This window comes from Streptomyces sp. 5-10, assembly GCF_014712245.1.
Classification (GTDB): Bacteria; Actinomycetota; Actinomycetes; order Streptomycetales; family Streptomycetaceae; genus Streptomyces; species Streptomyces violaceusniger.
Map to the genome: position 1 here is coordinate 55,934 of NZ_JACVYG010000030.1, position 56,334 is coordinate 112,267.

Annotated in this window: 50 protein-coding genes and 2 pseudogenes (2 of these 52 only partly in view); 21 read left to right on the forward strand and 31 right to left on the reverse strand. The window is 70.6% G+C overall.

What is annotated here, in order from left to right; genetic code table 11:
- On the forward strand, positions 1-1,122 hold the 3' portion of the coding sequence (locus IEJ02_RS28680; protein ID WP_223864561.1) for an MFS transporter. Its footprint begins 114 nt before the window's first position; the window shows 1,122 of its 1,236 coding nt (coding positions 115-1,236); the start codon falls outside the window, past its left edge; its stop codon occupies positions 1,120-1,122.
- 291 nt (positions 1,123-1,413) lie between these two features.
- Here the strand turns inward: IEJ02_RS28680 and budC are convergent, their stop codons facing one another.
- From budC to tkt, 4 genes are all read right to left on the reverse strand, one after another.
- Positions 1,414-2,187, reverse strand: a complete 774-nt coding sequence (gene budC, locus IEJ02_RS28685) for a meso-2,3-butanediol dehydrogenase (RefSeq protein ID WP_191067478.1) — start codon at positions 2,185-2,187, stop codon at positions 1,414-1,416.
- Between the two features lie 81 nt (positions 2,188-2,268).
- Entirely contained in the window at positions 2,269-3,780 is a 1,512-nt protein-coding gene (zwf, locus tag IEJ02_RS28690; RefSeq protein WP_191067479.1) for a glucose-6-phosphate dehydrogenase, read from the reverse strand.
- Positions 3,777-4,811: a phosphogluconate dehydrogenase (NAD(+)-dependent, decarboxylating) gene (gene gnd, locus IEJ02_RS28695; protein WP_223864562.1), complete on the reverse strand. Its 1,035-nt coding sequence runs from the start codon at positions 4,809-4,811 to the stop codon at positions 3,777-3,779. The genes zwf and gnd overlap by 4 nt, the downstream gene beginning before the upstream one ends.
- Positions 4,812-4,838: 27 nt before the next feature.
- On the reverse strand, positions 4,839-6,953 hold the full coding sequence (tkt, locus tag IEJ02_RS28700; protein WP_223864563.1) for a transketolase: 2,115 nt from the start codon (positions 6,951-6,953) through the stop codon (positions 4,839-4,841).
- Positions 6,954-7,354: 401 nt separating this feature from the next.
- Between tkt and IEJ02_RS49995 the strand changes: the two genes are divergently transcribed.
- The gene (locus IEJ02_RS49995; protein ID WP_191067480.1) at positions 7,355-8,827 is read left to right on the forward strand and encodes a sensor histidine kinase; all 1,473 of its coding nucleotides are present in this window, start codon (positions 7,355-7,357) and stop codon (positions 8,825-8,827) included.
- A gap of 172 nt (positions 8,828-8,999) precedes the next feature.
- Here the strand turns inward: IEJ02_RS49995 and IEJ02_RS28710 are convergent, their stop codons facing one another.
- A complete protein-coding gene (locus IEJ02_RS28710) occupies positions 9,000-9,560 on the reverse strand; it encodes an NADPH-dependent FMN reductase (RefSeq protein WP_191067481.1) in 561 nt (186 codons plus the stop codon).
- Between the two features lie 80 nt (positions 9,561-9,640).
- On the opposite strand from IEJ02_RS28710, the pseudogene IEJ02_RS48955 reads away from it, so the two are divergent.
- Positions 9,641-10,068 (forward strand): annotated as a pseudogene (locus IEJ02_RS48955) (substrate-binding domain-containing protein); the annotation flags it as partial.
- 113 nt (positions 10,069-10,181) lie between these two features.
- Here IEJ02_RS48955 and IEJ02_RS28720 read toward each other — a convergent pair.
- Positions 10,182-11,063: a LysR family transcriptional regulator gene (locus IEJ02_RS28720; RefSeq protein ID WP_191067483.1), complete on the reverse strand. Its 882-nt coding sequence runs from the start codon at positions 11,061-11,063 to the stop codon at positions 10,182-10,184.
- An 80-nt stretch (positions 11,064-11,143) separates the two neighbouring features.
- Here IEJ02_RS28720 and IEJ02_RS28725 point away from each other — a divergent pair, with 80 nt between their 5' ends.
- Positions 11,144-12,115 carry an EamA family transporter gene (locus IEJ02_RS28725; protein WP_191067484.1) on the forward strand — a complete coding sequence of 324 codons (972 nt, stop codon included), beginning with the start codon at positions 11,144-11,146 and terminating at the stop codon, positions 12,113-12,115.
- Positions 12,112-12,744, forward strand: coding sequence for an NAD(P)-dependent oxidoreductase (locus IEJ02_RS28730; protein WP_191067485.1), 633 nt, complete (start codon positions 12,112-12,114; stop codon positions 12,742-12,744). The genes IEJ02_RS28725 and IEJ02_RS28730 overlap by 4 nt, the downstream gene beginning before the upstream one ends.
- 434 nt (positions 12,745-13,178) lie before the next feature.
- Here IEJ02_RS28730 and IEJ02_RS28735 read toward each other — a convergent pair whose 3' ends face one another.
- The 4 genes from IEJ02_RS28735 to IEJ02_RS28755 form a co-directional block, all read right to left on the reverse strand.
- Positions 13,179-13,739 carry a GNAT family N-acetyltransferase gene (locus tag IEJ02_RS28735; RefSeq protein WP_191067486.1) on the reverse strand — a complete coding sequence of 187 codons (561 nt, stop codon included), beginning with the start codon at positions 13,737-13,739 and terminating at the stop codon, positions 13,179-13,181.
- A 223-nt stretch (positions 13,740-13,962) separates the two neighbouring features.
- A complete protein-coding gene (locus IEJ02_RS28740; protein ID WP_317985940.1) occupies positions 13,963-15,096 on the reverse strand; it encodes an enolase C-terminal domain-like protein in 1,134 nt (377 codons plus the stop codon).
- Positions 15,097-15,106: 10 nt separating this feature from the next.
- Positions 15,107-18,346, reverse strand: coding sequence for an FAD-binding and (Fe-S)-binding domain-containing protein (locus IEJ02_RS48960; RefSeq protein WP_223864564.1), 3,240 nt, complete (start codon positions 18,344-18,346; stop codon positions 15,107-15,109).
- Positions 18,347-18,363: 17 nt separating this feature from the next.
- The gene (locus IEJ02_RS28755; protein WP_191067487.1) at positions 18,364-20,166 is read right to left on the reverse strand and encodes a thiamine pyrophosphate-requiring protein; all 1,803 of its coding nucleotides are present in this window, start codon (positions 20,164-20,166) and stop codon (positions 18,364-18,366) included.
- Positions 20,167-20,377: 211 nt separating this feature from the next.
- On the opposite strand from IEJ02_RS28755, the gene IEJ02_RS28760 reads away from it, so the two are divergent.
- Positions 20,378-20,569, forward strand: a complete 192-nt coding sequence (locus IEJ02_RS28760) for a hypothetical protein (protein WP_137980177.1) — start codon at positions 20,378-20,380, stop codon at positions 20,567-20,569.
- Here IEJ02_RS28760 and IEJ02_RS28765 read toward each other — a convergent pair.
- From IEJ02_RS28765 to IEJ02_RS50865, 5 genes are all read right to left on the reverse strand, one after another.
- Positions 20,546-21,307 (reverse strand): class I SAM-dependent methyltransferase, encoded by a 762-nt coding sequence (locus IEJ02_RS28765; RefSeq protein WP_191067488.1) that lies wholly within the window; start codon positions 21,305-21,307, stop codon positions 20,546-20,548. The two genes, IEJ02_RS28760 and IEJ02_RS28765, sit on opposite strands and share 24 nt — an antisense overlap.
- Before the next feature lie 10 nt (positions 21,308-21,317).
- Positions 21,318-22,133 carry a MerR family transcriptional regulator gene (locus IEJ02_RS28770; RefSeq protein ID WP_191067489.1) on the reverse strand — a complete coding sequence of 272 codons (816 nt, stop codon included), beginning with the start codon at positions 22,131-22,133 and terminating at the stop codon, positions 21,318-21,320.
- A 23-nt stretch (positions 22,134-22,156) separates the two neighbouring features.
- Entirely contained in the window at positions 22,157-22,972 is an 816-nt protein-coding gene (locus IEJ02_RS28775; protein WP_223864565.1) for an alpha/beta fold hydrolase, read from the reverse strand.
- Positions 22,973-23,048: 76 nt separating this feature from the next.
- Complete coding sequence (locus IEJ02_RS28780; RefSeq protein ID WP_191067491.1) at positions 23,049-25,388, reverse strand: serine/threonine-protein kinase; 2,340 nt, start codon at positions 25,386-25,388, stop codon at positions 23,049-23,051.
- A 213-nt stretch (positions 25,389-25,601) separates the two neighbouring features.
- Complete coding sequence (locus tag IEJ02_RS50865; RefSeq protein WP_191067492.1) at positions 25,602-25,967, reverse strand: con-10 family general stress protein; 366 nt, start codon at positions 25,965-25,967, stop codon at positions 25,602-25,604.
- A gap of 168 nt (positions 25,968-26,135) precedes the next feature.
- Between IEJ02_RS50865 and IEJ02_RS28790 the strand changes: the two genes are divergently transcribed.
- From IEJ02_RS28790 to IEJ02_RS28815, 6 genes are all read left to right on the forward strand, one after another.
- The gene (locus IEJ02_RS28790) at positions 26,136-27,596 is read left to right on the forward strand and encodes an ATP-grasp domain-containing protein (RefSeq protein ID WP_317985941.1); all 1,461 of its coding nucleotides are present in this window, start codon (positions 26,136-26,138) and stop codon (positions 27,594-27,596) included.
- The gene (locus IEJ02_RS48975; protein WP_223864566.1) at positions 27,584-27,721 is read left to right on the forward strand and encodes a hypothetical protein; all 138 of its coding nucleotides are present in this window, start codon (positions 27,584-27,586) and stop codon (positions 27,719-27,721) included. The genes IEJ02_RS28790 and IEJ02_RS48975 overlap by 13 nt, the downstream gene beginning before the upstream one ends.
- Before the next feature lie 94 nt (positions 27,722-27,815).
- A complete protein-coding gene (locus tag IEJ02_RS28800; protein ID WP_191067493.1) occupies positions 27,816-28,469 on the forward strand; it encodes a HemK2/MTQ2 family protein methyltransferase in 654 nt (217 codons plus the stop codon).
- Positions 28,470-28,488: 19 nt separating this feature from the next.
- A complete protein-coding gene (locus IEJ02_RS28805) occupies positions 28,489-28,680 on the forward strand; it encodes a CDGSH iron-sulfur domain-containing protein (protein ID WP_191067534.1) in 192 nt (63 codons plus the stop codon).
- A 186-nt stretch (positions 28,681-28,866) separates the two neighbouring features.
- Positions 28,867-29,841 carry a Ppx/GppA phosphatase family protein gene (locus IEJ02_RS28810; RefSeq protein WP_191067494.1) on the forward strand — a complete coding sequence of 325 codons (975 nt, stop codon included), beginning with the start codon at positions 28,867-28,869 and terminating at the stop codon, positions 29,839-29,841.
- 139 nt (positions 29,842-29,980) lie between these two features.
- Positions 29,981-30,706: a GAF and ANTAR domain-containing protein gene (locus tag IEJ02_RS28815; RefSeq protein ID WP_191067495.1), complete on the forward strand. Its 726-nt coding sequence runs from the start codon at positions 29,981-29,983 to the stop codon at positions 30,704-30,706.
- A 183-nt stretch (positions 30,707-30,889) separates the two neighbouring features.
- Here IEJ02_RS28815 and IEJ02_RS28820 read toward each other — a convergent pair whose 3' ends face one another.
- Complete coding sequence (locus tag IEJ02_RS28820) at positions 30,890-31,657, reverse strand: alpha/beta fold hydrolase (RefSeq protein WP_191067496.1); 768 nt, start codon at positions 31,655-31,657, stop codon at positions 30,890-30,892.
- The gene (locus IEJ02_RS28825) at positions 31,657-32,034 is read right to left on the reverse strand and encodes a DUF1330 domain-containing protein (protein ID WP_191067497.1); all 378 of its coding nucleotides are present in this window, start codon (positions 32,032-32,034) and stop codon (positions 31,657-31,659) included. Before IEJ02_RS28825 ends, IEJ02_RS28820 begins: the two co-directional genes overlap by 1 nt.
- A 95-nt stretch (positions 32,035-32,129) precedes the next feature.
- Between IEJ02_RS28825 and IEJ02_RS51155 the strand changes: the two are divergent.
- Positions 32,130-32,307, forward strand: a pseudogene (locus IEJ02_RS51155) (alkaline phosphatase); the annotation flags it as partial.
- On the opposite strand, the gene IEJ02_RS28835 reads toward IEJ02_RS51155, so the two are convergent.
- The 3 genes from IEJ02_RS28835 to IEJ02_RS28845 form a co-directional block, all read right to left on the reverse strand.
- Entirely contained in the window at positions 32,297-33,769 is a 1,473-nt protein-coding gene (locus IEJ02_RS28835; RefSeq protein ID WP_191067498.1) for a sensor histidine kinase, read from the reverse strand. The pseudogene IEJ02_RS51155 and the gene IEJ02_RS28835 sit on opposite strands and share 11 nt — an antisense overlap.
- Positions 33,766-34,521: a response regulator transcription factor gene (locus tag IEJ02_RS28840; RefSeq protein ID WP_191067499.1), complete on the reverse strand. Its 756-nt coding sequence runs from the start codon at positions 34,519-34,521 to the stop codon at positions 33,766-33,768. The genes IEJ02_RS28835 and IEJ02_RS28840 overlap by 4 nt, the downstream gene beginning before the upstream one ends.
- Before the next feature lie 164 nt (positions 34,522-34,685).
- Positions 34,686-35,114, reverse strand: coding sequence for a PepSY domain-containing protein (locus IEJ02_RS28845; RefSeq protein ID WP_191067500.1), 429 nt, complete (start codon positions 35,112-35,114; stop codon positions 34,686-34,688).
- 474 nt (positions 35,115-35,588) lie between these two features.
- Between IEJ02_RS28845 and IEJ02_RS28850 the strand changes: the two genes are divergently transcribed.
- Positions 35,589-35,786, forward strand: coding sequence for a hypothetical protein (locus tag IEJ02_RS28850; protein ID WP_191067501.1), 198 nt, complete (start codon positions 35,589-35,591; stop codon positions 35,784-35,786).
- 58 nt (positions 35,787-35,844) lie between these two features.
- On the opposite strand, the gene IEJ02_RS28855 is transcribed toward IEJ02_RS28850, so the two are convergent.
- Positions 35,845-36,600: a hypothetical protein gene (locus tag IEJ02_RS28855; RefSeq protein WP_191067502.1), complete on the reverse strand. Its 756-nt coding sequence runs from the start codon at positions 36,598-36,600 to the stop codon at positions 35,845-35,847.
- A gap of 660 nt (positions 36,601-37,260) precedes the next feature.
- On the opposite strand from IEJ02_RS28855, the gene IEJ02_RS28860 reads away from it, so the two are divergent.
- The gene (locus IEJ02_RS28860; RefSeq protein WP_317985942.1) at positions 37,261-38,052 is read left to right on the forward strand and encodes a DUF5134 domain-containing protein; all 792 of its coding nucleotides are present in this window, start codon (positions 37,261-37,263) and stop codon (positions 38,050-38,052) included.
- Positions 38,053-38,354: 302 nt separating this feature from the next.
- On the opposite strand, the gene IEJ02_RS28865 is transcribed toward IEJ02_RS28860, so the two are convergent.
- The 3 genes from IEJ02_RS28865 to IEJ02_RS28875 are packed head-to-tail and all read right to left on the reverse strand — an operon-like array spanning position 38,355 to position 40,142.
- Positions 38,355-39,263 carry a M56 family metallopeptidase gene (locus IEJ02_RS28865; RefSeq protein ID WP_191067504.1) on the reverse strand — a complete coding sequence of 303 codons (909 nt, stop codon included), beginning with the start codon at positions 39,261-39,263 and terminating at the stop codon, positions 38,355-38,357.
- Positions 39,260-39,628: a BlaI/MecI/CopY family transcriptional regulator gene (locus tag IEJ02_RS28870; RefSeq protein ID WP_037963138.1), complete on the reverse strand. Its 369-nt coding sequence runs from the start codon at positions 39,626-39,628 to the stop codon at positions 39,260-39,262. Before IEJ02_RS28870 ends, IEJ02_RS28865 begins: the two co-directional genes overlap by 4 nt.
- The gene (locus IEJ02_RS28875; RefSeq protein ID WP_223864581.1) at positions 39,612-40,142 is read right to left on the reverse strand and encodes a hypothetical protein; all 531 of its coding nucleotides are present in this window, start codon (positions 40,140-40,142) and stop codon (positions 39,612-39,614) included. The genes IEJ02_RS28870 and IEJ02_RS28875 overlap by 17 nt, the downstream gene beginning before the upstream one ends.
- Before the next feature lie 159 nt (positions 40,143-40,301).
- Between IEJ02_RS28875 and IEJ02_RS28880 the strand changes: the two genes are divergently transcribed.
- The 4 genes from IEJ02_RS28880 to IEJ02_RS28895 all read left to right on the forward strand — a co-directional run bounded on the left by IEJ02_RS28880 (position 40,302) and on the right by IEJ02_RS28895 (position 43,366).
- The gene (locus IEJ02_RS28880; RefSeq protein ID WP_191067506.1) at positions 40,302-40,754 is read left to right on the forward strand and encodes a DUF6153 family protein; all 453 of its coding nucleotides are present in this window, start codon (positions 40,302-40,304) and stop codon (positions 40,752-40,754) included.
- 86 nt (positions 40,755-40,840) lie between these two features.
- On the forward strand, positions 40,841-41,551 hold the full coding sequence (locus IEJ02_RS28885; RefSeq protein ID WP_191067507.1) for a DUF305 domain-containing protein: 711 nt from the start codon (positions 40,841-40,843) through the stop codon (positions 41,549-41,551).
- 133 nt (positions 41,552-41,684) lie between these two features.
- Complete coding sequence (locus IEJ02_RS28890; RefSeq protein ID WP_191067508.1) at positions 41,685-42,551, forward strand: F510_1955 family glycosylhydrolase; 867 nt, start codon at positions 41,685-41,687, stop codon at positions 42,549-42,551.
- Positions 42,552-42,835: 284 nt separating this feature from the next.
- Positions 42,836-43,366 (forward strand): M23 family metallopeptidase, encoded by a 531-nt coding sequence (locus IEJ02_RS28895; protein ID WP_191067509.1) that lies wholly within the window; start codon positions 42,836-42,838, stop codon positions 43,364-43,366.
- 130 nt (positions 43,367-43,496) lie between these two features.
- Here the strand turns inward: IEJ02_RS28895 and serA are convergent, their stop codons facing one another.
- The 6 genes from serA to IEJ02_RS28925 form a co-directional block, all read right to left on the reverse strand.
- A complete protein-coding gene (serA, locus tag IEJ02_RS28900; RefSeq protein ID WP_191067510.1) occupies positions 43,497-45,086 on the reverse strand; it encodes a phosphoglycerate dehydrogenase in 1,590 nt (529 codons plus the stop codon).
- Between the two features lie 129 nt (positions 45,087-45,215).
- Positions 45,216-46,541 carry an MFS transporter gene (locus IEJ02_RS28905; protein WP_191067511.1) on the reverse strand — a complete coding sequence of 442 codons (1,326 nt, stop codon included), beginning with the start codon at positions 46,539-46,541 and terminating at the stop codon, positions 45,216-45,218.
- Positions 46,541-47,686, reverse strand: a complete 1,146-nt coding sequence (locus IEJ02_RS28910; protein ID WP_191067512.1) for a PLP-dependent cysteine synthase family protein — start codon at positions 47,684-47,686, stop codon at positions 46,541-46,543. The genes IEJ02_RS28905 and IEJ02_RS28910 overlap by 1 nt, the downstream gene beginning before the upstream one ends.
- Positions 47,687-49,208: 1,522 nt before the next feature.
- Positions 49,209-49,658 carry a protein kinase family protein gene (locus tag IEJ02_RS28915; RefSeq protein WP_498067114.1) on the reverse strand — a complete coding sequence of 150 codons (450 nt, stop codon included), beginning with the start codon at positions 49,656-49,658 and terminating at the stop codon, positions 49,209-49,211.
- Positions 49,659-50,201: 543 nt separating this feature from the next.
- Positions 50,202-50,999, reverse strand: a complete 798-nt coding sequence (locus tag IEJ02_RS28920; protein ID WP_191067513.1) for a UvrD-helicase domain-containing protein — start codon at positions 50,997-50,999, stop codon at positions 50,202-50,204.
- A gap of 3 nt (positions 51,000-51,002) precedes the next feature.
- Positions 51,003-52,484, reverse strand: a complete 1,482-nt coding sequence (locus IEJ02_RS28925; protein ID WP_191067514.1) for an ATP-dependent nuclease — start codon at positions 52,482-52,484, stop codon at positions 51,003-51,005.
- 621 nt (positions 52,485-53,105) lie between these two features.
- On the opposite strand from IEJ02_RS28925, the gene IEJ02_RS28930 reads away from it, so the two are divergent.
- Complete coding sequence (locus IEJ02_RS28930) at positions 53,106-54,980, forward strand: translocation/assembly module TamB domain-containing protein (RefSeq protein WP_191067515.1); 1,875 nt, start codon at positions 53,106-53,108, stop codon at positions 54,978-54,980.
- Positions 54,981-55,315: 335 nt separating this feature from the next.
- Complete coding sequence (locus tag IEJ02_RS28935) at positions 55,316-55,741, forward strand: hypothetical protein (protein ID WP_191067516.1); 426 nt, start codon at positions 55,316-55,318, stop codon at positions 55,739-55,741.
- A gap of 489 nt (positions 55,742-56,230) precedes the next feature.
- On the opposite strand, the gene IEJ02_RS28940 is transcribed toward IEJ02_RS28935, so the two are convergent.
- Positions 56,231-56,334, reverse strand: the 3' end of a protein-coding gene (locus IEJ02_RS28940) for a pyridoxamine 5'-phosphate oxidase family protein (RefSeq protein ID WP_191067517.1). It continues 418 nt past the right edge of the window; the window shows 104 of its 522 coding nt (coding positions 419-522); its start codon lies off the right edge, out of view; it ends in the stop codon at positions 56,231-56,233.

Below are 56,334 nucleotides of genomic sequence, written 5' to 3' on the forward strand. Positions count from 1 at the left end.
TACACCCTGGTCATGCTGGGTGGAACGCTGCCGATCCCGCTGTATGTGCTCTGGGCGCCGCGGATGGGCTTCGGACCGTTCACCACGACGCTGGTCTTCGCCGTCTACGCGCTGGGGACGGTGCTCGCCCTCATGGTGTTCGCCTCGCTGTCCGACCACGCGGGCCGCCGTCCCCTCCTGATCGCCGCCCTGGTCGCCGCGGCCGCGAGCACATCGCTGTTCCTCGTCGCCGACGACGTGGGAACCCTGCTGGCGGCGCGGTTTCTGTGCGGCCTGGGCACCGGCATCTTCACCGCCACGGCGACCGCGGCGCTGGGCGAGCTCGCCGGGGAGGAGCACGCCCGGCGGGCGTCCATCGTCTCCACGGCGGCGAACATGGGCGGGCTGGGGCTGGGTGCCGTTGTCGCCGGCCTTTTCGCCCAGTACGGCACGGACCCCACGCACCTGGTGTTCTGGGCCTACCTCGCGAGCCTGGTGCCGGCGTTCCTCGCCCTCGTCGTCACCCCGGAGACCGTCACGGCCCGGCGGCGCCCCACTGTGTCCGTGCGCCGCCCGACCGTCCCCGACCAGCGGGCGGCGCGTGCCGAATTCCTGCGAGCCGCCACGGCCGTCCTCGCCGCGTTCGCGGTCAGCGGGCTGTTCTCGTCGCTGGTGCCGTCCTTCCTCCGTGAACGGTTGCACGTCCACAACCTCGCGGCCGTCGGTGCGGAGGTCGGGCTGCTGTTCCTCATCGCCCTGACCGCGCAAGTGGCCGCCCCGGCACGGTGGCTCTCCGGGCGTTGGGCGGCGCCGGCGTTCCTGATAGCGGGCGTCGCGGTGTTCGAGACCGGGCTGTGGACACGGTCACTGGTGACGTTCGTCGTCGGCACGCTCCTGGCGGGTACCGGCATCGGTCTGGCGTTCCGCCGCGGCATCGCCGTCACCCAGCGGCTGGCCGACCCGCGGCGCAGGGCGGATCTGCTCGCGACGTACTTCCTGTCCGCCTACACCGGCACGATCGTGCCCACGCTGGCCCTGGGCCTCCTCGACCAGACCATCAACCAGAACGTGGCGACCCTGATTCTCGCCGTCGCCGTCGTTGTGGCGACCCTCGCCGGAGCGCTGAGCCGCCCCGCCACGTGAGCGACGGCCGCAACACAACAACGGGTGCCGAGGGCGAGCAGGGTGATCAGCCCGCAGGCGGCGGCACGCATCGCGCAGAACCAGCGGCGCAAGACCCGACGGCTGCCCCTCCCCGTCCTCACGATCGCGGGAGCGGACAACTTGGGCGAGGCGGTCGGCACCACGATGCGGCTCGCCGCGGACGACGTGGAAGGCCCCGTACCGGGAGAGCTGACCGACGGCGGACGATTCTCGCCACGGAGTCACCTCGGCGAGGTGGGTCCCGGTCCTCCGGCCGCCGAGGGCCGTCACTCAGAACATGCGGGGCTGGCCCGAGGAGGCGCGGAGTCCGCCGTCGACCGGGATGTGGACGCCGTTGACGAATCGGGCCTCGGCACTGGCCAGGAAGGCGATGACGTCGGCGACTTCCCCGGGCTCGGCCGGGCGCTGCATGGGGATGCGCTGACGGAACGCGGCCATGGCGGTTTCGCTCTCCACTAGGGGAGCGGCCATTTCGGTGGCGGTGAGGCTCGGGTGCACCGCGTTGACCCGCACGCCTTCGGCGCCGTGGTCGAGCGCCATGGCGTTGGTCAGGTTGGCCACCGCGCCCTTCGCCGCGTTGTAGGCGGCCAGACCCCAGTCGCCGCCGAGACCGGAGACCGAGCCGACGTTCACGATGTTGCCGCCGACGACACGCAGATGCGGCAGTGCGGCCCGCGACGCGTAGAAGGTGCCATCGGCGATGACGTCCATGACCTGCCGCCAGCCGTCCGTGGCGACGTCCCCGACGGTGCCGACCGCGACCACGGCCGCGTTGTTGACCAGCACGTCCAAGCGGCCGTACTCCGCCACGACTCCCTCGATGAGGGCGGTGACCGCCGATTCGTCGGAGACGTCCGCGACGCGGGCGACGACCGTCGAACCGGCAGGCGCGGTGGCGACCGTCTTCCGCAACTTCTCCTCGGTGCGTCCGACCGCGATCACGGTGGCGCCGTCGCGTGCGCAACGATGCGCGGTGGCGGCACCGATGCCGGATCCGGCGCCGGTGATGAGAACGACCTTGCCTGCGAAACGGGCCTCGCTCACGTGTTCTTCTCCATGATGGTATGGCTGATCGGTACGGCGTTTAAGTATTCCCCAAGTTGATGGTGCGTCCGAGGCCGCCTCTCAGTGCGGCGACTTCGCGCCCCCTCCAGAAGCAGCATGTGTCCCGGGCGTCCCGGACGTTCGGAACGTCCCGGGCAGGACCTCGGCGGCGTCCGGCAGATGCCACGGGTGGGGCGCGATCAGTTCGCTGACGGCCGGTTCGGGGCCCCAGGAGCCGGGGGCGTAGGGCTGGACCGGCGGCGGGTGCTCGAGGAGGGGGGTCGACGCGGCCCAGATGTGTTCGATGCCGCCTGCCCGGGTGAACAGCGACTGGTCGCCCAGCATGGCGTCCAGGATCAGCCGTTCATAGCCCTCGAGCCCGTTCTCCTCGCAGAACGACCCGGCGTAGCCGAAGGCCATCGTGGCCGGTGCGAGCCGCATCGCGGGGCCCGGCTCCTTGGCGAGGAAGCGGGCGGCGATCCACCCGGGGTCCCCGAAGTCGATCACGATCTTGTTACCCCGGTTCCGCTCCTGGTCGGCGAGGTCGGTGGGGAACATCCGCAGGGGCGGCTCGCGCAGTCCGAGCGTGATCACCTGGCGGCGCTGTGCGAGGCTCTTGCCGGAGCGCAGATGGAACGGGACCCCGGCCCACCGCCAGTTGTCCACCTCCACCCGCAGCGCGGCGAACGTCTCGGTCGTCGAGTCGGGGGCCACACCGGGTTCGTCGCGGTAACCCTCGTACTGGCCGCGTACGACGTCCCCGGGCTCGATGGGGCGCAGCGCCTCGAAGACCTTGTCCTTCTCGTCGCGCAGCGGCTCGGCGGCGAGCGAGACCGGTGGTTCCATCGCCACGATGCCGAGCACCTGGATCAGATGGGTGACGATCATGTCCCGGAAGGCTCCGGTGCCCTCGTAGAAGTGGGCACGGCCCTCGATGCCCAGCGTCTCCGGCACATCGATCTGCACATACCTGATGTGGTCCCGGTTCCAGTTGGGCTCGAACATGCCGTTGGCGAAGCGGAGGGCGAGGATGTTGTCCACCGACTCCTTGCCGAGGAAGTGATCGATGCGGAAGACACGGGACTCGTCGAAGACGGCGTTGATCGTCTCGTTGAGCGCCCGCGCCGACGCCAGATCGGTGCCGAAGGGCTTCTCCACGATCACCTTCGCGTTCTCGGCCAGGTCCGTGTCGCCGAGCATGCCGATCACGGACGCGAACGCCGAGGGCGGAATGGCCAGGTGGAACAGTCTGCGGGACGGCCCGCCGAGGGAGTCCTCCGCCGCCCGTACGGCCGCGAGCAGCGGGCCGGGGTCCTCGGGGTCGGCCGCGCCGAAGGACAGCGACTCCTCGAAGGACTTCCACACCGGCCCGGTCGGCTTGGACCGTCCGAAGGTGGCGACCGCGTCATGGGCGAGGGTGCGGAACGCGTCGTCGCTCATCGCGGACCGGGACGGGGTCGAGCCCACGACGCGGTAGCCGCCGGGGAGGAGCCCCGCGGCGGCGAGGTGGAACAGCCCGGGGAGCAGCTTGCGCCTGGCGAGGTCGCCGGTGACGCCGAAGAGCACGATCACATGGTCGTCCGGTTCCGTCATCGCCCGCTCCCCTTCTCGGCGTGTCCGCCGAACTCGCTGCGCATGGCGGACAGCACCCGGTCGGCGAACTCGCCGAGGCCCCGGGACTGGAAGCGGTCGGTGAGCGCCGTGCTGATCACGGCGGCGGGTACGCCTTCGTCCACCGCCGCCCGTACCGTCCAGCGCCCCTCGCCGGAGTCCGAGACCCGTCCGGTGAACTCGTCCAGCTTCGGCGACCGGGCCAGCGCGTCGGCGGTGAGGTCGACGAGCCAGGAGCCCACGACCGAGCCGCGGCGCCACACTTCGGCCACCTCGCCGACGTCTATCTCGTACTGGTACGCCTCCGGCTCGCGCAGCGGGGTGGTCTCCGCGTCGGCGGCGCGCTTGCGCAAGCCGACGTCCGCGTGGTCGATGATGCTGAGCCCTTCGGCGATCGCGGCCATCATGCCGTACTCGACCCCGTTGTGGACCATCTTCACGAAGTGGCCGGCACCGCTGGGGCCGCAGTGGAGATAGCCCTCCGGCGCCGTTCCATCGGCGTGTCTGCTCGGTGTCGGCTCGGCGGAGCCGGTGCCGGGCGCGATGGTGCGGAAGATGGGGTCGAGCCGGGCGACGGGCCCGTCCTCACCGCCGATCATCAGGCAGTAGCCGCGCTCAAGTCCCCAGACCCCGCCGGAGGTTCCGCAGTCCAGGTAGTGGATGCGGTGCGGGGCGAGCTGTGCCGCGCGGGTGATGTCGTCGCGGTAGTAGGAGTTGCCACCGTCGATGATGGCGTCGTCCGGCTCGAGGATCCCGATGAGCTGGTCGAGGGTGGGCTGTACGACGGCGGCGGGCAGCATGAGCCACACGGCCCGTGGCCGCTCCAGCCTCGCCACCAGGTCGCCGAGCGAGCGGGCCGCGACGGCGCCCTCGCCCTCCATCTCCCGCACGGCGCTTTCGTTGACGTCGTAGACCACACAGCGGTGGCCGTCGCGCATCAGCCGGCGCACGAGGTTCGCGCCCATCCGGCCGAGCCCGACCATGCCGAGCCGCATGGGGGTGTCGGTAGCCATGTGCTCTCCTGTCGCGTCATTGCCCGCTCAGCCCGGGGCCACCAGGTCGCGCGCCACCCGCGCGACGCGCTCGGGGGTGAATCCGAACTTCGTGAGCAGTTGTTTGAGGGGTGCTGAGGCGCCGAAGGTGTGCATGCCGATGACGGCCCCGTCCGCGCCGACGTACCGGTCCCAGCCGAACGTGGAGCCCTCCTCCACCGCGACCCTGCGCGTGACCGAGGGCGGCAGCACCTGGTCGCGGTACGCGCGCGGCTGACGGTCGAACAGCTCCCAGCACGGCATGCTCACCACCCGGGACGCGATGCCCTCGGCGGTCAGCTCCTGGTGTGCGGTCAGGGCCAGCGCCACCTCGGAGCCGGTGGCGAGCAGGATCACCTCGGGCTCGCCCCGGTCCGCGTCCGCCAGGACGTAGGCACCCCACGCGACACCGGTGGCCGCGCCGAGCCGGGTGCGGTCGAGGGTGGGCAGGGGCTGGCGGGAGAGGACCAGCGCGGCCGGCGCCCGGCGGAGGCCGGCGACCACCCGCCACGTCTCGGCGACCTCGTTGGCGTCGGCGGGGCGGAAGACCAGCAGCCCGGGCGTGGCGCGCAGCCCCGCGAGCTGCTCGACGGGCTGGTGGGTGGGGCCGTCCTCGCCGACCCCGATGGAGTCGTGGGTGAAGATGTGCACGGTGGGGATCTCCATCAGCGCGGAGAGGCGAATGGCCGCCTTGGCGTAGTCGGAGAAGATCAGGAACCCGGACCAGTACGGACGCAGCTTCGTCAGCGCCATTCCATTGGCCACCGCGGCGGCCGCGTGTTCCCGGACGCCGAAGTGGAGATTGCGCCCGGTGTGGTCATGGGGCTGGAAGTCGCCCGCACCGCCGAAGGTGAGGCGGGTCTTGGTCGACGGCGCCAGGTCGGCGGACCCGCCGAGCAGCCAGGGCACCGCCTTGGCCACGGCGTTCAGCACCTGGCCCGAGGAGTCGCGGCTCGCCAGGCCCTTCGGGTCGGCCGGGAAGGTGGGCAGCGCGGTCTCCCAGCCGTCCGGCAGCTCACGGCGCTGGATCCGCTCCAACTCGTCGGCGAGCTCGGGGTACGCCCCGCGGTAGGCGTCGAACGTCTTCTCCCAGTGGCTGCGCAACTGGCCGCCGCGTGCGCCGATGCCCCGTGCGAACCAGTCGGGCACACCGTCGGGGATGTGGAAGTCGGCGTCGGGTGGCAGGCCGAGGGCGCGCTTGGTGGCTTTGACCCCCTCCGGCCCGAACGGGGTCCCGTGTGCTTTCGGTGAGTCCTCGACCGGCGAGCCGTACCCGATGTGGCTGTGGACGAGGATCAGGGTCGGGCGCCCGGCCTCGGACCGGAAGGTGTGGAAGGCGCGGCCGATCCGGCCGAGGTCGCCCGCGTCGGCCACGGTGGTCACGTTCCAGCCGTAGGCCAGGAAGCGCGCGGCCAGGTCCTCGGTGAAGGTGATGTCGGTGTGGCCCTCGATGGTGACCCGGTTGGAGTCGTAGATCCAGCACAGGTTGGACAGCCGCAGGTGTCCGGCGAGCGAGGCCGCCTCGGAGGAGACGCCCTCCATCATGCAGCCGTCCCCGGCGAGCGCGTACACGTCGAAGTCGAAGAGCGTGAAGTCGTCGCGGTTGTACCTCGCCGCCAGCCACTGGCCGGCGATCGCCATGCCGACGGAGGTGGCGACGCCCTGGCCGAGCGGGCCGGTGGTCGTCTCGACGCCGCTCGTCCAGCGGTACTCGGGGTGGCCGGGGCAGCGTGAGTCCAGCTGCCGGAACGACTTCAGATCGTCGAGGGTCACCGCCGGACGGCCCAGCATCTCGTACTCGGGGTCGACCGTGCGCACACCGGTCAGGTGCAGCAGCGACCACAGCAGGGCGGAGGCGTGGCCCTCGGAGAGCACGAAGCGGTCGCGGTTCGGCCAGATGGGATCGGCGGGATCGAAGCGCAGGAACCGCTGCCACAGGGTGTACACGACGGGCGCCATCCCCATGGGTGTCCCGGGATGCCCGGAATTCGCCTTCTGGATCGCGTCCATGCACAGTCCGCGGATCGTGTTCACCGACAGCGTGTCCAGGTCGGTCATGGCGACGCCGCCCTCCGTGCGCTCGATGGGTGTCTGTTGAGCCTTGCGGGGCGCTGCCTCCCTCATTTCAACGGCACCACCAACACCGCGGCCCCGCAACTGGCCACCCCCGGTGCCACCGGGCAGGTGCCACCGGGCACCCTGGAAGCGGCCACCGCCGGATCCTCGGACCGAGCCACCTGATCGGTCGGCCCACGGCCACTCCATGCTTTGATCTGTCCTCGGACGGACGCGTTCGACCGCCGCGGAACAGAGGTGCGCATGGCAGGAAACGACGGACGAGTGCCGGTGGCCGACGGCGACGTGGCCATACGGCGACCGCGGCGGGCCACGGCCGCGTGCACGGACGGCGAACGCCCGCACACCGGGAAGGCGCCGCCCCGGAAGGCGCCATGCGGGGAGGCGCCATGCGGGGAGGCGCCATGCGGGGAGGCGTCATGCGAGGAGGCGCCATGCGGGGAGGGGCCATGAGGCTGTCCACCCGCATCGCGCTCGCGGTCGGCCTGAGCGTGCCGCTGCTGGTGCTGGCCTCCGGCTGGCTGCTGCTGCGTCTGGTCACCGACGATCTGCGCGCACACCAGAACGCCCAGTTGCGCGCTCGCGCCACGGTCGTCGCCAAGAACGCCAAGGCGTTCCTCGAGGTCGCCGGGGCCGACCGCCCGGTCATGGAACAGGCCCGGCAGCGGCGGCTGGTGAACTCCGCCCGGGACGTGGGCATCCGGCTGACCGCGCCCGGGGGTACGGTCTCGGCCGGGCCGCAGCCCGATCCGTTCCCCTCACTGCCCCGCAACGCCCCGAAGCCGGTCACCGTGACCTCTGGTGACACGGAGTGGCTGGTGCTGTCGCTGCGCGTCGGTGCCGCGAAACAGGGCACCACACCGAATCTGTGGCTGTTCTCGCCGGACACCGCCGAGGACGAGCTGGCGCTGGTGCGCCAACGGGTCGTGTTCGGGGCGCTGTTGGCCGCACCCCTGGCCGGGGCCACCACCTGGGCCATCGCCACCCGGGCGGTCCTGCCGCTGCGGCGGTTGCAGCGCCGTACCAGCGGCCTGGACCCCCGGACCAGCGCCGTACGCCTGGAGCACACCCCGACCCGTATCGGCGAGGTCGACGACCTGGCGTACACGCTGCAGACCGTGCTCGCCCGCTACGACGAGCAGGTCGAACGCACCGGGGAGGCACTGGCCACCGCCCGCGCGTTCGCCGCGACCGCGTCCCACGAGCTGCGCACCCCGCTGATGAGCATGCGCACCAACATCGACATCCTCACCGACCACCCCGAGCTGGACCCCGCCGACCGGGCGGAGGTGGTCGAGGACCTGGGGCGCGAACACACCCGGCTGCTGGGGCTGCTGGTGATGCTCAGGGCGCTCGCGCAGGGCGACCTGGTCGAGGCGGACGCGTTCGCGTCGCTGGACCTCGCGGAGGTGCTGGACGCGTCCGTATCCGACCTGCGGCGCACCCACCCGGACGCCGAGGTGTCCGTGCGCACCACCCCGGGGCTGCTGGTGCACGGCTGGGAGGAGGGGCTGCGCTCGGCGGTGGACAACCTGCTGGCCAACGCCTGGACCCATGGCCGCGCCGCCGACGGCACGGCCCCCATCGAGGTGACCCTGCGCCACTCCGGCGACCCGCGGCAGCCGCTCGCCGTGCTCACCGTGGACGACCACGGCCCCGGCATCCCGCCGGAGCGCCGCGAGGAGATCTTCCAGCGGTTCCGGCGCGGCCCGGACAGCCCAGGCTCCGGCCTCGGCCTGACCCTGGTCGCCCAGCAGATCGCCCTGCACCGGGGCCGGATCACCGTACGGGACCGGCCCGACGGACGCCCCGGCGCGCGCTTCGAGGTGCGGCTGCCGGTCACCGGCGTCCGGGACGTGGAGAGCACCCTGCCGCTGCTCCGCCGGGACTGGCTGACCGGCCGCCACGCGCTGCCTCGCTGAAGTCCGGTGCGGTTCGGGTGCGCCCCGAAGGGGCGCGGGGCCGTGTCGATGTGCGGCCCGCCGCGGCTGTGTCGCTATGCGGCTCCGCCGCGTGGGACCGGCCACGACGGCGACCGGCCACGACGCAGCCGCGGATGAACGACCGCACCTCGCGGCACTTCCCGCGGAGCGCTCAGGCGGCGCGGACGGTGGCCAGCGCGTTGCTCCAGCTGACGACCTGGTCGAGCAGGGCGTTCACGGCCTCGGTCTGGTGCTCGGCGGGGGTGAACCTGCTGAAGTTCTCGAAGTCGGTGAACAGGGACAGGGCGACCTGCGCGCGCACATCGGCCACCTGCAGCTCGGCCATCACCAGGCGCAGGTGCTCGACCGCGCGGGTGCCACCGGCGCTGCCGTAGCCGACGAAGCCGGCGGCCTTGTTGTTCCACTCGGCGTACAGGAAGTCGATGGCGTTCTTCAGGGCGCCGGAGGTGGAGTGGTTGTACTCGGGGGTGACGAACACATAGCCGTCGAAGGAGGCGATCTTCTCCGCCCAGTCCCTGGTGTGTGGCTGTGCGTACTGGCCCAGCGACGGCGGGACCGCCTCGTCCAGGAGGGGGAGCCGGTAGTCGGCGACGTCGACGAGTTCGTACTCCGCGTCGGTGCGCTGCCGGGCGATGTCGAAGACCCACCGGGCGACGGCTTCGCCATTGCGGCCGGGGCGGGTGCTGCCGAGGATGACGGCGATCTTGGGCATTGCGTAGTCCTTTCCGTTCCGTGGCGCGTTCCCAGAGTCGGGCCCGTAACTCGTCCGGGTTCGACAACGACCACGAGGCCATGACCCGCCGGGTGCTGGAGCATCTGGCCGGGCAGGGTACGCGGCGGATCGCGCTGATCGCCGGGCCCACCCAGGAGTACTACGCTCGCGCGAGCGCGACGGCCTACCGGCGGTGGTGTTCGCGGGCCGGTGTGCGGCCGTGCGTGGTCCCGTTCGACGAGGACGACTCCACGGGGCGGGGCCTGGACGCCCTGCTGACCGGGGAGGGCGGGCCGGACGCGGTGTTCGGCCTGTACGACCCGTGCGGCCGTCAGGTCCTGGCGGCGGCGCGCGGTGCGGGCTTTCGGTGCCGGAGGACCTGATGGTGGTGTGCGGCAGCGAGGATCCGGCCTACGGGCGTACGGACCCGCCCGTCTCGACGGTGTCGCCGGCCCCCGAGCAGGCCGGAACGGCGGCCGTCGACGCGCTGGTGAGCCTGGTGGAGGATCCGCCGCACACACCGCCGCCCGTGGTGATCGGGACGCGTCTGGTGGTTCGTTCGTCCTCGATGCGGCGATCCCCGCCGGCAGGCGTCATGAGGGCGGAGTGGCCCGGGGGCCGTCAGGAATCCGCGGGCGTGATGTCCAGCGCCGTGAGGAAGGCGGTCGCCGCCGGTGTGCGGGTGAGGCGGCTCCAGATGACGTACTCGACACGGGCCGGTGCGTCGGCGACCTCGATGGTGACGACGCCGGTGAGATGAGGCGCGTAGGCGGTGGGAAGCATCGCCACGCCGAGACCCGGCCCGACGAGCCGGGCGATGAAGTCCGCGCTGGTGACCTCGAAGGCCACGTCACGGGTGAGACCGGCGGCCTCGAAGGCCAGGTCGGACTGGGCGCGCCCGGCCGTCCCGGCCGGGAGGTCCACGAACACCTCGGAGGAGAGCCTGCGCAGGTCGACCTGTGATGCCTCGGCGAGGGGATGGTCCGGCGCGACCACGGCGACGAGCCGGTCACGCGCGAGTTCATGGGCGGCGACGCCCTGGGGGCGGGCGGTGGTCGGCAGGCCGAGGAACGCCACGTCGAGGGCGCCCTCCTTGACCTGCTCGACGAGGTCGTCGCTCGCGCCCACCCGCAGGCTGATGCGCACATGCGGATACCGCTCTCGGAAGTCGCGGAGCGCGCCCGGGATGTCGACCGCGGTGACGGTGGGGATCAGGCCCACGGCGAGCCGTCCGCGTACCTCCCCGACGGCCGCGGCGACCTCGGCGGCCGCGCGCTCGGCGGCGTCCAGGCACTGGCGGGCGGCCGGGAGGAAGGCTTCCCCGGCCGGTGTCAGCCGCACCCGGCGGCTGGTGCGCTCGAAGAGTCTCGCGCCGAGCTCCTTCTCCAGGCGGGCGATTTGGTGGCTGAGCGCGGACTGGACGACCAGACATCGCTCGGCGGCGCGCGTGAAGCTGTTCGTCTCGGCGACGGCGACGACGTACCGCATCTGCTGAAGCTCCATGGATCCATCGTGGATCGAGATCGATGCGGTGACAAACATGTGTTGGACTCATCAATGGCCCCGAGGTGAGACTTCGAGGCATGACACGGCACACCACACACGTGGTCTCCGGCGGGGCCGGCGGTGTCCGCCACGGAAACCTGCCACGCACCGCCCTGACGGCGCTCGCTCCCTCGGTGTGGGGCACGACGTACGTCGTCACCACCGAGCTGCTGCCCGAGGGGCACCCGCTCTTCGCGGGGCTCCTGCGGGCGTTGCCCGCCGGCCTGATCGCGCTGGCCCTCACCCGGACACTGCCGCGCGGCGCCTGGTGGGCGAAGGCCGCGGCGCTCGGCGTGCTGAACATCGGGCTGTTCCTCCCGCTGCTGTTCGTCGCGGCCGAACGCCTGCCGGGTGGCGTGGCCGCCACCTTGGCGGCGGCCCAGCCGCTGGTGGTGGCCGTCCTGGCCGTCACCGTGCTCCATGAGCGCCTTTCGCCGTGGCGCCTCCTGTGGGGTGTGACGGGCGTCGTCGGCGTCGGTCTTGTGGTGATCGGGCCGAACGCGGCACTCGACGCCGTCGGGGTCGTGGCGGGCCTCGGGGGCGCGGTCACGATGGCGCTCGGTGTGACGCTCACCAAGCGCTGGGGGCGCCCCGCCGGGGTCGGTGCCACCACCTTCGCCGGGTGGCAACTCACGGCGGGAGGGCTCTTCCTGCTGCCCCTCACCTTCCTCGCCGAGGGGGCGCCTCCCGCGATCGACCTGCCCGCAGCCCTCGGCTACCTCTGGCTGGGGCTGGTCGGCGGTCTGATCACCTACGCCCTGTGGTTCCAGGGCATCAGCAGCCTGCCCGTGGCCTCGGTCGCGGTTCTCGCCCTGCTCTCACCGCTGGTGGCCGCGGTCCTCGGCGCCATCGTGCTCGGCCAGACGCTCGGCCCGGTACAGCTCGTGGGTTTCGCGCTCTCGCTCGCCGCGATCGTCGCGGGACAGCTTCCGCCACGCACCCGCGCCCGCGCCCGGACGGCCGAACACGACTCCGTCTCCACCCCCACCCCGGAAGGGACACCTCGATGAAGATCGCCGTTGTCGGAGCCGCGGGCATGGTCGGCTCGCGTGTCGTCAGCGAAGCCGTGAGCCGGGGCCATGACCTCGTCGCGGTGTTCCGCAAGGAGCCGACGGCCGCTCCGCCACCCGGGGTGATCGCCGTGGCGGGCGACGCGAACGACCCCGGCCACATGGGCCGGCTCCTCGCCGGCACCGACGCGATCGTGGCCGCGACCCGCCCCGCCCCCGGTCACGAGGACTCCGCCGTCAGGACCACGGCGGCGCTGCTCACCGCGGCCGAGACGGCCCGGGCACGCATCCTCGTCGTCGGTGGCGCCGCTCCCCTGCGGCACCCGGGCCGCCCCGACCGGCTCGTCCTCGACAGCCCGGAGTACGTCCCGGAGCGCTTCCGCGCCCTCGCCGCCGCCAGCGCCGCGCAGCTGGACGTCTGCCGGGCCCACTCGGCGGACTGGGTCTATCTCAGCCCTCCCGCCCTCCTCGAGCCCGGGGACCGCACCGGAACGTACCGGCGCGGCACCACGACCCTCATCACCGCGGCCGACGGCACGTCCCGGGTCTCGGCCGAGGATCTCGCCGTGGCGGTCCTCGACGAGTTGGAGAACCCCGGCGAGGACAGGCACTTCACCGTCGGGTACTAGGGGTGCCCGGCGGGCGTGCGTACGCCTGCGGCGGGCCGCTCCCCTCCCCGCCCCTTCCCACAACTGTGGCTCCGCCCCAGACCCCGCTCCTCAAGCTCCCCCAGCTACCGCTGGGAGGTGCCCCCCCCGGAGGGGCTGGAAGGCGGGACTCCGCCCCAGACCCGGAGGGCCCAGGGGCCAGGGGCAGAGCCTGCCACGCGGCGGAGCCGCACATCGATGCAGCGGGAAGGGGCGGAGAGGGGCGGGCAGCCAGGTGGCCCAGTCCTCCAGGCGTGCCAGCACGCCAGGAGGGCCGGGGTCCAGGGGCGAGGCCCCGGCCACGCGGCGGAGCCGCATATCGGCGTTGGGCTCCGCCCCGAGCCCGGGGTCCAGGGGCGGAGCCCTGGTAACGGGAAGGGGCGGGGACGCATGCTCCCCGCTCCGGCGACACGTGGCTACCGGCGCTGCTCCCAGGCGGCCCGGGTGAGTTCGTACTCGACATCGCCGTGCTCGGATCCCTCGATCGCCTCCGGCCACTCCTCGGTGAAGGCGCGGACGAACGACAGGCCCGACTTCTCCATCACGCGCCGGGACCCGGTGTTCACGGCCATGGTGTTCGCGGTGACCCGTTCCACGCCGAGGTCGGTGAAGCCCTTGTGGATCAGCGCCCGGGACCCTTCCGTGGCGTAACCCTTGCCCCAGGCGGCCTTGTTCAGGCGGTAGCCGAGCTCCACCACGGCGGGGCTGTGGTCGTCCAGGGGACGGAACTCGAACCAGCCCAGGAAGGTTCCGGTGGCCTTCTCCTCGGCGGCCCAGTAGCTCCGGGTCCCGAGGCCCGGGTGGTCGTGGAGGAACAGTGGCAGGGTCTTGGTGCGGATCGTCTCCCGGCTCGCCGTCTCTCCATCGGTGAGGAAGCGCATGACGTCGGGGTCGTTGTGGAGCGCGAAGAGGTGGTCGGCGTCGGCGTCGGTGAACGGGCGCAGCACGAGCCGTTCGGTTTCCAGGAAGATACGCATGCCGCGATCCTCACCACTGGACGACCGGGCCCGCCACCGGATATTCGCGGCGCGGCGAAGTCGGCCGGGGCTACGGCGACGGCGGCCGGGGCTACGGCTCGATGTCCAGGACGTCGTGGACCGGCCGCCGCGGGGTCGGGCAGCAGCCCACGCGGGCTGTCCGGTGGCCGTCGTCCCGCATGAGTGAGCATGAGTGAGTGCGCTCGACGGTTTGCCGTACGGCTCAGGCCACCCGATACGGCCGCGCCCGCTCGCTGTTCAGCGTGAGCCCCAGCCCGGGCGCTCCGTCGTGGCCCGGGGTGACGCCGCCACCGTCGGGAGCGAGGGCGCCGTCGAACAGGATGCGCTCGATGCGCACATGGTCGTGGAACCACTCCAGGTGGCGCAGGTTGGGCACGGACGCGGCGGCGTGGGCGTGGGCGTGGGGGGCGCAGTGGCCGGAGATCTCGAGGCCCTGGCCGTGGGCGAGGGCGGCGGCGCGCAGCCAGACCGTGATGCCGCCGCAGCGGGTGACATCGGCCTGGAGGCAGTCCACGGCACCGGCGGCGAGCATATGCGCGAAGTAGGGCAGGGTGTAGCCGTATTCACCGGCCGTGACCTCCATCGGCACCCGGTCGCGGACGGTGGCGAGGGTGGTGAGGTGGTCGGAGGAGACGGGTTCCTCGAACCAGGTCACACCGTGGTCGGCGAGCGTGTCGGCCATGCTGATGGCCTGTTTGGCGGCGTAGCCGCCGTTGGCGTCCACGTACAGGGCGGTGGTGTCACCGATGCTCGCGCGGGCCTCGGCGACGCGTTTCCGGTCGCGTTCCTCGCACTGTCCCCAGGACTCGCCGATCTTGATTTTGACGCGGGGGATGCCCTCTTCCTCGGTCCAGCCGCGCAGTTGCCGGTCCTGGCGCTCGGCGTCGTACGTGGTGAAACCGCCGCTGCCGTACACGGGCACCTCGTCCCGCGCCCTGCCCAGGAGGTGGACCAGGGGCAGGTCGAGCAGGCGGGCCTTGCAGTCCCACAGGGCGATGTCCACGGCGGCGATGGCCTGGGCGGCCACGCCGGGCAGTCCGGCGTTGCGCACGGCGCGGTGCATGACCTCGTTCGCGCGCGGCACGTCGAGGGCCGGGGTGCCGGTGACCACATCGGCCAGCACATCGTCGATGACCAGGGCCGTGGCGGCCGGGGCGTAGGTGTAGCCGAGCCCGGTGACCTGGCCGCACCGGACGGTGGCGAGGACGAGGGTGGTGCTGTCCCAGCTGAGGGTGGAGTCGGCCTCGGGGGCGTCGGTGGGCGCCGTGTAGACGGCGCTGTCCACCCCGTCCACGACGTGCTCGCCCGCGCCTGCCGCCACGGCGCCACCCGTCACCACCGTGCGGTCACCTTCCCCCGCGGCGCGTGCGTCGCGAGGCGGCACGGCCGACCCCCGCCGCGGCCCCCGCCACGGCCGTCGCCGTGAGGGCGGCGGCACCGGCGGTGGTCGCCCAGCGGGCCGCCCGCGAGGGCGGGGCCGTGCGCGGTGCCAGGCGTTCGGGCCGCTCGCTGGGCAGGGTGGTGTCCAGGCCCAGGGCCAGCGCCTCGGCCAGGTGGAGGGCCTCGCGGCCGGTGTCGCCCTGTTCGATCTGGGTGCGGCAGCTGAAGCCGTCCGCGAGCAGCAGGCTGCCGGGGGCGGCCGCGCGCACGGCGGGCAGGACGCCCTGTTCCGCGATGGCCATCGAGATCTCGTGGTGGCCGCGTTCGAAGCCGAAGTTTCCGGCCAGTCCGCAGCAGCCCTCGTCGAGGACATCGGTGACGAGGTGGGCGCGGCGCATGAGTTCGCGGTCCGCGTCGTCCTTCATGATCGCGTGCTGGTGGCAGTGGGTCTGGACGACGGCCTGCCGGCCGAGTGCGGGCGGCCGCCAGTCGTCGGGGGCGTGGTGGACGAGGTGTTCGGCGAAGGTGCGGAACTGCCCGGCCAGCCGCGCCACGTCCTGGTCGGCGGGCATCAGTTCGGGTGCGTCGGCCCGGAACACCGCGGTGCAGGAGGGTTCGAGGCCGATGATCGGGGTGCCCGCCTCGAGGTAGGGCCGCAGCATCCGCAGCGTGTGCCGCAGGACCTTCTTCGCCGTGGCCAGTTGCCCGGTGGAGATCCAGGTCAGGCCGCAGCACACGGGCTCGGTCGGTACGGCGACCCGGAAGCCGGCGTCCTCCAGCACCCGGACGGCCGAGATGGCGACCGAGGGGTGGAAGTAGGTGCTGAAGGTGTCGGGCCACACCACCACGGTCCGCGGATCCGCCGGGTCCGGCTCCTCGGTGGCGCGGGCGCGCCACCACTGGAGGAAGGACTGCCGTGCGAACGCGGGCGCCTGGCGTGCGCCGTCCACACCGGCCAGCCGCTTGCCGAGGCCGGACACACCCGGTGCCCGGGCCACGGTGTTGACCAGCGAGGGCGCGATACGGGAGAGCCGGGCCCACACCGGAAGCCAGCCCATGGAGTAGTGCGCCGCCGGGCGCGGGCGGCCCGCGTAGTGGTGGGCGAGGAATTCGGCCTTGAGCGTCGCCATGTCGACACCGGTCGGGCAGTCGGACTTGCAGCCCTTGCACGCCAGGCACAGGTCCAGGGCGTCACGGACCTCGGTCGAGCGCCAGCCGTCGGTGACGGCGGAGTCCGCGTGGCCGCCCAGCATCTCGAACAGCAGCCGGGCCCGGCCGCGGGTGGAGTGTTCCTCCTCCTTGGTGGCCCGGTACGACGGGCACATCACGGCGCCGTGGTGGCCGCGGCAGTTGCCGATGCCGACACAGCGCATGACCGCGCGGGTGAAGGAGTGCTCGTCGTCGGGGTAGCCGAAGTGTGTGTCGGGGGTGGCCGGCCGCCACCCCGGGCCCAGGCGCAGCTGACCGTCGACCGGATTCGGGCCGGTGGCCCTGCCCGGGCCGGTGGCCCTGCCCGGGCCGGTGGCCCTGCCCGGGCCGGTGGCCCTGCCCGGGCCGGTGGCCCTGCCCGGGCCGGTGGCCCTGCCCGGGCCGGCGCCCTTGCCCGGGCCGGCGCCCTTGCCCGGGCCGGTGACCGCACCGGGGCCCGGGCCGGTGACCTTGCCGGGGTTCATCCGGTTCTCCGGGTCGAACAGCGCCTTCACCTCGCCGAACGCGGTCACCAGGCGCTCGCCGAACATCCGGGTGAGCAGTTCGCCCCGCGCCTGGCCGTCCCCGTGCTCGCCGGACAGCGAGCCGCCGTACGAGACCACCAGGTCGGCGGCACGTTCCACGAAGCGGCGGAAGTCGACCACGCCGTCGGCGGTCTTCATCCCGAACGGGATGCGGGTGTGCACACAGCCCTGCCCGAAGTGGCCGTACAGCGACGGATGGTCGTAGTCGAACTCCGCGAACAGCTCCTTCAGATCGCGCAGATAGTCCCCCAGGCGCTCGGGCGGGACGGCGGAGTCCTCCCAGCCCTCCCAGGTCTCCCGGTCGTCCGGCGGGCGCGCGGTCACCCCGAGGCCCGCCTCGCGGGCCCTGAGCATCCGCTGCTCGCGCCGGGGGTCGTCGGAGAAGGCCACCCTGGCGTCCTTCTCGTCCCGCCCGACCGCGCGCAGCAGCGCGTACGCCTGCTCGTCGACGTCCTCCTGGGTGTCCCCGCTGAACTGCACCAGCAGCCAACTGTCGCCCTCGGGAAGGGAGTTGAGGGATTCGAGATAGGCGCGCTCCTCGCGCATCAGCTCGGCCATCCGCCCGTCGAGGGCCTCCAGTTCCCCGGGTGTGCAGTGCTCCAGGAGCCGGGGCACATCGTCGGCGGCGGCGCAGATGTCGTCGTAGCCGAGCACCAGCAGCGACTGGTACGGGGGCACGGGCACCAGTTCCACTTCGGCGCGCACCACCGTCACCAGGGTGCCCTCGCTGCCCACCAGGGCCCGGGCCACGTCGAAGCCGTTCTCCGGCAGCAGCGAGTCCAGGTTGTAGCCGGAGACCCGGCGCGGGATCTTCGGGTAGCCGCGCCGGATGTCCGCGAGGTATTCGCCGACGATGCGGTCCAGACCGTCGTAGATCTCGGCCCGGCGGCCGCCCTCCGCCGCGATCCGCGCCCGCTCGGCCTGGGACGTCGGCCCCACCCACATGCGCACGCCGTCGTAGGTGATGACCTCCAGGCGGCGCACGTTGTCCACGGTCTTTCCGTACGCCTGCGCCGACGCGCCGCACGAGTTGTTGCCGATCATGCCGCCCAGCGCGCAGTGGCTGTGCGTGGACGGCTTCGGCCCGAACTGAAGCTTGTGGTCGGCGAGTTGGCGGTTGAGCTCGTCCAGGACCAGCCCCGGCTCCACCACACAGGTGCGCGCCTTCGGATCCACCGAGACCAGGGCGTGGCAGTACTTGCTCCAGTCGATCACCACGGCGGTGTTCGTGGCCTGACCGGCCAGGCTGGTGCCGCCACCCCGCGACAGCACGGGCGCGCCGAAGCGGGCGCACACCTCCACCGCCCGCGCCCCGGCCTCCACGTCACGCGGGAGGACGACGCCGATGGGTACCTGGCGGTAGTTGGAGCCGTCGGTGGCGTACGCGCCCCGGCTGCCCGCGTCAAACCTGACCTCGGCGTCCACCTCCGCACGCAGTGCCGCCTCCAGCCCGCTCGCGGTACCGGTACCCATGGTGCGCTCCCCCTCCCTCAGGCGTGCCCGCGTCCCGGCAGGCGCTCGGCGTACTGGGCGACCTTCTGCCGGATGCCCCGGTGGGCGATCCCGGCCAGCTCGGGGTCGTGCAGCGCGGCCTTCACGGTCTTCTTCGCCATGGGGACCATGAGATGGGGCGGGATCGGGGCGATCTCCTGGTCGACCGTGAACTCCAGGACGACCGGGCGGTCGCCGGCCAGCGCCTCGTCCCAGGCCCTGCCGACCTTCTTCGGGGACTCGCAGCGGATCCCCCGCAGCCCCAGCAGCTCGGCGTACGCCCCGTAGGGGATGTCGGGGATGGTCTGGGAGGCGGGGTACTTCGGGTCCCCGGCCATGGCGCGCTGCTCCCAGGTGACCTGGTTGAGGTCCTGGTTGTTGAAGACGCAGAAGACGAGGGGCGGGCCGCCCGCCAGCCGGTCCATATAGCGCTTGACGGTGATCATCTCGTTCATGCCGTTCATCTGGAAGGCGCCGTCTCCCACGAAGGCGATCACCGGGCGGGTGGGGTACGCGAAGCGCGCCGCGATCGCGTACGGCACCCCGGGGCCCATGGTGGCCAGCGTGCCGGACAGCGAGGCGTCCATCCCCTCGCGCAGCTTCAGGTGGCGCGCCCACCAGTTGGTGGCCGATCCGGAGTCGGCGGTGAGGATCGCCCGGTCCGGCAGCCGCGAGGAGAGCTCAGCGGCCACCGACTGGGGGTTGATGGTGTCCCCGAAGTGCTGGCCGGCCCAGGTATCGCAGATGGTGAGCCACTCCCGCACATCCTTCTCGACCTTCTTCCGCCAGCTCCGCTTCTCCTTGCGCCGCAGCAGCGGGAGGAGCGCCTCGAGGGTCTCCTTGGCGTCGCCCACCAGATGGGCGTCCATGGGGTAGCGCATGCCGATCATGCGGCCGTCGATGTCGATCTCGACGCCTCGGGCCTGCCCCTCGTCCGGCAGCCACTCGGAGTACGGAAAGCTGGTGCCGATCAGGAAGAGGGTGTCGCACTCCTTGATCATCTTGTCGCTGGCGGTGCTGCCCAGCAGACCGATCGGCCCGGTCACATAGGGCAGGTCGTCGGGGAGGACGTCCCGGCCCAGCAGCGCCTTGGCCACCCCGGCGCCCAGCAGCTCCGCCACTCCGACGACCTCGCCCGCGGCATCGGCCGCGCCCTGGCCGACGAGGATGGCGACCCTCTCGCCCTTGTTGAGGACATCGGCGGCGCGGCGGAGCTCATCGGGGTCGGGCAGGACGCGGGGGCGGCTCCAGCCCACGCTGGAGAAGACCGATCCGTGTGCTTTGGGCGGGGAGGGCTGGGCGTCCTCCTCCTGGATGTCGTTGGGGATCACGATCGTCGCCACACCGCGGGTGGTCAGCGCGGTCTTGAAGGCGCGGTCGATGACATGCCGTGCCTGGCCCGGGTGGGTGACCATCTCGCAGTACTCGGAGACGTCGGCGAAGAGCCGGTCCAGGTGGATTTCCTGCTGGTAGTGGGTGCCGAGGCTGAGCCGCTTCTGCTGGCCCACGATGGCGACCACCGGCTGGTGGTCCAGCTTGGCGTCGTACAGGCCGTTGAGCAGGTGGACGGCGCCGGGCCCCGAGGTGGCGGCGCAGACCCCGACCTCGCCGGTGAACTTGGCGTGGCCGCAGGCCATGAAGGCGGCCATCTCCTCGTGCCGGACCTGGATGAACTCGGGGTCGCCCTTGGCACGGTCGAACGCCCCGAGCAGACCGTTGATCCCGTCCCCCGGATAGCCGAAGACCCGCCGCACCCCCCACTCCCGCAGCCGAGCCAGTGCGAAATCCGATACCTGAGCCACGGCGCCTCCTCGGTAGCGCTGCACGAAGCACCTCACAGGAGTAGCCGCCGACCGGGCCGGTAAACCTGGCGCATGGGCCGCGGCCGGCCGGGGCACCCGGGTGCCGGTCGGCAGCACGTACGCATGCGGCGGCCCGCCCGGAAACGCGACGGCCCGCCTGGAAGCGCGACGGCCCGCCGAGGGAGGACACGATCGTGAGCGGAGAGACATCGTGAGTGGAGAGAAGAAGGGCACCCGGACCGCGGCCGAGGAGATCGAGGCGGAGATCGCCGAGGCCGAGACGCGGGTGACCGACGACGAGGAGGACGGCCATTACGGCGAGTCGGGGGACGCGATCACACCCAACGTCGACGCCCAGGAGGAGAGCCGGGGCGAGGGCTCAGGGACGGGCGGCCACCAGTAGGTCCACCAGATAGGTCTCCTCCACCCTCTCGTCCGGGAAGAGTTCGCGCAGACGGCCGCGCTCGGCGGCGAGGAACGCCTGGGTGCCGGCCTCGCCGAGGACGAGGAACGCCGAGTGACTGGTGATGTTGGCCAGGTGGGTGTCGAGGGGGACGACGCGGCTCCAGCGCACCTGGCGACGGGTGACGCGGAGACCGGAGAGGCCCGCGAGCCGGGCGGCGCGATCGTCGTCGGGACCCACCTGGGGGGTCGACGTCACACCGGAGTGGGCCGCGACGCGCTCGGCCTGGGCGGCGATCCACGGCACGTCGTAGGCGGTGGTGTTCCACCAGACCGCCAGCGCGCCACCCGGGCGCAGCACGCGCAGCGCCTCCGGAACGGACCGGTCGGTGTCGGTCCAGTGCCAGGACTGCGCATATGTGATCAGGTCGCGGGAGGAGTCGGCGAGCGGCAGGGCGTTGCCGTCGCCCCGGACGATCGGCGCGTCCGGAAGCGTCCGGCGGAACTGGGCCGCCATGCCCGCGCCGGGCTCGACGGCGATCACATCGGCGCCGCGCTCGCGCAGAAGAGCGGTGGCGATCCCGGTGCCCGCCCCGACGTCGGCGACGCGGGCGCCCGCGAGGGGCCGTCCGGCGATCTCCTCCACGGCGTCGAAGAGGGCGGGCGGGTAGGAGGGGCGGTTCGCGGCGTACTGGGCGGCGGCCGCGTTGAAGGAATGGGCACGCGAGGTTGCGGTCATCCCCCCATCCTCACCCGTTCGGCCCCTTCTGCCGAGCCCCCCGTGTTCCGGCCGCACCCCGGTCCACGCGCCCGACCTTGGTCCAGCCGGTCCAGCCCCGCTGCCGCAGCAGCTCGATCAGCCGGCGGGCCGACGGCATGGCCTCGAACGCGAGGGTGTCCATCACCCTGACCAGCGGTGGCTCGATGTCGGCATCGTCGATGTAGTCCTCGCCCCGCTCCTCGGCCATCCCCGTGAGGTAGGCGGCCAGCTCGTCGGCCAGCCCGTCCAGCCGTGGATCGTCATCCGCGCGGTCGAGTGCCCGGCCCAGGGTGCGGTAGAAGCCGATGAACCGCGGGTCGGCGATCTGCTCCCGCTTGCGCGCCATCCACTCCGGGACCCGCTCGGGTGCGTGCGCGGCCAGCGGGATCCAGCCGTCGCGCTCCACCCGGACGATCCGCTCGTCGACCCCGAGCGCCCGCAGCCGGTCGAGGAACTCCACCACCTCCGGGGGCAGCGCCAGGCCGTCCCCGGCGGCCAGGCGGGCGATCCGCTCGCGGTGCCGCTGCCGCTCCCGGATCTCCGCCCGCAGCCGCTGGTCGATCTCCGCGACCGCCGCGGCGAACTCCTCCTCACCGGCCCGGAGCAGCTCCCGTACGCGCACCAGCGGGACCCCGGCCTCGGCGAGGGTCCGGATCCTGATCAGCTCGACGACGGCGTCCGCGCCGTACCGCCGATAGCCGGAGTGGTCCCGCTCCGGCTCCGGCAGCAGCCCCTTGGCGTGGTAGTGCCGCACCGCGCGCACCGTCACTCCGGCGTACGACGCCAGCTCGCCGATGGTCAGCATCGGACCAGTCTCCTGGACGTCGCTTACGAAGCCACCTCGTCGGCCGGGTGGGGTACGCCGCGGATGATCTCCGCGATCTCCCTGGCGTGGCTGAACACCAGCCGGTGGCCGGTGTTCAGCCAGGTCGCGGAGGTGTCCGGGCGTTCGCGCACGAGCCGGTCGACGCCCGCGCGCCAGAGCCGGTTGTGCCGGGGCGCACGCCCTTCGGTGCTGTCGCCCGCGATCGCGGCCGACATGATCAGGTGGATCGGGCGGTCGATCTTCCGGTACCGGTCGAGGATTCCGGCCCGCACCACATCCATCTCCAGCTGCAGATCGAGGATGTCCCGGGGGCCGAGCAGCACCTGACGCGCGGTGCCCCTGGCCCGCTCGATCTCCCGCCACATGGCCGGGTCCTCCGCCATCGCGCGGAACTCCGGCAGGTCGGCCTCGGTGATGAACGGTTCGGGCAGCGGGTTCGCCCCGTCGATGAGGACGAGCCCGGCGACGGCGTCGGGGCACTCGGAGGCGTACGTCACGGCCAGGTCCGCGCCCAGCGAGTAGCCCACGAGCAGGGGCGGCGAGGACAGGCCGAGGCGCCCCGACTCCGCCAGCACGGCGAAGAGATCGCTCCGAAACGCGTCGAAGGAATACCGGTCGGCGGCCGGGGCGAGCCCGTGGCCCCGGAGGTCGAAGGTCACCACGTCGTGGTCGCGCCGCAGGAGCTCGATCAGCTCGTGCAGATCGGCCTGGGTGGAGTTGAGGCCGGGACACAGGACCAGCGGTCGTCCCGTGCCGCCACGGGACACCGGGATCGTGACGCCGTCGTGGTGGACGGTGAAGTGGCGCGTCGTCGTCATGCCGCCCATGCTGCGAGGTTGCCCCTGCGTCAGGGTCAACCACCGCGGCGGCGATAAGCGGCTCGATCGGACACCCCTAGCGCGCCCGGTACGGGTTCTTCCACAGGTACACCCTGCGGTGCTTGCTGTCGTTGCCCGCGATGAGCCGGCCGTCCCGGCTGAAGGCCACGTCCTGGATCACGTTGGCCGCCCCCTCCGCGCTGGTCGACAGGATGGCGCGTGGTTTACGGGTGGCCACGTTCCACAGCAACAGTCCGTATTCGGAGGGGACGGCGAGCGTCTTGCCGTCCGGGCTGAAGGCCAGGTGGTTGACCTCCGATGCGACGAGGGAGTCGCCGAGGGTGGCCCGCTGACGGCCGGTCTTCGCGTCCCACAGCCGCACCTTGCGGTCATAGCTGCCGGTGGCGAGCGTCGTGCCGTCCGGACTGAACGCCAGGCTCAGGACTCCTTGCACGGGGGAGATGGTGACCCGTGGATCGTGTTGGCCGTAAGGTTCCGGATCGCGGTGTGCCACGTCCCACAGCCGCACCGAGTGTTTCGGGGTGAGGTTGCTGCCGGAGTCGTCGCCCGCGGAAGCCAGCGTCCGGCCGTCCGGGCTGAAGGCCACGCCCGTGACCTTGGCCTCCTGGTTGTAGTAGGCGAGCGGCTCGTCCTTCCGGCTGTTGATGTCCCGCAAGAACACCGAGCCGGGCCCACTGCCGCTGGCGAACAGCTTGCCATCCGGGCTGAAGGCCACCTTTTCGCCGCTGTCGACTCCGTCGAGGAAGCGAATTTGCCGGTGCTCGGCCACGTCCCACATGGTCAGCCAGCCGTTCATATTGGTGGCGGCGAGGAGCTTGCCGTCGGGGCTGAACGTCACTTCGCGGGTCGGGAACCCCTGATTGCCGACGCTGTCGCGTCCGGTGAAGGTGGCGCGTGGCTTACGGTCGGCGACATTCCACAGCCGCACCCTGCCCTCGGAGTTGCCGGTGGCGAGCGTCTTGCCGTCCGGGCTGAACGCCAGGCCCTCGGCCGTCTTGGACCGGCCGGTGGGGCCGAGGGAGGCCGTGGGCCCGATCGTGCGATAGGGGAGGTTGGGGCCGCGGTCGGGGGAAGAGCCGGGGAGGTAGACGGCGATCAGGACGACGGCGAGGACGAGGATCCCGACTCCGCTGAGCAGGACGGGCAGCCCCGGGGCGGGCGTGGTGACCGGGTCCGGGACCGCGGGGTTCGGCGGGGCGTCCGCACCCGGCGGGGTCGGCGAGGTGTCCGCGCCCGGTGGGGTCGGCGAGGTGTCCGCGCCCGGTGGGGTCGCGGGACCGCCGGGGACGACGCCCCGTGCCGGGTCGTGCGCGGCCGGAGCGGGCGGCGGCGGTACGGGGGCGGCCGGCCCGGCCCCGCGCGGCGACGGTGAGGTGCGTGTCTCGGCGTCGGGCGAGCCGGGAGTGCTGGGCGAGCCAGGGGCCTTGAGGCGGCCGGGTGTCACGCGCTCGGGCCCTGACGGCGACACCACGGTGCGGGTGTGGGCGTCGGCGACGCCCGTCGCGTCGACCCGGCGGCACAACTCGATGACCTGGGCCGGGGTCGGCCGCCGCTCCGGTTCCTTCTCCAGGCAGTGTGCGGCGATGGCCCGAAGGGGCTCGGGACAGCCGTCCAGGTCGGGATCCTGCTCCAGGATGCGGTAGATGACGCTGTGGTCGGAGCCACCGCCGAACGCGAGCCGTCCGGTGGCGGCGAAACTGGCGATCACACCGAGGGCAAAGACATCACCGGCCTCGGTGACGTCCTGCCCCCTGATGTACTCGGGCGCCATGTAGGCGGGCGTTCCGGTGCGCATCCCGGTGGCGGTCACCGCGGTGACATCCGCGGCCCGGGCGATACCGAAGTCGATGACCTTGGGTCCCTCGCCGGTGAGGATGATGTTGGACGGTTTCAGGTCACGGTGGATCACATCGGCGGCGTGGATGGACTGCAGGGCCTCGGCCACCCTGGCGATCAGCCCCAGCGCCGCGTCGGCCGACAGCGGCCCGCTCTCGGTGACCGCGTGCTGCAGGGACGGCCCGGGCACGTACGCCGTGGCCAGCCAGGGCTCTTCGGCCCGCAGATCCGCGTCCACCACCGGCACGGTGTACAGGCCCTGGACCCGCCGGGCCGCGGCCACTTCCTGCTCGAAGCGCTTGCGGAACGACGCGTCGCCCGCGTATTCGCGGTGCACGACCTTGACCGCCACCGCGCTGCCGGCCGGCGTACGTCCCAGGTAGACCCGGCCCATTCCCCCCGCGCCCAGCACCGCCTCCAGCCGGTACGGACCGGCCGTGGCGGGATCAGCGGCCCCCAAGGGGCGGTGTGGTGGCGGAGTTGTCGGCCACTCCGGTTGCTGCCCGGCCCCAACGGGTGGAACCGCCAATCGACCATGGTCATGGTCCGGTCGGGACATGTCCCCGTCACCCCGTCTCTCGCCGTTCGAGCGAGCGACAGCGTAAACGAACCCACCACCCCGTAACAGCTCTCCCCCATACCAAGACGCGACACGAAGACCGGTGGGCCGTGCCATGCGAAGACCGGTGGGCCGTTCGCTGTGGCGTCAGGCCCACCGGTCTCGCGGGGCGGGCAGTGCTGTGGCTCCCGCCCGCTTCACTTCGCCGCCGGTTCAGCTACCGGTCCGGCCGCCACCGCTCTGGTGGCCACCCTTCTGGCCAGCCTCCGCGGCACGCCGCGGGTCGTTCGCGAAGTTGCCACCGCTCTCGTGGCCACCCTTCTGGCCGGCCTCCGCGGCACGCCGCGGGTCGTTCGCGAAGTTGCCACCGCTCTCGTGGCCACCCTTCTGGCCGGCCTCCGCGGCACGCCGCGGGTCGTTCGCGAAGTTGCCACCGCTCTCGTGGCCACCCCGCTGACCGGCCTCGGACGCACGCTGCCGATCGTTGGCGAAGTTGCCACCGCTCTCGTGACCGCCCCGCTGACCGGCCTCCGAAGCCCGCTTCGGGTCGTTGGCGAAGTTACCGGGGTTGTCAGCCATGACTGGTTCCTCCTTATTCGCGGAGATTCCATCTGTCTGGGGCAGCGGGTACCCGAGACGCGGACGCTAAACAGGGTGGTTCCGCAACGGATGTCCCCTCAGGATTGGCGGCCCGCGAGCGGGTACTCAGGACGCCGGAAAACATCGGCGCAGGGAGGGACCACGCCCGTGGACGAGAAGAACATCTTTGTGATCGGCCTGGACGAGGCCAATGTGCCCATTCTGGAAAGCGGGCCCGGTGCCGAGCGGTTCCGGTTCCACCGCCTGCTCACGGTCGAGGACCTCCAGAGTGGCGAGGTGTCCGTGGCGGATCTGATCGCGAAGGCGGAAGGTGTTCTGGATGCCTTTGAGGGCAGCGTCGACGCGATCGTCGGCTACTGGGACTTCCCGGTGAGCACGCTCGTGCCGATTCTCAGCGAGCGCTACGGCACCCGCAGCACCAGCCTGGAGTCGGTGGTCAAGTGCGAGCACAAGTACTGGAGTCGGCTGGAGCAGCGGAAGGTGATCGAGGAGTGTCCGCGGTTCGGCCGGGTGGATCTGGAGGCGCGGGACCCACGGCCGCCGGAGGGCGTCCGCTTCCCGATGTGGCTCAAGCCCGCCCTCGCGTACTCCTCGGAGCTGGCCTTCTCCGTCAAGGACGAGGAGGAGTTCCGTACGGCGGTGAGCCGGATCCGTGAGGGCATCGGCCGCATCGGCAAGCCCTTCGACGCCGTCCTCGAACGGCTGGAGCTCCCGCCAGAGATGGCGGGTGTGGGCGGTCAGGTGTGCCTCGCGGAGGAGGCGCTGAGCGGGGTGCAGGTCGCCGTGGAGGGCTATGTCCACCAGGGCGAGGTCACGGTCTACGGCGTGCTGGACTCCATCGACTACCCGGACAGCCCGTCCTTCCTGCGCCACCAGTACCCCTCCGCGCTGCCCGAGCCCGTGATCCGGCGGCTGCATGACGTCTCGCGGCGGGTGATGCGGCAGATCGGCATGGACGGGGCGACGTTCAGCATCGAGTATTTCTACGACGCCGCCACGGACGAGATCAACCTCCTGGAGATCAACCCCCGCCACTCCCAGTCGCACGCCGAGCTGTTCACCTACGTCGACGGGGTGCCCAATCACCACTGCATGATCAGCCTCGCCCTCGGCGAGGACCCCGCCCTGCCGTACCGCGAAGGCCCCTACGCGATGGCCGCCAAGTGGTATTACCGGTGGTTCGCCGACGGTGTGGTCCATGACACCCCCGTCGACGAGGAGATCGAGCGCATCGAGCGCGAGATCCCAGGCGTACGGATCGATGTGGTGCCCGAGGAGGGGCAGCGGCTGTCGCAGCTGGAGCAGCAGGACAGCTACAGCTTCGAACTCGCCCACATCTTCACGGGCGGGGAACGCCGCCTGCCGCCACCACCCCGATCAGCCCCCGTGAGGAGCGCTGGGACGTCAAGCGCGACCTGGTGGGCTACGGGTCCGAGCTGGAGATCGTCAAGGACGCGGGCACCCTGCGCTTCGACGACATCGGGCTGGACGTCGGCCGCCGGGCGTACGAGCGCTATACGGCGGTCGCGGACGACTTCACCTCGGTCGGTGGCGAGTCGACCTGGACCATGCGCTTCCACCGCGACGACTGGGACGTGCGAGTGGTGACGAGCACGGTGCTGCGCTCCAGCGAGACGGAGTTCTTCGTGGACGCCACGCTGGACGGCTACGAGGGCGACCGGCGGGTCTTCTCGCGCACCTGGAACGAGACGCTGCCCCGGGACTGCCTGTGACTCTCCTCAGACCACACCCCGCACTCGCACCACATCGCACGCGCACGTCACCTCACACGCGCAGATCACGGCTCGCTGGGGGTACTCGCCACTGATGGTGTTCAAGACGCCTCCAGGTGTGTACACACCGCAGGACGACACATGGCTGCTGGCCGAGGCCCTGCGGCGGGAGGACATCACGGCCGACACGGCGGTGCTGGACGTGGGCACCGGCAGCGGGGTCCTGGCCCTCGTCGCGGCCGGGCGCGGTGCGGCCCAGGTGACCGCGGTCGATGTCTCACCGCTCGCCGTGGGCGCCACCTGGCTGCGCGCCCGCCTCAAAGGGCTGCCGGTGCGTGTCCTCCAGGGCGATCTGCTGACACCGGTCGCCGACCGCGGGTTCGACCTCATCGTGGCCAATCCGCCGTATGTGCCGGTGGCGGGGCGGCGGATCCGCCGGGGCCGTGGTGTGGCCTGGCGGGCCGGTGCGGACGGGCGGGCGGTGGTCGACCGGATCTGCCGCGACGCGCCGCCGCTGCTGCGCCCCGGCGGTGTGCTGCTCCTGGTGCACTCGGGGCTGTGCGGCCCCGAACGTACGGTGGAGAGGTTGGCGGGGGCGGGGCTGCGGGCGGCCGTGACCGACCGCCGCACGATCCCCTTCGGGCCGGTGTTGCGCGAGCAGGCCCCCTGGCTGGAGGCCCATGGGCTGATCGCCCCGGGCGAGACGAAGGAAGAGCTGGTGGTGATCCGTGCCGAACGACACATGTGATCACGCGGTGAGCGTGCGGATGGGGACCGACGGCCCGATGCTGATCGAGGGACCGGTCGAGATCACCCTGCCCGATGGCAGCGTGGTGCGCTCCGACCGCTTCACGGCGGCCGTGTGCCTGTGCGGCCGCAGCGCGCGCTACCCGTGGTGCGACACCAGCCACCGCCGCAGACCTCGGAGGTCACGGCGCAGAGCGGGCACGAAGGGGTAGCCGCGGAGCGGGCCCGACGAAACCTCGGAGCGGGCCCGACGAAACCTCGGAGCGGGCCCGAAGTATCCGCGGAGCGGCCCGACGTAACCGCGGAGCGGTCTCGGAATCGCGGAACGCCGCCGGATCTCCGTCCGGCGCGCGATCATCCGACGTCTGGAATATGTCAGGTGGGGGCACTCATCACGGATGCGCTGTGGAGTGCTCGACATCGGATCCCGTACCGTCCATCTCAAGATCGCCGACCTTTTCCCGGGTAGCCCCCCGGAGCCGGTGGCCTCGTGGAAACAGCCGGTCCGCCTGGCCGACGCGACCGATCGCCAGGGGGTGATCCCCCGCGAGTCGATCCGGTCCCTGGTCGGTGCCGTCGCCGCGAGTGCCGCGGCCGCGTCCGCCCACCACGTCGACCGCCTGATCCCCTTCGCCACCTCGGCGGTGCGGGACGCGACCAACCGGGACGCGGTGCTCGACGAGATCGAAGCCGCCACCGGTATCCGCGTGGGTTTCATGAGCGGCGAGGAGGAGGCACGGCTGACGTTCAGGGCGGTACGCGGCTGGCTCGGCTGGTCGGCGGGGCGGATACTGCTCCTCGACATCGGCGGCGGCTCCCTGGAGATCGCCTGCGGAAGCGGCACGGACCCCGCCCTCGCCATTTCCCTGCCGCTGGGAGCCGACCGCCTCACCCGCCACCATCTGCCCGATGCCACGCCGGTGAAGAAGCGGGACGTCAAGGCGCTGCGCCGGCACGTACGCTCCGTCCTCGGCCAGGGCACAGCCGAACTGCGCACCCAGCCGGCGCCGCTTTCCTGCGTCGCCACGTCCAGGACGTTCACCCAGCTGGCCCGCCTCGCCGGAACGCGGCGGCCCGGCAACGGTCTGTCCGCGGTCCACACGCTCAGCCGTAAGGAACTGGTGCCCTGGGTCTCACGGCTCGCGGTCAAAACGGACGGGCAGCGAGCGAAGCTGCGTGGAATCTCCGCCTCCAGGGCGCATCAATGTCTGGCCGGTGCCATCGTCGCGGAGGCCGTCATGGACGTCATGGCGGTGAAACGACTCACCATCTGCCCATGGGCCTTGCGCGAGGGCGTTCTGCTCGACCATCTCTCCCGTCTCGAGGAGGTCACGGATTCTCCGGAACACGAAGTGGTACTCGTGGGGACGTAAGAGGCCATGCCGCGTCGTCCGACATCGACGTCAGGTGGTGGTCGCACCGGAGGTGTCCCTTCGGACGTTGGACTCCGTCGCCCCGGTGGCACGTCACGATGCCGACCGAGAGGCCACGGGCCTTGCGAAGGGACCCCCGATGAGTGCCGACGACGCGTACGACGGCAGCGACATCACGCAGTGGCTGCTGGACACCGACTCGCTCGAAGACTTCCTGCAGACACTGGCGGACGCGGCGCTGGAACTGTCCCGGGCCCAGGGCGCCGGCGTCACGCTGCAACGGGACGGCCGGCCCCTGACCGTGGTCAGCTCCGGCATCGCGGCACCGGAGCTGGACGAGAAGCAGTACGGCCAGGACGACGGCCCCTGTCTGCAGTCGCTGCGCACCGGAGAGGAACTGCTCGTCAACGACCTGCTCGCGGAGGCCAGGTGGGGCGACTACCCCGCCTATGCCGTCGCCTGCGGGGTGCGTTCGTCCCTCTCCTTGCCGATAGCGCCCCGCACCCACACCACCGGCGCTCTCAACCTGTACGCCGCCCCGCCGGAGGCGTACGCACGGGCCGATCTCACCTCCTTGCGCTCACTCGCCGCCCAGGCGACCGGCGCCATCGCGCTGGCCCAGCGCATCACCGACACACAGGAATTCGCCGGCCAGCTGCAGGACGCCATGGCCCACCGCAGCGTCATCGACCAGGCCCTCGGCGTCATCATGGGGCAGCGCCGGTGCACCGCGCAGGAGGCCTTCGAGATCCTGCGCTCCGCCTCCCAGCACCGCAACATCAAACTCCGCGAGCTGTGCACCGAGTTGATCACCAACCTCACCGGCCGGCCCCCCACCGCACCCGGACTGCGCCCCCGCCCCTGATCCCTCGGCAGGGCGGCTCCCCCCGACCGGCGGCCGGGAAACCCGGACGGCTCCGCCCGGCCGGCGGCCGGGAAACCCGGACGGCTCCGCCCGACCGGCGGCCGGGAAACCCGAACGGTGCCGGCCGTCTCGCGGCCGGCACCGTCGCATGTGCTCGCATGTGTGGCATCCACGTCCGTGCGGCTACCCGTGGTCCAGTGACGCCCAGAAGCGGGTGAGAACCTCGGCACCGCGGCGCGGATCATGCGTCATCCACCAGTGGCCCAGCCCTTCCAGGACCTCCACCCGGGCCCCGGCCCGGCGCGCGCCGCGGCGCCGCTGCTCGACGGTCCCGACCACGTGGTCCTCGGTGGCGAGCAGCACGAGCCCCGGCCGCTGGGCCGCGTTCTCCAGGTGCCGGCCGAGTTCGTTCATCACCGGTCGGGTGGCGGAGGTGTAAAGCGCGATCACCGCCCGTCCCATCGCCTCGTTCTGGCCCTGGGCGACCCGCTCGGCCACCGCCTCGCCCATCCCCCGCTCGACGAGCGTCGCGATCCGCCGTTCGAGGGGCGCGCCGAAGCGTTCGGCCACATCGGCCTCGCCGACTCCCGGTGTCTGCCATCGCTGGGCGAGCTCATGCCAGACGTAGTCGGGATCGTAGACCCCGATCGTGTCGCTGACCCAGCTGCGTACGAGGTCCGGGCGGCTCATCACCGCGTTGAGGACGTGTCCGCCGCCCCAGTCGTGGCCCACCAGGTCGACGGGCTGGGCGAAGCGTGTCAACTCGCCGATCAGCCAGTCGCGATACTCCCCGACGGTCGCCCCGAACCCGGGCGGCAGCGGCGCGCCGAACCCGGGCGGGGACAGACGGATCAGGTCGGCCGGAGCCGCACCGGCGGCCTCCAGTTCGGCGACCAGGAGATCCCAGACGGCCGCCGTCTCGGGATTGCCGTGCACGAAGACCGCGGGCATCAGACCACTCCTCCCTGGAGCGGCACGGTGGGCTGCAGGACCGATTCCACCAGCGCCTCGGCGCGGAGATGGGCCACCGCCCGATAGTCGGGGTCACGGGCCATGTCGACGAACGCCTGGCGGCTGGGGTACCGCACCAGGAGCACCGTGTCCCATGCCTGCCCGTCCTCGGCGACCAGGGCACGACCGCCGTCCCCCAGGTACTCCACCCGCAATCCGTACCGCCCGTGGATCTCCGAGCCCAGCGCGTCCATGTAGCGCTGGTAGCTCTCGCGGCCACCGTCCGGACAGAACCGCAGCAGGTTCAGCATCACCACGGGGCCGCCGGGGTCCTCGGCCAGCAGCGCGTCGAGGGCCCGCTCATCCATCTCGATCATCAAAACCTCCTTCAGGATGAGGAGCAGCGTATAAACTTGTTGAACGACACGCAAGTTAGTAAAACCGACCGGGCCGAGCCCGGGGCAGCACGCCGTGCCCGACCGATGCGATCGCCGCGGGTGGCCCCGGCTCGATCGCCGAACGGTCCGTGAACCACAAGGTCGACGTCCTCTTCGGCGGCGGCAAGGCGCGGTTCGACCAGAAGGTCACCGACGGCACCTTCAAGGGCATGACCGTCACCGAGCAGGCGCAGAAGCTCGGCTACCAGCCCATCCGTGCGGGTGGTGCGGCATCGTGCCGGGCGCGGGCACCGGTGCGTGAGCGGCGGGCGGTTGGCGGGCGACGGGTGTCGGCGGGCTGGAGGCGGACGACGGCATCCAGGCCGCCGCCGGGCGCGGCGTCCAGGGCGACGTCGCCGCCGCCGGCGCGGGTGAGCTGCTGGACTATGGGCAGGCCCAGTCCGGTGCCGTCGTGGTAGGCGTCCGCGGCGCGCCAGAAGCGGTCGAACGCGCGCTGCCGTTCGCCCTCGCTCATGCCGGGGCCCTGGTCGATCACGTGCAGTGCGACGTGCGCCGGGGCGCGGGGATCCTCGCCCACCGGGGTTTTCGCGAGGGTGATGACGGATCCGGGGGGCGAGATCCGCAGTGCGTTGGAGAGCAGGTTGTCGATGATCTGTTCCAGGGCGCCGGGGATCGCCCACACTCGCCCGATGCTCGGGCCGGAGACCGCGATGTCGACGAGGTGTTCGGCGGCGAAGGCGGTCCACATGGCCGCTCGGTCGGCGACGACGGTGTCCAGGTCGGTGGGTTCGGGGGTGGTGGCGGAGTTCTCCAGCCGCGCGAGCGCGAGCAGACCGTGCACCATGCGCCCGAGCCGTTCCACTTCGCCCACGGCCTCGTCGAGGCTGCCCTGGGCACGGGGGTCGAGGTAGGGCTCGAAGTTCTCCAGTCGCAGACGCAGCGAGGTCAGTGGCGTCTTCAGCTGGTGGGACGCTTCGGAGGCGAACGCCTCCTGGGCGCGCAGCAGATGTTGCAGACGGGAGGCGGTGTGGGTGAAGGACGAGGCGAGCTGGCGGAGTTCGGGCGGGCCGAGGTCGGTGGCGGGTGGATCTTTGATATCGCCGTTGGCCAGCTGGGTGGTGGCGCGCTCCAGGGCCCTGACCGGGCGGGTGATCCAGCGGGAGAGGGCGAAGGCGATCACCGTGACGGTCGCCAGCACACCCACCCCGACGGCGGCCAGCACCAGCCAGGTGTCACGGATCTTCTCGGTCAGTCCTCCCAGAGGGTAGGTGACGCGTACGGCACAGCGGACCGTGGTGCCGGAGCTTCCCGGCATGGTGGCGACGAATGCTTCGCCGCCCAGGACCGGGTCCTGCCGGGTGCCGGTGGTGGATCGGTTGCCCAGCGCGGAAGCGATGTCGGGCTCGCCGGAGAGGTCCGTGCCGGTGGCGACGGTGTTGCGGGAGTCCGTCAGCACCTTCCCCGTGCTGTCGACGACGATCACATGGCTGCTGGTGCGGCGGGCGAAACCGGCCACCACTTGCGGCACGTCGGAAGCCGCCTCCTCCTCGACCTTCTCCTCCAAGACCTCGGCGAGCATCACCGCGCCCTGCTGCCCGCTGTTGCCGAACCTCGACGTCTCCCCGCGGGCGTACACATAGCCGAACGGCACTTCGAGGCAGAGCAGCACCAGCAGTATCAGGCTGAGGTAGCTCAGAAGGAGGCGGCGTGTCATCGGGCGTTCCCACTGTGCTCGGGAGAGCTGGGGTCGGACGCTTCCGGCGGCGGGGTGAGGCGGTAGCCGATGCCGCGGATGTTCTCGATCCAGGAGGAGTCACCCAGTTTGCGGCGCAGTGCGGCGACGTGGACGTCGAGAGTTTTGGTGGGGCCGAAGTAGTTGGGCTCCCAGACCGTGTCGAGGATCTGCTGGCGGGAGCAGACGGCGCCGGGGTCCTGCGCGAGGTAGGCCAGCAGGTCGAACTCCTTGGGGGCCAGGGCCACCGGCGCCTGGTGAAGGGTCACCTGGCGGGCACGACGGTCGATGACCAGCGGGCCCAGGTATTGGACTCCGCCGGCCTCGCCCGTCCCGGGCCGCTGCGCGGCGCCGGGTGCTTCCTGATCGGCCTCCGGGGCGAAGGGCCGGGCGCGTCGGGTGACGGCACGGATGCGGGCTACCAGTTCCCTCACGCCGAAGGGCTTCGAGAGGTAGTCATCCGCGCCGAGTTCCAGGCCGAGTACTCGGTCGACCTCGTCGCTCCTGGCAGTGATCATGATGATGGGGACGTGCGAGCGGAGTCTGAGGGCCCGGCAGACGTCGATGCCGTCCATATCGGGCAGTCCCAGGTCCAGCAGCACCATCTCTGACGGGTCGGCGGCCAGTCCGTCGGCGCCGGTACGGGCGTGGTCCACGGTGAACCCGAAGCGGTTCAGCCCTTCCACCACCGGTCCGGCCACTCGGTCGTCGTCCTCGATGAGCAAGACACGCATGTCGACAGGCTCACAGACTTCAGGTCTGCCGGGTGGCGAAATCACCGGAACCTCTCATGAATGGATGTCAGCGATGCGGGGTCTGTTGGGCACGGCGGGGCGGGGCCGTCGATCGGTTCAGCCGTAGCTGTCGGCCGACGGCCCACGAGACTTCCCGAGCTGTTTCAGCCCTCGTTCTCCTCGGTGCCCTCCTCCTTGGTCTTGACCACCTTGAAGCTCTTGTCGAGGTAGACCTCTATCGACGTACCGTCGCCCTTCTTCACCTCGACCGCGTAGAGACCGGGGTTCTCCTGGTCCTCCTCCGACTTCAGGACGGTGCCGGGGTGTGCGGCCAGGGCCGCCTTCTCGGCCTTTTCCTTGATCGCGCCGGTCAGCGGCGGCTCCTTCTTCTCGCCCGCTTCCTCACCGGCTTCGCCGCCGGCCGCGCCGCCCTCGGCCGCCCCGGCGTCGGCCGCCCCGGCGTCGGCCGGGGCGGAGGCCGTGGCCCCTGTGTCCTTCGCGTCGTCCTTCGAGTCCGAACCGCCGCAGGCGGCGAGCGAGAACGTCAGGGCGACGGCCGGGATGGCGGCAAGAGCGCGGATCTTTGCATTCATCAGGTCCTCCGGGAAAGGCATGCGGTCATTACCGAGCCGGCGAGCGGACCGCCGCAGTTCGGTGTCTGTTGACGCCAAAACCTTAGAACCGGGCGCTACAGCGCATATCCAGCGTTGTGACAGCGTGGAGTTAGGACTCTGATAAGAATCTTCAACGCCTACCGCTGGTTCGTTTACTCACCCAGCGGACGGCGAACGGCCGTCGTCGGTGTCAGCAGCCCTGACACAGCCCTCGCCGGGTCTCCGGTCTTCCGCTGCGATCGGGCAGATCGAGTCAAACGCTTGATGGTTCTTGCTTCGCCGCTGCGTGTGCGCTGGACCGGTATTTACTCCGCCTCCCGTAATGTCGATGACAGCACGGGAAAACCGCGGAATGCGTATGCGCGGCCCTTCACGGAAAGAAGCCCCTCTCCGAGAATTCCCCCGGTTATTACCGCGCCGTTCACCGTTCACCTCCCGGGTGCGCGGGCGACGGTGCTCGGCCGACTCCGGGGAGCCTTCTCGCGCGAGCCCGTTCCGGGTGTCACCGGCTGGCGGCACGAGGCGGACACCGTGGTCATCACCCTGGAGAACGGAACCCGGCTCACCGCCCCGTCATCCGTCGCCGACCGGTTCGCCACCGTCCCGGAGGACTTCACGATTTTTTTGACCCGACGGGAGGGGCTTCGTTGAGCGATCACCCTCCCCGGGTGAACCGGCGGATTGCCGTCGTCATGGTGCGGGACGGAAGTCATTTGCCTTGGCGGCTGTGCGGCGGAGGGCAAGCTGCCTCCGACACGTCGTGAGACGACACCACCCCCGGTCGGCCCGGGGCCAGGCTTACGTCGAATCGCAGGCATGTCGCGAGGTGAGGGGCGTCGCCCAGCGGGGTGTTGGTGAACCTTTGCGTGATACTGACACTCCGCCGATGCCGTTCGACCAGGGCGTGGGGGCCAACGGCGTGTGCTATCTCGCTGGACGTCAACTCTCCTCCACCGGCATCGCTCACCAACTGTTCCCGGGCCTTGAAAGCCGTCCGGTAGACGGTGTCCCGTTCCTGCTCTCTGAGGTCTGGCCTCTGGGGGCAAGCCTTGAGCGAGCGCGTCGTTACCGAGGCACCCAGGGCCCGCATGCGGGTGACGGTGTAGGAGTAGCAGCGAGTGACCTGCCCGCGTCCTCCGGCGATCGGGTTGCCGTCGTCATAGGGAGAGGTGAAGGTGGCCACCACCTCGGCTACGGTGTCGTGGACCGTGTAGGAGTCCAGGTTCGCGGTCCGCGAGACCTGCCACAGCGTGAAGTGAACGTGGGCGGACGAGGGGAACGGTGTGTTTCCACTCTGCCGGATGGCGCGGCCGAATGCATGGGCCAGGTCGGTGGACGCCTTTATGGCCGCCTGCTTGTTGTGGTGGGCCGTCCTTTTCTGCCCGATGTACACGCTGATGATGCCGACGAGTGCGAGGACGCACACCGCACCGAGGGCCTTGGCCCACGGCGCGGTGCGTCCCATTCTGGGATCACGCCTCAAGGGCGTTGCCTCCTGCTGTCCGGGGCGTCGTTCGCCTCGCGCGGACTTCCGATCGCCTGCTGCGCAGCGTCAGCATACGCGGAGGTTCCGGGCTCTCCGCGGGGCGGGACAAGCGGCCGCATGAAGTCCACCCGGGCAGCGTCCGTCACGGCTTACGGGACGGTGGCGCCACTGATCAACGACCCTGCGGGGAGCCCTTCGCAGACGACTTGATCAACGAAGACGCATAGCAGACGAGCGCCTGCTCCTGCCCTTGCTCGGATCGCGCTCCCGCCGCTGTCAGTTGACACGGGCTGCCTCGACGGTCCTGCCGCCCAGCAGGCGAGTGCGTTGGCTCCGGCAGGTCCGCGATACCGGTTTCCGGTCGCCGCCTCAGGAGCCGAGCTGACGCCCCTGAGCCGGCCGGAGGGGCCGCAGCGCGAAAGCATTCCTTCCCCGTGAACACCGATCCCCACCGAAACGTACTAAGCGTCATAGCAGTTCACGGCCCACAGTGGGCGAGCGCGCCGCACGGAGAGTCGGCACACGACCGCACCCGGCTGTGGGGTTCGGGCGATCAGGAAGGTGAACATGGGAACTATGACCCTCAGTTGGTCCGTGGCGGTGGCGTCCGTCCTCGTAGCCGCCGTCAGCGCGGTACGGGTGGCGACCACCAACGGTGAAACCCGGTTCGCAGCGGTGGGTGAGCTGCTGATGGGTCTGTGCATGGCCGCTATGGCCCTGCCCGCCACTGTCGCCTGGTACGCGAGCTACGGCATGTGGTGGGCAGCGGTGTTCGCCCTGCTCGGACTCGGTGGCGTCGCCTTGGCGGTCAAGCACACCCGCGAGTGCGGCTGGAAAGACGGCCGCCACTGGGTGCACCTCGTTGTCGGCAGCGTCGGCATGGTGATCATGACGCTCGCCATGACCAGCACGTCGTCCGGTCCGGTTCTCGCGCTGGGCGGCTCCTCGATGGCGCACATGCCGGGGATGGAAAACATGGAGAACGCGGCCGACATGAGCCACATGGACGGCATGGGATCCATGCCTGGAATGGACATGCCGGGCATGTCCACTGCCGCCACCGATGACGGGGGAGCCATGGGGTCGACTCCCGTGTGGCGCTTCGCGGTCGCGTCGCTGGCTGTCTACTTCCTGCTGTCGATCGGCGCATCCGTGTGGGCCCGGGTCCGGGGTACCGGCGAGGGGGGCATGGCCGCAAGCCGGGAGGGCGGCCGGGGCCGCAACTGGGGGCGCTGGCTGCTCTCCATGCCGGACACGGTGATCGTCTTCCTGGTGTCCTTGACGATCTCCGCATGGGACAGGACCCGGACCGGCGAGCGGGCAGGCCAGGGCCGCCGTCGCAAGCTCGGCGCCGCACCGGACGCGGCGCTGGCAGCGCACATCGGCATGGGTGGAACCATGTCCGCGATGCTCTTGATGATGGTCGTCTGACGGGGCCGATTCCTGTGCGCGTACATCCCGGAAGCCGGCCCCGGCGAGCGGCGCGCGTTCGGCGTTCGGCGCACGGCGTGGTGCTCCAAGCTCCGTACCGCGCCTCCGGCACTCCGGCGTCCTCCCGCCACCCTCTCGCCCCCGTCGCTATGCGCTAAGCGGCATAGCAGTATGCTGTCGGCAGCACCTCGCTCACCGGGAGCCTCTGCTCGGGCGGCGCCCCTGGCGCAGGCAGGAAGGCGGGCCGGGGCTCCCGGGAGGTGTGTGGGACAGGAGTCGGGGCGGGGGCTGGTGTGGTGTGGTCAGGGGCCGCAGGCCACGAGCAGGGGCAGCAGCGGAGCCGCCGCGCTGGCCGCCACGACACCCAGCCACGTCACACGGTGCGGCCGGGGTTGCGGTGTGAGGATGCGGCGCAGCCGGATGAGGGCACCCGGCCCGCCGACGCCCAGGGCTCCCCGCGGCGCCTGTCCCGCGGCTACCTCGCACATGGCGGTCGCCAGTGCGTCCCTGGAGTGGCTTCGCAGGGCTCTGTCATCCGCGATCATCTCCACCAGCAGCGCGATCTGCTCCTTGGCGTGCCCGGCGAGCGGCAGGCCGGGGAAGGCGCGGGAGAACGCGTCCACGAGCAGATGGAGAAGGTGGTGCCTGCCCTCGATGTGCGCGCTTTCATGTTCCAGCACGGCACGCATCTGCGCGTCAGACAGGACGTCGAGGGCCCCCCGGGTGATGACGACACGACGCCGACGCCCGGGAAGGCAGTACACGGCGGGTGCGTCATGGTCCACGACTGTGGCGTCGTATCCGGGGGCCGGCTCACCGATCAGGGCGAGCATGTCGAGGTGACGCTGCCGCGCTCGGCGGGCCCGCCAGGTGCAGAGCGCGAACCAGCCCAGAGGCAGCAGCACGATCACGGCGGGGGCGCCGAGCGCCAGGGTGTCCCCGAGGGTGGGCGCGGACTCGCTTACCGGGGCGTCGCCGGCCAAGCCGCAGACGCTGAGCAGACCGAGGAGGCCCTCATGTACATGATGCTCGGCCAGGACCAGGTGGTACACCGTGAGCGCGGTGGCGACGACGAACGTCACCATGAGTCCCTGCCATGCGAGGATCGCTATGGCCGGAGCGCGGTGGGGCCACCGCGCCCGTGACAGCAGAGGCGGCATCGCGGCGCCCACCAGGGCCGCGTATCCGGCCAGTGCCACAGCTGTGATCACGCGTCGCTCCGTTTTTTGGCCGCTCGGAGAGCCGAGCGTAGGGCGTCCGCCTCTTCCGGCGTGATCTGTTCGATGAAACTGACCAGAGTTCCGACCGGATCCGGGTTGCCGCCCAGCGCCTCCTGCATCTGCGACGCCGTGTACTGCTGCCGGGTACACGTGGGCTCGTACACCCAGGCCCGCCCCTCCTTGTGCCGCTTCAGCATGCCCTTGCTGTGCAGAATGTCGGCCACGGTCTTCACCGTGCTGTAGGCGATGGGCCGCTTCTTGCTGAGGTCCACCAGTACGTCGCGCGCGGTCGCCGGCCGCCCCCAGGCCCACAGGCGGTGCATGATCTCCGCCTCGAGTTCACCCAGCTGACGCACGTTCGCTCCCTTCGCCCCCGGAATGCGAAGCCTCCGGCACCAGTGACCGCTCATCGTAGTGGGCGGAGTCCTGGAGCCCTGCGGGGCCTTGGCGAGAAGGCGCGGCCGGTGCGGGGCAAGCGGCGGCCGTACGCAGACGCCGTACCAGGGCGTGTGCGAGCAGTGCCAGCGAGGCCATGGCCAGGACTGGCTGTGCGGGGGCCCAGTACGAGAGGGCTCCGCTCATTCCGAGGGCCAGCACCACCAGCTTGTTGCAGATCGGGCAGCCGACGGCGAACGCGGACAGCACGCCCGCGAGCAGCGCCCGGCGCCCTCGCGGTCCCTCGGCCCGCGCGGTCTGAGGCCCATGCGCGTACGTCGCCACCAGCAGCCCCATGAGCAGCGATGACGCCACCCAGACCGGATAGTTCCACCACAGCACCGGGGTCATCCGGGTGTAGAAGGGCGTGGGTACGACTCCGGTCGGCACACCGATCGCGGCTCCGGCGACAAGGGCCACAGCCACCGCCGCCATCCACTGATATGGCGTCCACGTACGCATGCGCCCGCCCCTCTGCCGTTACCATTACTGCCAAACAGCTTAGTAGGTCACCTCAGTGCCCGACCCGCACAGCATGATCCGGTCCGCTTCGGTAGTGTCGGACGGCGAAGCGACCACGGATGGAGCCACGACGTGCATGTGAGCCGATGCGCACGAACGGGAGGCGCCCTCGGGCACCTCCTGCTCGTCGTCGTGCTCGCGATGGGCATTTTCGTGATGCACTCGATGGGCCATCCCGACAGCGCCGCCGACACGAGCATGGGAGCGGCTCACGCATCGGCCACGACCGCCCACCCAGGCGGCGGCATGTCCTCGCCGCAGGGCGTTGTCGTCTCCTCGCACACGTCGGACTCGCATCAGGACGGCAAGACGTCCTCCCACTCCCCGGCCACGGGGATGGACATGGCCTCGCTGTGCGTGGCCGTGCTCGGCACGTGGATTCTCGCCAGTCTTCTCCGGGCGGTTCTGAGCCGCGGGACGGACTGGCTGGCACGGCTTCGCGACGGCGCCGTGGCGGTCCTGCGCCCCAATCCGCCTCCGCCCAGACCACCTGACCTCGCTCAACTGTCAGTCCTGCGGATCTAGGCCGAACGCCACCGCGGGCGGCTCGCGCTGCCCGCGTACCCCGTTCGACAGGCTTTCCGCAGAACAGACAACACGAGGTTTTCGACATGACCGCCATCAAGCGCAGCACGCTGCGTCCGCGTGTCCGCCGCATCGCTCTCGTCAGCACCGTCGCCGCCGCAGGCCTGGTCCTCGCCGCCTGTGGCAACGACGACGACATGAGCGGCATGGACCACGGGAGCAAGAGCAAGAACTCCGCCTCGGCGAGCGCGACCACCGGGGAGAACCCCGCACCGGGCACGTTCAACGACGCGGACGTGACATTCGCGCAGATGATGATCCCCCACCACGAGCAGGCCGTCGAGATGTCCAAGCTCGCCGACGAGCAGGCGGAGGACGCCAAGATCAAGACCCTCGCCGGGAACATCGAGAAGGCTCAGGATCCCGAGATCAAGAAGATGAAGTCCTGGCTCAAGGCATGGGGCAAGCCCGAGTCCGGCAGCAGCATGCCCGGCATGGACCACGGCTCCGACAGCGGCATGCCCGGTATGGATCACGGCTCCGGCAGCTCCGACGACTCGGGCATGCCCGGGATGATGTCCGACAAGGACATGAAGGAGCTGAAGGCCGCCAAGGGCGCGGACTTCGACAAGAAGTTCGCGCAGATGATGATCGGCCACCACAACGGGGCGATCGACATGGCCAAGGACGAGCAGAAGAACGGTAAGAACGCCACGGCGAAGAAGCTCGCCGAGGATGTGGTGAAGACCCAGACCGCCGAGGTCAAGCAGCTCCAGGGCATGCTCGACAAGCTCTGATCCGATCACACGCTGACCGTTCCGGGCTCGGCCGGTCACTCCGGTGAGCCCGGGGCGGTCACCGCCCCCACACTCCTTACTCGGGCCGCGCCGGGTCATGTCCCGGCCCGCCCCGACGATGCAACGAGGACCCATGAAGACGCACCGCGCCGTCCAGGCAGCCACCGCCGTCGCCCTCGGCCTCACACTGGCCGCCTGCTCCAGTGGAGACGGCGACACGGACTCGTCCGATGCCGTCACGACTGTCAGCCACATCCACGGACTCGGGCTGGACCCGTCCGACCAGCGCCTGTACGTCGCGACCCACGAAGGCATCTACACCCCCGGCCCCAAGGGCGATCCCCAACTGGTGGGCGACAGCAAGGACGACTTCATGGGCTTCACGGTGGCCCAGGGCAAGACCTTTTACGCCAGCGGCCACCCCGCCTCCGGAGCGGACGGTCCCGGCAACAAGGGACTGATCAAGAGCACCGACGCAGGCAGGAGCTGGAGGTCGCTCTCCCTCTCAGGGAAGTCCGACTTCCACGCCCTGGACTACGCACACGGCACCGTCTACGGCTACGACTCCACAGGCGGCCTGCTCCGCACCAGCAAGGACGGCACCACCTGGAAGGACGGAGCCACGTTCCAGGCGCTCGACATCGCGGTCAACCCGGATGACGCCGACCTCGTGCTCGCCACCACCGCGGAAGGAGTCGCCCGCAGTACGGACGGCGGCAAGACCTTCGCCGAGGGCAAGCAGCCGGTGATGGCCTTCCTCTCCTGGAAGGCCAAGACCGCCCTCTACGGCATCGACACCTCCGGCGGGCTGAGCCGCAGTACCGACGGCGGTGCGACATGGAAGAAGCTCGCCACCGTCCCCGGCGGACAGCCCCAGGCGCTCACCGCCGTCGGCGCCCGGCACGTCCTGGCCGCGACGCGGAGCGGCGTCTACGAGTCGAAGGACGGTGGCAAGACCTTCGCCAAGCGCCTCGCCGTCGAATCGAGCGGCGGCCACTGACCCCTCCGCGAAACGCCATGTCGGCCGCGCCGACGACGTTCCGACGACCGGTCCCCAAACCGCGCCCAGGCCCCCCAAGACAGAAGAGAAGCCAGTGGTTAACGAGCGACAGCCGTCGGGGGGCTGGTCCCCGGCCGGGACCGGTCAGGTAGCGCACCCCCAGGACGCTACCGAGGACGTGAGGATCAACCTCACCCGGACCGAGCCGTGCCGACGCCCGTAACCGTCGTGCGTCCGCCCGGCGATCCGCGCTCCTGACCGTCGCCGTTCCGTCCGCTGTCGTTATGGCCATCACAGGGGCGGCAGCCGTCTCCATCAGCGTCGACGACCAGGACGAGAAGGCCACACAAGCCGCCCCGGACACCGCACCGGCGATCGCGCCATCGACCGCCAACGGCAAGCTCGACGCGCAGCTCGCCGGTGTGACACGTGGCGCGGATGACTTCGCCGATCGCGCCAGCCGTACGCAGCAACGTATCGACCTCAAGCGACGTCAACTGCAGGAGCAGAGGCGCAAGGCGGCCGAAGCCGCACACAGAAAGGCGGAAGCGGCACGTAAGGAGGCACTGCGCCCAAAGTTCGCTCTTCCCGTTGCACAGCGAGGAGTCGGCGAACTGTTCGGAGCAGCTGGCTCCATGTGGTCCAGCCAGCATAAAGTCCGGACCGGCCACGTGAAGGCGCGAGAGGTCATCGCCTACGCCGGAAGCTCAGGCAACTCGTCGGGGCCGCACTTGCATCTTGAAGTGCACCCCGGCGGCGGCGACGCGATAGACCCTTTGGCCTGGCTTCGCAGCCACGGCCTGGACCCCACGTAACAGTGATGGGGGCGGACACCCTGCGGTGCCCGCCCCGCATTTCCCGCACCCGCCACGCTAGAGCCTGCGGCCTCGGGCCGCCCACCGCCGAAGCGGTGAGCGGCCCGGGTTCTACGAACTTGATATGGGGTCAGCCGAGGGTGACCGAGCGGGCGAAGGTGGCGTTGGTCTCCTGGGCGATTTCGTTGAGTACGTCGGCGGGAACATTGCTGTCGACGTTCAGGACGGCGAGCGTCTCACCGCCCGGCGCGGACCGGGAGACCTGCATGCCGGCGATGTTCAGGCCCGACTCGCCGAGTACGTGGCCGACGGTGCCGACGATGCCGGGCCGGTCCTTGTACCGCAGGAAGATCATGTGGTCGCTGACCGCGAGGTCGATGGTGTGCCGACCCACCGACACGATCTTCTGGATGTTCCTGGGGCCGGTCAGGGTGCCGGAGACCGCGACCTGCTCACCGCTGTTCAGGGTGGAGCGGACGGTCACCATATGGTGGTGGTCGGGGGACGTCGAGCTGGTGGTGTGGCGCACGTCGACCCTGCGTTCCTGTGCGAGCAGTGGTGCGTTGACGTAGGAAACCGCCTGGTCGACGACGTTCTCGAAGACGCCCTTGAGCGCGGAGAGTTCCAGCACCTTGACGTTGTGCCGGGTGATGTCGCCGTACACCTCGACATCGATCCGGACCGCGACCTCCCCGGCCAGGGCGGTGAAGATCCGGCCGAGGTTCGCGGCGAGCGGCACGAAGGGGCGAACGTCCGCGGCGATGACGCCGCCTTCGACGTTGACCGCATCCGGGACCAGCTCTCCCGCGAGCGCCAGCCGCACCGACGTGGCGACGGCGAGGCCCGCCTTCTCCTGGGCCTCATCGGTCGAGGCGCCCAGGTGTGGGGTGGCCACGACGTTGTCGAACTCGAAGAGCGGGGAGTCGGTGCACGGCTCCTGGGCGAAGACGTCCAGTCCCGCGGCGGCGACGCGGCCCTCCTTGAGCGCGCTGGCCAGCGCCTGCTCGTCGACGATCCCGCCGCGCGCGGCGTTGACGATCCGCACCTCCGGCTTGACCTTGTGCAGTGCCTCGTCGCCGATCAGGCCGACGGTCTCGGGCGTCTTCGGAAGGTGGACCGTGATGAAGTCGGAGACCTCCAGCAGTTCATCGAGCGAGAGGAGCGTGACGCCCAGTTGCGCGGCGCGCGCGGGCTGCACGTACGGGTCGTAGGCGACGACCTTCATGTCGAAGGCGGACATCCGCTGGGCGACCAGCACGCCGATGCGGCCGAGGCCGACCACGCCGAGGGTCTTCTGGCTCAGTTCGACGCCGGTGTACTTGCTGCGCTTCCACTCGCCGTTCTTCAGTGCCGTATTGGCCTGCGGAATGTTCCGCGCGGTGGCGAGGAGCAGGCCGCAGGCCAGCTCGGCGGCGGTGACGATGTTGGAGGTCGGGGCGTTGACGACCATGACGCCGGCCTTGGTGGCGGCGGAGACGTCGACATTGTCGAGGCCGACCCCGGCGCGGGCGACGACCTTCAGCTTCTTGGCGGCGGCGATGGCCTCCGCGTCGACCTTGGTCGCGCTTCGCACCAGGATCGCGTCGACATCCGCGATCGCGGGGAGGAGTTCGGCCCGATCGGCGCCATTGCAGAGCCGGATCTCGAAGTCCGGGCCCAGGGCGCCGACAGTGGCGGGCGACAGCTTTTCAGCCAGGAGTACGACAGGTTTCGAGCTCACGGTGGATTTCCATCCCTACTGGTTCGTTGAGGAACGGCCGCCCCGGCGGCCGCATACGGCGGCGACTTCGACGCATGGCCGGGAGGGAGGACGAAGGAAAGCTCGTCCCCCCTCCCGCAGGACCATGAGTCAGGCGGACACCGACTCAGGCCGTGTCTCGCGTACCGGCGGCGCGAGGCGGCCGGTGCGGTGCAGTCCGTACAGGGCGGCGGCACAGGCCAGGCCGAGCGCGCAGAACGCGATCCACGGGAGCGCGGAGACGCCGGCCGCGCGGGCGGCGTCCAGGGAGGCCCCGGTCAGCAGGTTCCCGAGCGTGATGCCGACGCCGCAGATGGTGTTGTAGAGCCCGTAGTGGGTGGCGACCAGGCGGTCACCGGAGAGCCGGACGATGGTGTCCATCTCGAACGGGTAGGCGATCATCGTCCCCACCGCCAGGAGCAGAGCTGAGAGCGCGGGCGGCACGGCCGCGAGCAGCCACAGCCCCACTCCGCCCTCCGGCGCGGGCACGGCCGTCGGTACCAGCAGGGGCACGAACGCCACGCCCATGGTGAGCAGGCCCCAGGCAAGGGCCCGGCCCGGCTCCATGCGGGCCTTGCACCACGCGGTCACCTTGGTCTGGAAGAGGATCGTGCTCAAGCCCGAGACAGCGAAGAGCATCGCCACCGCCGCTGTCCCGGACGTTCCGTCGCCGCCCAGGCGCCGCACTTCCAGCGGCAGGGCGAGATAGACCTGGAACTGCATGACGTAGAAGCCGATCATGGCGACCGAGAACAGCAGGAACGGCCGGTTGGCCACGATGGTGCGCCACTGGGACAGCACGCCGTCCTGCCGGCCGCTTCCCTTGGCGGTCGGTGCGTCGCTTGCCCGGCGGGCGGGCAGACTGCGGAGCTGCACGATGCTCAGCAGCGCGAAGATCCCGGCCGACACCAGGCAGGCGACGCGGAAGTCGACACCGGTGAGCACCATGCCGACCAGTGGGCCGAGCAGGATGCCGGCCTGGTAGAAGATGTTGAACAGCCCGAACGCTTCGACCCTGCGCTCCCCGGCGTCCGCCGCCAGATAGGCCCTCACCGCCGGGTTGAACAGGGCGCCCGCCAGCCCGGTCGCCGCGGATGCGGCGAGCAGCGCGGGCAGCGCCTCCACCAGTCCGAGGGTCGCGAAGCCGACGATGCGCAGCATCAGCCCGGCGATGATCAGAGGCTTGTAGCCGAGCCGGTCGGCCAGGGTTCCGCCGACCAGGAACATCCCCTGCTGGCTGAAGTTGCGTATGCCGAGCACGAGTCCGACGGCCCAGCCGGCCAGCCCGACCGTGCCGGACAGGTGCGCGGCCAAGTACGGCATCAGCATGTAGAAGCCGAGGTTGATGGAGAACTGGTTCACCATCAACAACTGGACGCTGCGCGGGTAGGAGCGCATCTGCGCCAGGGTCCCCCCAGAACGTGACTGCCGGTCCATCACCGGTCTCCCTCCTCCTGGGTGTCGAACTCAGGGAGCTCTGCGGCGCCGTGCTCCTGCGCCGGGCGGGACAGGGTGAGCGGGTCGACCACGGTGGTACACCGGGTCCAGCGGCTGACTTCCTTCTCGTCCAGGCGGCCGATCATCTCCGGTTCGGCGGGCGGCGGGGAGTCGAGCAGACCGTGTGCGGCGCAGTAGTCGTCGTCGTAGACCGTGCCGAGATAGCGTTGCGGGCCGTCGGGGAAGATCGCCGCGATCTTCGTGTCCGCGGGCAGGGTGCGGGCCAGCCAGCCCGCCACCAGGGCGACCGCGCCTACGCTCCAGCCGCCGGTGGCGTAGTGGGAGGCGGCGAGTCGGCGGCAGGTCCACACCGCCTCGGCCGGCGCCACCCAGTGCACCTCGCTGAAATTGTCGTAGGCGACATTGCGGGGGTAGATGCTCGAACCCAGGCCGCGCATCAGCCGGGTGCGGGCCGGCTGCCCGAAGATGGTCGAACCGATCGTGTCGACGCCGACGAGCTTCAGCTCCGGATACAGGGCCTGCAACACCCGGGAGACGCCGGCGGAGTGGCCGCCGGTACCCACGCTGCACACCAGCACGTCGATGTGGCCCAGGGCGGATGCCAGCTCCAGCGCGAGCGGGGTGTAGGCGGTGGTGTTGTCGGGATTGTTGTACTGGTCGGGGCACCACGAGCCGGGGTGCTGCGCCATGAGCTGAACCACTCGCTCGCGCCGCGCCTGCTGCCAGCCGCCGGTGGGGTGGGGTTCGGAGACGACGTCGACCTGAGCTCCGTAGGTGGTCAGCAGCTGGGTCATGGACCGCTCCAGACCCGGGTCGGTGACCAGGGTGACGGGGTGGCCGTAGACCATGCCGGCCAGGGCCAATCCCAGGCCGAGGGTGCCGCTGGTGGATTCGATGATCCTGGCGCCGGGGCGCAGATCACCACGGGCGCGGGCCCGCTCGACCATGTACAGGCCGGGCCGGTCCTTGATCCCGCCGGGGTTGAAACCCTCCAGCTTCGCCCAGAACCCCCGGTCAGCGGGGGTGAGGGGATCGGAGATCCGGAGAACCGGGGTGTCGCCCACGAGCCCGGACAGGGCCGAGCGGGCGGGAAGTGTGATCTCGGTTGTGGTCTGCGGGTTCATCTTCCGCTCTCATCGGTGGTGTGACGGGGTTTCGTCGGGCGCGCCGTCCGGCCCAGGAAGAGGCATCCGCCTCGGTACCTGGTGGCAGCACGCGCGGCCGGTGTCGATGGCCGCGAAGGCCCGTCTAGATCCGCCACCGGCAGACGACGGCGAGAGTGGAGCGGCCTGAGCGCCGTATCCGGGGTCTGCTTCCTCCGTGTCGAGCGACCCACTGCTGGCCGGCCACGGCGGCAGTCACTCCCGCCGCCACTCCGGCGAGGATGCCCGGGGCCGCGGTGTCGGTGAACAACTGCCGGGCCTGCGGAGGCACTTGGCTGACCGCGTACGGCGCGCAATGCGCACCGGAGTGTGGATGCGGTCCGTGGGGCATCGCACGCTCGGTGTCTGCCGACGCGAGCGGGGGGAGATCGGCCGAGACCGAGGCCGAAGCCCGGCCCTGCGTGTGGCCGTCGTCAGCGTGCGGGGCAGAACAACCGAACGCCCACAGCAGCAAGACTCCGAGGACGACGACCAGCAGCCGAGCCCTGGTAGCCGGGCGGCTGGTGTGAGCGTGGCAAAGGGGGTGTAACGGCACGGTTCCTCCGGGCAGCGGCCGCCGCTCCCACGGCGTGGGGAGGGAGCGGCGGATCGGGATCAGCAGGCATCCGAGCAGCCAGGCGCCGAGGAGCGGCCCGACCAACACGAGGAAGCGTGGCCACGGGCGTCCAGGGAGCCGGGAACTGACCGCACCTGGCCGGCCCGTACCGCGGGGCGGGCTGTCATCTCTCAGGGGAGCGGCGGCCAGTCGGGTACGCCGGAATCTAGACCTGCTGCACCACGGAGACTCTCGAATCCGTCAACGAAGGAACGGTCGACTTCGACCGGAAGGGGTCGGGCTTCCCCCATGCAAACGGGCGCGTCATTGGCACACGGTCCCGTGTGGACAGACTTGGAGCGGCCAGATACAGGTCTTGCTGGGGCTGGCCGGAGACGCAGCCTTCAGCCGGGTGGGGCGGGCCGTCGCCCTCGTGCTGGCCGTCGGCCGCCGCAGCGTCGGGCGACGCGCTCGCGACAGCACCGCCTCCTCCGGCCCCGCTCGTGTGACCTTCCTGCGTCACGGCGGACCCGTGTATGGGCGCGGTCGCACCGACCGTTGCGTGCCCCTGGGCGCTCTCAGCGCTCGCGCCGTGCGTGACCAGGACGCCGAGCACCAGCACGGCCAGCCACAGCAGACGCAACGGCCCCGCGGAGCGGGGCCGCAGCATGCCGGAGCGCAACCAAGCCGTAACCATGCCGTGATCGTAACCATTGCCCGGTGGCGCCACGCAAACTTCCCCCGGAAACACCGCGTTAACATCTGTACACACATTTCACGCAATGGGTCAGGCCGATGCTTCGGGTCTCGTGCTCACCTGCTGTTTCTGCCCGTTCCTGGCCGGCTGTTGGTCATGCGTTGGTCACGTGACCAACCCTGCCTGAACAGCAGCGAGCCCCGCCCATCCGTCCCGGGGGTAGACCGGATGGGCGGGGCGATCAAGGGGGCTCAGCGCCCGCTGCTCAGTTCCTTACAGACTTCGGCACTCGTGGGCCGGTCGGCCGGGTCGGGGCTGAGCATGGCTTCGATGAGCTTGCCGAGCACTCCGGGCACGTTCACCGGGCGGTGCGGTCCGTCCACGATGGCTTGCCGCTGATCCTTGCGGCTGGCGTCGTCGGGGTACGCGACGTGGCGCAGTCCGGTCGCGCTGATGAAGAGTGAGGCACCAAGGGCGTAGACGTCGGCTGTCATGGTCGGGGTGGCCGTGCCGGTCTCCAAGACGCTCCGGGAGATCTCGGGGCTCTCGTAGTGGACGAGACAGCCCCGATAGCTGAAGTCGTAGGCGGTGGGGATGTCTCCGCCCTGGGCCAGCGCGAGATCAATGAGCGCCGTTCCCGCATCGCTGATGATCAGATGCGCGGGTTGGATGTCCCCGTGCGCCCACCCTGTCGCGTGCAACGCGGCTACGGCTTCCGCGCACGACAGCGCTTCACCTAGGTCGGGCTCTGATGAGGCCCCTTCGGCGCGGTGTGGCTGCCACAGGTCGTACAGGCTGTCGCCCAGGTGCCAGGGCTGGACGTTCCAGGTGCCGTGTTCCCCATTCGCCGTAGCTGACGTTGCCCCTGTCGAGCTGCTGCAAGATCGCACCCTCGCGGGCGGGGGCCAGGGCCGTCCATTCCTGGGCCTCCCATTCGCTTGTTGCTTTGATTGGATAGCCAAGCTTCACGGCATACCGGCCCTGCTGCGTCTCGACCTCCCAAACAGTCGACCCGCGCCGGTCGAGTACGAGCCGCCTTCCTGAAGCCACCAGCGTCTCTAAGACGCTGGCGGGGATCTCGTACGACGCTGCTTCGGCCACGAAATCTGATCCTCTCTAGAAGAGCGAACCGCCCCTCAGCATGTGCCGAGGAGCGGCCCTGTCTCACATCACCGGCCGGAGATTACTCCGCCTGTCCGTACGGCCGTCCGCAGTCGGAATCGCACCGCGCGGCGTTCTCGCCATCATGGAATCCCTTTCAGGTGATGGGTGGAACCGGGTACGAGGATGGAGGGCCGACCGCGGCTTCCCCACGAGCAGCGGCAGGGGCGCCCATGCGCCACCTCCTCCGAGAGGCGCGGCCGAGACCTCCCGTGCACGGGGATGGTCACGACCGGGAGGAAGCCCCAGTCCTTGGGAGCGCTTCGCACCACTCTCAGCGCGGCAGCGTAGGGAATCCCATCAGGCGGCGACTGTGTCCGCGTCCACGAGGGCGGCGTGCTCGTCGGCCCGGCGTCGCACACGTAGCGGGCCTCGGCTACGAGCGCGGAGCCGTTGCGGCGGTGACCGAGGGCGGTCTTCAGCGTGCGGAAGCCGGGGTGGCGTTCCAGCAGCCGTAGGGACGCGGCCGCGTAGACGTCGTCGTCAACGGCCTGGACTTCGATGCCGCGAGCTCGGAGAGCGGGCAGGGCGAAGAAGGTGTTGGCGAAGGACTGGATCGTGCCGATGAAGTGCGGGTACTGCAGCAGGCGGCGCCCCTCCGGTGTGACGGCGAGGCGGCTGCTGATCTCGTCCTTGGCCGTGTTGGTGTGGGACAGGACGCAGATCCCGCGCGTAGGCGAGGCCCATCCCTGGCCCAGCAGGGCGAGCTTGAGCCCGATCAGGCTGGTCTTGCCCGAGCCGGGAGCCGCTTGCAGGTCCAGGGACTCCGCACTCTGGATGAAGTCCCACTGTTCCTTGTGCGGCAGCTCGAGGCCGAGCTGCTGGGCGAGTTGCTCGACCTTGTCCTTGATGAAGACGTCGGGCGCATACAGGCTTGTCATCGCTCAGACCTCGCTGCACAGATACATGAAGGCGGCCACGAGGTAGGGCGGCAGATCGTCCTCGGTCACGGGTGTGGTTTGCAGGAGCCGGGCCGCGTGTTGAGCGGCGATCGGTTTGTTGGCCCGGCCCATGCGCAGCGGCTCATAAATGTCCAAGGCCGCCTTTTCCAGGGACACGTTGTTCTCTCGCCACTTGCTGACCTCCTCCTGCGCCATTCGGTCCAAGTCGGCGAGCCTGTCCGCGGTGGGCCAGGTGGACTTGGAGGCGACAGCGGCACGGACGGCCTGGTGCATGAGGGTCGCCATGGTCCAGGAGGCTGCGGCCAGATCGTACTCCAGCGTCCAGTGGTAGGAGACGAAGGTGCGCACGTGACCGCTGTCCTTTTCCTTCAGCGCGGCAACGTGGGCGTCGATCTCCTGAGGCGTCATCTCCGCCGAGGACTTGAGCTGCTTGCGCATCTCTGCCGAGGTTCCGGCGGGCACCAGATCCCGGTCCCGGATACAGGCCACCGCGACCGGGATCTGCTCACCCTCGCGCTGGAAGATCCGGCTGTAGCGGAAGAGGCCCACGCCGCCGACGTCGACGACGCTGACGCCGCATTCACTGAACGACCGGCCGACCGCCAGCGCAAGGGCGGGCAAAACAATGGCCTCGGCGTCACCCTCGACAATGGCCACGCTGCGGGCGAAGAACAGGTTGGCCTTGGTCACGTCAAGGAAGCGAGTGAGAAAGGCGTAGTCGCCCTCGTCGAGACAGGTCAGTACTGGAGCTAGGCGGAAGGTGGATCCGCGGGCGACGAGCGTGAGGTGTTCGACCGGGATGGCCGAGGCCAGGTTCGGACTGTGGGTGGTGAGGATGACCTGGACCGGCGGCGCCCCGGTCGTCTTGGCAGCCTCGGCGCGTTCCCGCAGGAGGTCCATGATGCGGGTCTGAAGCTGCGGGTGGAGGTGGGCTTCGGGTTCCTCGATCAGCAGCAGGGGCGCGAAGGAGCTTTTGCCGAGCAGGAGCAGTTCGGCCGCCATGAACAAGGCGTTGTTGTAGCCCAGGCCGTGTCTGGTCCACTGCCCCGTACCCGCGAACAGCGTAAGTTCCAGTCGCTCCAGCGCTCGTGCGAGCGTGGCGTCTCCGGCGACGCCGATCTCGCCGCGCAGGACGTCGGATCCGATGGAGAACTTCTGCAGATAGCCGGTGTTGATGTCGTCCCGGGCCGCGGCCACGGCCGTGTTGTTGCCGATGTGGCGTTCCGCGCGGCGAAGGATGCCGACCAGGGTGGTGGCGCTGTCGGTCTCCTCGTCGAAGTCGTCCTCGCCTTGTGTGCGCATGGCTGGGTAGCCGGCGAGGATCTGTGACAGCCGTGATCCCCGGCCGGAGCGCAGTTCGGCCTCGGCGTCTCTCAAGGGGCGCAGGTAGGTGGCCTTCAGCAGTTCGCGGGCGGCACCGTCCAGGGCCGGCCCCTGCCCGTCGCGGCCGGTGCGTGTGGTCACCGAGACGCGGTGGGGTCGCAGCGGGTCCATCAGCTCCGCTTTGACGGTGACGTAGAGTGCGACGCTGCCGTCGTCGTCCGTGGTGAGCAGTTCCAGGAAGACCGCTTGCTCTTCCGTCGTCAGGTCCTTGAAACCGCATGTGATCTTGAAGGTACCCGCGCGGCCGTCTGCTCCGACGTGGAAAGCGCCATGCTGTGGCGGCCGCCTGCGCGGCCGGGATCGGGGAGGACGGTGTTCTCGTCGACGCCGACCTCAACCCACTGACCCGGGCCCTGGCCTGGTTCGACCCTCGCCGCGCCGACCTGTTCTACATCCTGCGACCGCGGCTCGAGGGTGCCGGTAAGAACCGTGTCACCGGCCGCAAACGGCAGCGATCTTGCGAGGGCGTCACCCGCGTTGGTTCTTCGAGCAGGCGGGCGACGGGGGCTCGCGGCCGGCCTGTCCTGGCGATCTCGCGGCCGGGCCGTCCGTAACCTCCTGTTTCAGTCAGGGCAGGTCTGGTTCACGCCGATTCTGGTGCATCGGGGCTCCGAGGTTGTCCGGCGAGGCTGCGGCACAGACCATACGAAGTCTGGCCCGCGAGGGCGGGCGCGCACAGCAGAAACCAGGGGGGTTTCAGCGGTGACTCTTTTTGAGTACAGCATCCTCACCGACCCGGCTCCGCTCCAGGTGTCGGAGGCGGGCGGCGTGTCCAAGGGGACGGTCTACATCGTCGTCTCCAACCCGCAGGACAATCCGGTGTGCTGGACTTCCATCGAGGTGACGGTGCCCTTCGGGCAACAGGCAGAGTCCCTGACGCCCGATCCGACGGCGATCAAGGCGCGGATCCTGCCGGATACAACGAGGACGTCGAACGAAGAGCCGCTGGTCAACTGGGATCCCACGGCAGGTTGCTGCACGTTGTCGCCCCAGCCTGCGCCCCCGCTGTTCCCTTCGGCGCCCTCGCAGGGCAGCACGCCCTTCAAGAGAGGCGGGGCCGTAATTCTGGCGCTGGAGGATTTCAAGGTCTCCGACAAGCCGGGGCCGGTCCTGCTGCATGTGAAAGAGACCGTGCAAAAGGCGCCCAATCAGGAGACTTCCCACGTGATGCTGAGCCTGCTGAAGCAGGCTCCCAGCGCGCCGCGCAACTTCCGTCCGAAGCAGTCTCTGGTGGCCGCGGGCAACCAGGTCGTCCTGCAGTGGGAGGGATCCCCCGCCTTCACCTACCGGATCTACGGGCCGGACGGCCGCCTCTCGAAGGCCGCGCCGAAGAAGACCCCGACCGGCTGGACGTGGTCGCCGGCAGCGGGCGAGGTGCCCAAGCGGGACGCCACCTACACCCTGACCGCCACCTCGGCACCGCGGCAGCAGCGGCCGGAGCACACCCTCACCACCACCGTCCACCTGAGCGACCCTGAGTTCGACAGTGTCACCGCCACCAACGGACTCCACACCCCGTGGGTGGAGGGCACCACGGCCAAGGGACAGATCACCTTCACCGCACAAGGTGCACAGATCAACAACAACGCCGGCACACCCGGCACCATCGCGGCCGACAAGGCCGACATCACCAGCGTCGTGACCACCGCGACGGTGCGGGGCCGCGGCAGCGGCGACGGGTGGATCCAGTTCCCGTCCACCGGGATCAAGGTGGGCCAAGGCACGGGAAGCAACCTGGGCACCGTCACGGCCGACAAGGCGGACGTGAACGGCGTCAACACCGCCTGGGTGCAGGGCCGCAACACCAACGACGGGTGGATCGCCTTCCCCCAGACCGGCGTGCAGGTCTACAAGGACGGGAAACGAGAGTGGGGAACCCTCGAAGCGGACCGGACGGATGTCAACGGCGTCACCACCGCGTGGGTGCAGGGCCGCGGCGGCAGCGCCGGGTGGATCGAGTTCCCGCCCGCGGGGCTGAACGTCTTCCAGGGCACGGGCAGCCGGCAGTGGGGAACCGTCACCGCTGACAAGGCTGACCTGAACGACCTGGACACCCGCCGGGCGCTGGTCAAGGACCGCCTCACCCTCCAGGGCGGGCTGACCGTCGACAACGTCCTGGAGACGCAGGACGGCCCACCGCGGCTGATCGTCCACGGCAAGCTGGACGCCGAGAGCGAGGTGAACGCCGCCGGGAACGTCGTCGCCGGGGGCAACCTCTCCGTCAACGGCAGGGTGGACACCGGAGGGGAGCTGCACGCTGCGGGGAGGGCCGCTGTCGGCGGCGACCTCAACGTCGGCGGGCAGTCCACGTTCTCGGGGCTGCTGAACGCCAACGGGGGGCTGGAGGTCAGCAGCGGGGGCGACTCGATCATGAAGGCCAGTGACGACAGGGTGTCGATCGCGCGCAACCTTCACGTCGGGGCGCCGTCCTGGTTCGCAGATCATCTGAATGCCAACGGGCTGATGACGGTCCGCGGCGAGAAGGACTGGCTGATCAAGATGAATGACGAACGAGTGACGATCGCGGCCACCTTGCGCGTCCACGGGGAAGTCCACCCAGGGGCAACCCGTACATGACCGTCACCGCATGACGGCCGTCCCGCAGACCACGGTCCGGCGGGACGGCTGTCATGCGGTGGACAGCCAGCCGGCAGGTGTCCCGGACGAGGCGGGTGAGGAGGGCAGCGCCAGCTGGTGGTCGATTCCGCTTCGTCCGCCTTGCGCTTGGTACTGGCGGCGGCCAGAGCTCCAGGACCCCGGACGCGCGTCCGGGGTCGTCCCGCAGGTCTGCTTCCGGGACAACGCGAAGCCCTTCTCAAAGGCGTGTCCGAGGGGTGGCTGCGGCGGGCGGATGCGGTTGCAAATGTCAGATTGCGTCGATCCGGCACACACCGACCGGGAGGGGAAGCAGTATGACCGCGCGGCAGAACAAGATCCTCAAAAGGCGTTTTTCGAACCAGCGTGAACGGCAGCGCGTGCGCGATCAGCGTCCCGGGCAACTTCGCGGCATAGTGCTCAAGCTGCACAGCTCCTCAGTCGGGGGTCCCTACACCAGCGAGTGGAGGGGCGTCATCGTCAGTGCCCACACCGGCCTGCGGCAGCGACACCGCGTCGATAACCACCCCTACCGGCGGAAGAGCCTGCCCGGCATCACCTTCGGTGCCCCCGGGCAGGAAATCTCCACGTTCGCCCCCAGGGGGCTGAATGAGCGTCTGCTGGGGGAAGACCTGGTCCTGGTGCGCGGCTACCACCGCCAGCCGAAGCGGAAGGGCCCGTCTGCGTCGACTCGCATTGTCAAGATCCTTGACCCGGCACGGGTAGACCTGCCGCCGGAGTAACGGAGCCAGCGCCGCAGACGGCACCAGGTATCGGGGAGAGGGCTGGGGCGAACCCAGTCGGCCAACCGCCGTTGCGAGCAATCGAGGCCGCGAGCGCTTAGCGCATGATCTGACATGGATGTTCCTCAACCCCGGCGAGTCCCGTAAGTTCACGCAAACTGAAGGGTTCTCGGTGGGAACTCAAGGGTCCGTCGTCGTGCTCTGCGGAGTTGCTTCCGTGGGTTCGGGGCCATCTCACGACCTTGCCGTTCCTGGGCCTCTGGACCGGCAAGACGCCGAGCGGCCCCCTGCTCGAACGCAGCGAAGCGGAGTTGAGAGCTTGGGGAAGGAGTTGAGAGCTTGGGGGGCGGGGCAGCCTCGGGTCGCTGCTGTACCGGCGGGCGCTGGGCGAGGCCGTCGCCACGGCGCTGGCGGTAGGCGACGGCGCGCCGTCGACCGGCCCCGCACCCACGTACGCGCAGGTGCAGGCCCTCGTCGACGGGCCCGGCGTCACGTGCCGGTGAGCTTGTCGAGGTCGGGGGCGTAGACGGTCATCCAGTGCGGGTTCAGCCGGTAGTAGACGACCTCGCGGTTCCAGTCGAAGGCGTCGTCGT

Excerpts from the sequence above, each read along its gene's own strand:
- IEJ02_RS28920 (WP_191067513.1), bottom strand. The coding sequence starts at position 50,999 with ATGACAAGCCTGTATGCGCCCGACGTCTTCATCAAGGACAAGGTCGAG.
- IEJ02_RS28720 (WP_191067483.1), bottom strand. The coding sequence starts at position 11,063 with ATGGAGCTTCAGCAGATGCGGTACGTCGTCGCCGTCGCCGAGACGAAC.
- IEJ02_RS28725 (WP_191067484.1), top strand. The coding sequence starts at position 11,144 with ATGACACGGCACACCACACACGTGGTCTCCGGCGGGGCCGGCGGTGTC.
- IEJ02_RS50865 (WP_191067492.1), bottom strand. The coding sequence starts at position 25,967 with ATGGCTGACAACCCCGGTAACTTCGCCAACGACCCGAAGCGGGCTTCG.
- tkt (WP_223864563.1), bottom strand. The coding sequence starts at position 6,953 with ATGAGGGAGGCAGCGCCCCGCAAGGCTCAACAGACACCCATCGAGCGC.
- IEJ02_RS28825 (WP_191067497.1), bottom strand. The coding sequence starts at position 32,034 with ATGATCGAGATGGATGAGCGGGCCCTCGACGCGCTGCTGGCCGAGGAC.
- IEJ02_RS28770 (WP_191067489.1), bottom strand. The coding sequence starts at position 22,133 with ATGCTGACCATCGGCGAGCTGGCGTCGTACGCCGGAGTGACGGTGCGC.
- zwf (WP_191067479.1), bottom strand. The coding sequence starts at position 3,780 with ATGACGGAACCGGACGACCATGTGATCGTGCTCTTCGGCGTCACCGGC.
- IEJ02_RS28805 (WP_191067534.1), top strand. The coding sequence starts at position 28,489 with ATGGGGACCGACGGCCCGATGCTGATCGAGGGACCGGTCGAGATCACC.
- IEJ02_RS28820 (WP_191067496.1), bottom strand. The coding sequence starts at position 31,657 with ATGCCCGCGGTCTTCGTGCACGGCAATCCCGAGACGGCGGCCGTCTGG.
- IEJ02_RS49995 (WP_191067480.1), top strand. The coding sequence starts at position 7,355 with ATGAGGCTGTCCACCCGCATCGCGCTCGCGGTCGGCCTGAGCGTGCCG.
- IEJ02_RS28730 (WP_191067485.1), top strand. The coding sequence starts at position 12,112 with ATGAAGATCGCCGTTGTCGGAGCCGCGGGCATGGTCGGCTCGCGTGTC.
- IEJ02_RS48960 (WP_223864564.1), bottom strand. The coding sequence starts at position 18,346 with ATGGGTACCGGTACCGCGAGCGGGCTGGAGGCGGCACTGCGTGCGGAG.
- IEJ02_RS28810 (WP_191067494.1), top strand. The coding sequence starts at position 28,867 with ATGCGCTGTGGAGTGCTCGACATCGGATCCCGTACCGTCCATCTCAAG.
- IEJ02_RS28775 (WP_223864565.1), bottom strand. The coding sequence starts at position 22,972 with ATGACGACGACGCGCCACTTCACCGTCCACCACGACGGCGTCACGATC.
- IEJ02_RS28910 (WP_191067512.1), bottom strand. The coding sequence starts at position 47,686 with ATGAACCCGCAGACCACAACCGAGATCACACTTCCCGCCCGCTCGGCC.
- IEJ02_RS28780 (WP_191067491.1), bottom strand. The coding sequence starts at position 25,388 with ATGTCCCGACCGGACCATGACCATGGTCGATTGGCGGTTCCACCCGTT.
- IEJ02_RS28885 (WP_191067507.1), top strand. The coding sequence starts at position 40,841 with ATGACCGCCATCAAGCGCAGCACGCTGCGTCCGCGTGTCCGCCGCATC.
- IEJ02_RS28875 (WP_223864581.1), bottom strand. The coding sequence starts at position 40,142 with ATGGCGGCGGTGGCTGTGGCCCTTGTCGCCGGAGCCGCGATCGGTGTG.
- IEJ02_RS28815 (WP_191067495.1), top strand. The coding sequence starts at position 29,981 with ATGAGTGCCGACGACGCGTACGACGGCAGCGACATCACGCAGTGGCTG.
- IEJ02_RS28735 (WP_191067486.1), bottom strand. The coding sequence starts at position 13,739 with ATGCGTATCTTCCTGGAAACCGAACGGCTCGTGCTGCGCCCGTTCACC.
- IEJ02_RS28855 (WP_191067502.1), bottom strand. The coding sequence starts at position 36,600 with ATGGGACGCACCGCGCCGTGGGCCAAGGCCCTCGGTGCGGTGTGCGTC.
- IEJ02_RS28890 (WP_191067508.1), top strand. The coding sequence starts at position 41,685 with ATGAAGACGCACCGCGCCGTCCAGGCAGCCACCGCCGTCGCCCTCGGC.
- IEJ02_RS28935 (WP_191067516.1), top strand. The coding sequence starts at position 55,316 with ATGACCGCGCGGCAGAACAAGATCCTCAAAAGGCGTTTTTCGAACCAG.
- IEJ02_RS28840 (WP_191067499.1), bottom strand. The coding sequence starts at position 34,521 with ATGCGTGTCTTGCTCATCGAGGACGACGACCGAGTGGCCGGACCGGTG.
- IEJ02_RS28845 (WP_191067500.1), bottom strand. The coding sequence starts at position 35,114 with ATGAATGCAAAGATCCGCGCTCTTGCCGCCATCCCGGCCGTCGCCCTG.
- IEJ02_RS28835 (WP_191067498.1), bottom strand. The coding sequence starts at position 33,769 with ATGACACGCCGCCTCCTTCTGAGCTACCTCAGCCTGATACTGCTGGTG.
- IEJ02_RS28800 (WP_191067493.1), top strand. The coding sequence starts at position 27,816 with ATGGTGTTCAAGACGCCTCCAGGTGTGTACACACCGCAGGACGACACA.
- IEJ02_RS28905 (WP_191067511.1), bottom strand. The coding sequence starts at position 46,541 with ATGGACCGGCAGTCACGTTCTGGGGGGACCCTGGCGCAGATGCGCTCC.
- gnd (WP_223864562.1), bottom strand. The coding sequence starts at position 4,811 with ATGGCTACCGACACCCCCATGCGGCTCGGCATGGTCGGGCTCGGCCGG.
- IEJ02_RS28710 (WP_191067481.1), bottom strand. The coding sequence starts at position 9,560 with ATGCCCAAGATCGCCGTCATCCTCGGCAGCACCCGCCCCGGCCGCAAT.
- IEJ02_RS28765 (WP_191067488.1), bottom strand. The coding sequence starts at position 21,307 with ATGACCGCAACCTCGCGTGCCCATTCCTTCAACGCGGCCGCCGCCCAG.
- IEJ02_RS28895 (WP_191067509.1), top strand. The coding sequence starts at position 42,836 with ATGGCCATCACAGGGGCGGCAGCCGTCTCCATCAGCGTCGACGACCAG.